The organism is Pseudarthrobacter oxydans (genome assembly GCF_013314975.1).
GTDB classification, from domain to species: Bacteria; Actinomycetota; Actinomycetes; order Actinomycetales; family Micrococcaceae; genus Arthrobacter; species Arthrobacter oxydans.
Genome location: NZ_JABTYH010000008.1, coordinates 1 through 56,497 on the forward strand (window position 1 = coordinate 1; position 56,497 = coordinate 56,497).

General features: G+C 66.2%; 52 protein-coding genes and 1 tRNA gene (1 of these 53 cut by a window edge). 36 read left to right on the forward strand and 17 right to left on the reverse strand.

The genetic code is table 11. From position 1 onward, the window contains the following. Nucleotides 1–356: 356 nt before the first annotated feature. The gene (locus HTS88_RS22140) at nt 357–1,121 is read right to left on the reverse strand and encodes a hypothetical protein (RefSeq protein ID WP_246256076.1); all 765 of its coding nucleotides are present in this window, start codon (nt 1,119–1,121) and stop codon (nt 357–359) included. Here HTS88_RS22140 and HTS88_RS22145 point away from each other — a divergent pair. The 10 genes from HTS88_RS22145 (at nt 1,074) to HTS88_RS07325 (ending at nt 10,914) form a co-directional block, all read left to right on the forward strand. Then, on the forward strand, nt 1,074–1,985 hold the full coding sequence (locus tag HTS88_RS22145; protein WP_246256078.1) for a hypothetical protein: 912 nt from the start codon (nt 1,074–1,076) through the stop codon (nt 1,983–1,985). The two genes, HTS88_RS22140 and HTS88_RS22145, sit on opposite strands and share 48 nt — an antisense overlap. 3 nt (nt 1,986–1,988) lie before the next feature. Further along, nucleotides 1,989–2,978, forward strand: coding sequence for an HAD-IIA family hydrolase (locus HTS88_RS07285; RefSeq protein ID WP_174176895.1), 990 nt, complete (start codon nt 1,989–1,991; stop codon nt 2,976–2,978). Between the two features lie 9 nt (nt 2,979–2,987). Beyond that, nucleotides 2,988–3,239: a hypothetical protein gene (locus tag HTS88_RS07290; RefSeq protein WP_174176897.1), complete on the forward strand. Its 252-nt coding sequence runs from the start codon at nt 2,988–2,990 to the stop codon at nt 3,237–3,239. Continuing rightward, the gene (locus HTS88_RS07295; RefSeq protein ID WP_174176899.1) at nt 3,239–4,054 is read left to right on the forward strand and encodes a TlyA family RNA methyltransferase; all 816 of its coding nucleotides are present in this window, start codon (nt 3,239–3,241) and stop codon (nt 4,052–4,054) included. Before HTS88_RS07290 ends, HTS88_RS07295 begins: the two co-directional genes overlap by 1 nt. A 13-nt stretch (nt 4,055–4,067) precedes the next feature. Then, the gene (locus HTS88_RS07300; RefSeq protein WP_174176901.1) at nt 4,068–5,093 is read left to right on the forward strand and encodes an NAD kinase; all 1,026 of its coding nucleotides are present in this window, start codon (nt 4,068–4,070) and stop codon (nt 5,091–5,093) included. A 4-nt stretch (nt 5,094–5,097) separates the two neighbouring features. Further along, nucleotides 5,098–6,837 (forward strand): DNA repair protein RecN, encoded by a 1,740-nt coding sequence (recN, locus tag HTS88_RS07305; protein ID WP_174176903.1) that lies wholly within the window; start codon nt 5,098–5,100, stop codon nt 6,835–6,837. A gap of 113 nt (nt 6,838–6,950) precedes the next feature. Next, on the forward strand, nt 6,951–8,720 hold the full coding sequence (gene pyrG, locus HTS88_RS07310; RefSeq protein ID WP_217432310.1) for a CTP synthase: 1,770 nt from the start codon (nt 6,951–6,953) through the stop codon (nt 8,718–8,720). Nucleotides 8,721–8,744: 24 nt separating this feature from the next. Further along, nucleotides 8,745–9,407: an NUDIX domain-containing protein gene (locus HTS88_RS07315; protein WP_174176907.1), complete on the forward strand. Its 663-nt coding sequence runs from the start codon at nt 8,745–8,747 to the stop codon at nt 9,405–9,407. Then, nucleotides 9,407–10,432 (forward strand): site-specific tyrosine recombinase XerD, encoded by a 1,026-nt coding sequence (gene xerD, locus HTS88_RS07320; RefSeq protein WP_174176909.1) that lies wholly within the window; start codon nt 9,407–9,409, stop codon nt 10,430–10,432. Before HTS88_RS07315 ends, xerD begins: the two co-directional genes overlap by 1 nt. A gap of 2 nt (nt 10,433–10,434) precedes the next feature. Next, nucleotides 10,435–10,914 (forward strand): 8-oxo-dGTP diphosphatase, encoded by a 480-nt coding sequence (locus HTS88_RS07325; RefSeq protein ID WP_174176911.1) that lies wholly within the window; start codon nt 10,435–10,437, stop codon nt 10,912–10,914. Nucleotides 10,915–11,004: 90 nt separating this feature from the next. Here HTS88_RS07325 and HTS88_RS07330 read toward each other — a convergent pair whose 3' ends face one another. From HTS88_RS07330 to HTS88_RS07345, 4 genes are read right to left on the reverse strand one after another with little or no spacing between them, the layout of a single operon-like run. Continuing rightward, nucleotides 11,005–12,156, reverse strand: a complete 1,152-nt coding sequence (locus tag HTS88_RS07330) for a bifunctional 2-methylcitrate synthase/citrate synthase (protein WP_174176913.1) — start codon at nt 12,154–12,156, stop codon at nt 11,005–11,007. 59 nt (nt 12,157–12,215) lie between these two features. Then, complete coding sequence (prpB, locus tag HTS88_RS07335) at nt 12,216–13,121, reverse strand: methylisocitrate lyase (protein ID WP_174176915.1); 906 nt, start codon at nt 13,119–13,121, stop codon at nt 12,216–12,218. Next, nucleotides 13,121–14,641, reverse strand: a complete 1,521-nt coding sequence (locus tag HTS88_RS07340; RefSeq protein WP_174176917.1) for an MmgE/PrpD family protein — start codon at nt 14,639–14,641, stop codon at nt 13,121–13,123. The genes prpB and HTS88_RS07340 overlap by 1 nt, the downstream gene beginning before the upstream one ends. After that, a complete protein-coding gene (locus HTS88_RS07345) occupies nt 14,634–15,293 on the reverse strand; it encodes a GntR family transcriptional regulator (protein ID WP_174176919.1) in 660 nt (219 codons plus the stop codon). Before HTS88_RS07345 ends, HTS88_RS07340 begins: the two co-directional genes overlap by 8 nt. Before the next feature lie 175 nt (nt 15,294–15,468). Between HTS88_RS07345 and HTS88_RS07350 the strand changes: the two genes are divergently transcribed. Next, a complete protein-coding gene (locus tag HTS88_RS07350) occupies nt 15,469–17,367 on the forward strand; it encodes an AMP-binding protein (RefSeq protein ID WP_174177091.1) in 1,899 nt (632 codons plus the stop codon). Nucleotides 17,368–17,404: 37 nt separating this feature from the next. On the opposite strand, the gene HTS88_RS07355 is transcribed toward HTS88_RS07350, so the two are convergent. Together HTS88_RS07355 and HTS88_RS07360 are read right to left on the reverse strand one after the other, a co-directional pair. After that, on the reverse strand, nt 17,405–18,118 hold the full coding sequence (locus HTS88_RS07355) for a response regulator (protein WP_174176921.1): 714 nt from the start codon (nt 18,116–18,118) through the stop codon (nt 17,405–17,407). After that, the gene (locus HTS88_RS07360) at nt 18,115–19,749 is read right to left on the reverse strand and encodes an ATP-binding protein (protein WP_174177093.1); all 1,635 of its coding nucleotides are present in this window, start codon (nt 19,747–19,749) and stop codon (nt 18,115–18,117) included. The genes HTS88_RS07355 and HTS88_RS07360 overlap by 4 nt, the downstream gene beginning before the upstream one ends. Before the next feature lie 180 nt (nt 19,750–19,929). On the opposite strand from HTS88_RS07360, the gene HTS88_RS07365 reads away from it, so the two are divergent. From HTS88_RS07365 to HTS88_RS07410, 10 genes are all read left to right on the forward strand, one after another. Further along, nucleotides 19,930–21,285, forward strand: coding sequence for a cation:dicarboxylate symporter family transporter (locus HTS88_RS07365; RefSeq protein WP_174176923.1), 1,356 nt, complete (start codon nt 19,930–19,932; stop codon nt 21,283–21,285). Nucleotides 21,286–21,524: 239 nt separating this feature from the next. Further along, entirely contained in the window at nt 21,525–22,424 is a 900-nt protein-coding gene (locus tag HTS88_RS07370) for a ParA family protein (protein ID WP_104188770.1), read from the forward strand. 7 nt (nt 22,425–22,431) lie between these two features. Next, nucleotides 22,432–23,244, forward strand: a complete 813-nt coding sequence (locus tag HTS88_RS07375; RefSeq protein ID WP_174176925.1) for a segregation and condensation protein A — start codon at nt 22,432–22,434, stop codon at nt 23,242–23,244. Then, nucleotides 23,241–23,903 (forward strand): SMC-Scp complex subunit ScpB, encoded by a 663-nt coding sequence (gene scpB, locus HTS88_RS07380; RefSeq protein ID WP_174176927.1) that lies wholly within the window; start codon nt 23,241–23,243, stop codon nt 23,901–23,903. Before HTS88_RS07375 ends, scpB begins: the two co-directional genes overlap by 4 nt. Before the next feature lie 110 nt (nt 23,904–24,013). Continuing rightward, a complete protein-coding gene (locus HTS88_RS07385; protein ID WP_174176929.1) occupies nt 24,014–25,213 on the forward strand; it encodes a pseudouridine synthase in 1,200 nt (399 codons plus the stop codon). 3 nt (nt 25,214–25,216) lie between these two features. Next, a complete protein-coding gene (locus tag HTS88_RS07390) occupies nt 25,217–26,326 on the forward strand; it encodes a prephenate dehydrogenase (RefSeq protein ID WP_174176931.1) in 1,110 nt (369 codons plus the stop codon). After that, nucleotides 26,326–27,039 (forward strand): (d)CMP kinase, encoded by a 714-nt coding sequence (gene cmk / locus HTS88_RS07395; protein ID WP_174176933.1) that lies wholly within the window; start codon nt 26,326–26,328, stop codon nt 27,037–27,039. Before HTS88_RS07390 ends, cmk begins: the two co-directional genes overlap by 1 nt. Nucleotides 27,040–27,070: 31 nt before the next feature. Next, nucleotides 27,071–27,751: a lysophospholipid acyltransferase family protein gene (locus tag HTS88_RS07400; RefSeq protein ID WP_174177095.1), complete on the forward strand. Its 681-nt coding sequence runs from the start codon at nt 27,071–27,073 to the stop codon at nt 27,749–27,751. 10 nt (nt 27,752–27,761) lie between these two features. Continuing rightward, nucleotides 27,762–29,312 (forward strand): ribosome biogenesis GTPase Der, encoded by a 1,551-nt coding sequence (gene der, locus HTS88_RS07405; RefSeq protein WP_066275036.1) that lies wholly within the window; start codon nt 27,762–27,764, stop codon nt 29,310–29,312. Between the two features lie 160 nt (nt 29,313–29,472). After that, nucleotides 29,473–29,549, forward strand: a tRNA-Pro gene (locus tag HTS88_RS07410). Between the two features lie 112 nt (nt 29,550–29,661). Here the strand turns inward: HTS88_RS07410 and HTS88_RS07415 are convergent. Next, nucleotides 29,662–30,531, reverse strand: coding sequence for an Fpg/Nei family DNA glycosylase (locus HTS88_RS07415; protein ID WP_174176935.1), 870 nt, complete (start codon nt 30,529–30,531; stop codon nt 29,662–29,664). 165 nt (nt 30,532–30,696) lie between these two features. On the opposite strand from HTS88_RS07415, the gene gcvH reads away from it, so the two are divergent. From gcvH to HTS88_RS07440, 5 genes are all read left to right on the forward strand, one after another. Next, nucleotides 30,697–31,083, forward strand: a complete 387-nt coding sequence (gcvH, locus tag HTS88_RS07420; RefSeq protein WP_104188752.1) for a glycine cleavage system protein GcvH — start codon at nt 30,697–30,699, stop codon at nt 31,081–31,083. 155 nt (nt 31,084–31,238) lie between these two features. Beyond that, entirely contained in the window at nt 31,239–31,715 is a 477-nt protein-coding gene (locus HTS88_RS07425) for an FHA domain-containing protein (RefSeq protein WP_174176937.1), read from the forward strand. A 23-nt stretch (nt 31,716–31,738) separates the two neighbouring features. Then, on the forward strand, nt 31,739–32,455 hold the full coding sequence (ftsR, locus tag HTS88_RS07430) for a transcriptional regulator FtsR (RefSeq protein WP_174176939.1): 717 nt from the start codon (nt 31,739–31,741) through the stop codon (nt 32,453–32,455). Next, nucleotides 32,455–32,958 carry a bifunctional nuclease family protein gene (locus HTS88_RS07435; RefSeq protein WP_009358600.1) on the forward strand — a complete coding sequence of 168 codons (504 nt, stop codon included), beginning with the start codon at nt 32,455–32,457 and terminating at the stop codon, nt 32,956–32,958. The genes ftsR and HTS88_RS07435 overlap by 1 nt, the downstream gene beginning before the upstream one ends. A 230-nt stretch (nt 32,959–33,188) precedes the next feature. Next, entirely contained in the window at nt 33,189–33,782 is a 594-nt protein-coding gene (locus HTS88_RS07440; RefSeq protein ID WP_066275050.1) for a MerR family transcriptional regulator, read from the forward strand. A 77-nt stretch (nt 33,783–33,859) separates the two neighbouring features. Here HTS88_RS07440 and HTS88_RS07445 read toward each other — a convergent pair whose 3' ends face one another. Further along, nucleotides 33,860–34,678 carry a ParA family protein gene (locus tag HTS88_RS07445; RefSeq protein WP_174176941.1) on the reverse strand — a complete coding sequence of 273 codons (819 nt, stop codon included), beginning with the start codon at nt 34,676–34,678 and terminating at the stop codon, nt 33,860–33,862. Between the two features lie 301 nt (nt 34,679–34,979). Here HTS88_RS07445 and HTS88_RS07450 point away from each other — a divergent pair, with 301 nt between their 5' ends. Next, nucleotides 34,980–38,378, forward strand: a complete 3,399-nt coding sequence (locus HTS88_RS07450) for a pyruvate carboxylase (protein ID WP_174176943.1) — start codon at nt 34,980–34,982, stop codon at nt 38,376–38,378. A 215-nt stretch (nt 38,379–38,593) separates the two neighbouring features. Here the strand turns inward: HTS88_RS07450 and HTS88_RS07455 are convergent, their stop codons facing one another. Next, nucleotides 38,594–40,402: an AMP-dependent synthetase/ligase gene (locus HTS88_RS07455; protein WP_174176945.1), complete on the reverse strand. Its 1,809-nt coding sequence runs from the start codon at nt 40,400–40,402 to the stop codon at nt 38,594–38,596. A gap of 190 nt (nt 40,403–40,592) precedes the next feature. Here HTS88_RS07455 and HTS88_RS07460 point away from each other — a divergent pair, with 190 nt between their 5' ends. Further along, the gene (locus HTS88_RS07460) at nt 40,593–41,687 is read left to right on the forward strand and encodes an ROK family glucokinase (RefSeq protein WP_174176954.1); all 1,095 of its coding nucleotides are present in this window, start codon (nt 40,593–40,595) and stop codon (nt 41,685–41,687) included. 61 nt (nt 41,688–41,748) lie between these two features. Here HTS88_RS07460 and HTS88_RS07465 read toward each other — a convergent pair whose 3' ends face one another. The 3 genes from HTS88_RS07465 to HTS88_RS07475 are packed head-to-tail and all read right to left on the reverse strand — an operon-like array spanning nt 41,749 to nt 43,929. Then, nucleotides 41,749–42,336 (reverse strand): hypothetical protein, encoded by a 588-nt coding sequence (locus tag HTS88_RS07465; protein WP_174176956.1) that lies wholly within the window; start codon nt 42,334–42,336, stop codon nt 41,749–41,751. Further along, nucleotides 42,323–43,144 carry an alpha/beta hydrolase gene (locus tag HTS88_RS07470; protein WP_174176958.1) on the reverse strand — a complete coding sequence of 274 codons (822 nt, stop codon included), beginning with the start codon at nt 43,142–43,144 and terminating at the stop codon, nt 42,323–42,325. The genes HTS88_RS07465 and HTS88_RS07470 overlap by 14 nt, the downstream gene beginning before the upstream one ends. Further along, nucleotides 43,141–43,929 (reverse strand): alpha/beta hydrolase, encoded by a 789-nt coding sequence (locus tag HTS88_RS07475; RefSeq protein WP_174176961.1) that lies wholly within the window; start codon nt 43,927–43,929, stop codon nt 43,141–43,143. The genes HTS88_RS07470 and HTS88_RS07475 overlap by 4 nt, the downstream gene beginning before the upstream one ends. A gap of 111 nt (nt 43,930–44,040) precedes the next feature. On the opposite strand from HTS88_RS07475, the gene HTS88_RS07480 reads away from it, so the two are divergent. Together HTS88_RS07480 and HTS88_RS07485 are read left to right on the forward strand one after the other, a co-directional pair. Continuing rightward, a complete protein-coding gene (locus tag HTS88_RS07480) occupies nt 44,041–44,868 on the forward strand; it encodes a 1-acyl-sn-glycerol-3-phosphate acyltransferase (protein ID WP_174176963.1) in 828 nt (275 codons plus the stop codon). Nucleotides 44,869–44,941: 73 nt separating this feature from the next. Then, complete coding sequence (locus HTS88_RS07485; protein WP_174176965.1) at nt 44,942–46,336, forward strand: class II 3-deoxy-7-phosphoheptulonate synthase; 1,395 nt, start codon at nt 44,942–44,944, stop codon at nt 46,334–46,336. Nucleotides 46,337–46,382: 46 nt separating this feature from the next. On the opposite strand, the gene HTS88_RS07490 is transcribed toward HTS88_RS07485, so the two are convergent. Then, nucleotides 46,383–48,548, reverse strand: a complete 2,166-nt coding sequence (locus HTS88_RS07490) for a protein kinase domain-containing protein (RefSeq protein ID WP_174176967.1) — start codon at nt 48,546–48,548, stop codon at nt 46,383–46,385. A 100-nt stretch (nt 48,549–48,648) separates the two neighbouring features. After that, the gene (locus HTS88_RS07495; protein WP_174176969.1) at nt 48,649–50,034 is read right to left on the reverse strand and encodes a lytic transglycosylase domain-containing protein; all 1,386 of its coding nucleotides are present in this window, start codon (nt 50,032–50,034) and stop codon (nt 48,649–48,651) included. A gap of 239 nt (nt 50,035–50,273) precedes the next feature. Between HTS88_RS07495 and HTS88_RS07500 the strand changes: the two genes are divergently transcribed. Further along, the gene (locus tag HTS88_RS07500; protein ID WP_174176971.1) at nt 50,274–50,627 is read left to right on the forward strand and encodes an Rv2175c family DNA-binding protein; all 354 of its coding nucleotides are present in this window, start codon (nt 50,274–50,276) and stop codon (nt 50,625–50,627) included. Nucleotides 50,628–50,665: 38 nt separating this feature from the next. Here HTS88_RS07500 and HTS88_RS07505 read toward each other — a convergent pair whose 3' ends face one another. Both HTS88_RS07505 and HTS88_RS07510 read right to left on the reverse strand, forming a co-directional pair. Continuing rightward, a complete protein-coding gene (locus HTS88_RS07505; RefSeq protein WP_174176973.1) occupies nt 50,666–51,760 on the reverse strand; it encodes a polyprenyl synthetase family protein in 1,095 nt (364 codons plus the stop codon). Continuing rightward, nucleotides 51,757–52,284 (reverse strand): hypothetical protein, encoded by a 528-nt coding sequence (locus HTS88_RS07510; protein WP_174176975.1) that lies wholly within the window; start codon nt 52,282–52,284, stop codon nt 51,757–51,759. The genes HTS88_RS07505 and HTS88_RS07510 overlap by 4 nt, the downstream gene beginning before the upstream one ends. A 90-nt stretch (nt 52,285–52,374) precedes the next feature. Between HTS88_RS07510 and dinB the strand changes: the two genes are divergently transcribed. The 5 genes from dinB to ftsL all read left to right on the forward strand — a co-directional run. After that, complete coding sequence (gene dinB, locus HTS88_RS07515) at nt 52,375–53,586, forward strand: DNA polymerase IV (protein ID WP_174177103.1); 1,212 nt, start codon at nt 52,375–52,377, stop codon at nt 53,584–53,586. 274 nt (nt 53,587–53,860) lie between these two features. Continuing rightward, on the forward strand, nt 53,861–54,235 hold the full coding sequence (locus tag HTS88_RS07520; RefSeq protein WP_174176977.1) for a DUF3040 domain-containing protein: 375 nt from the start codon (nt 53,861–53,863) through the stop codon (nt 54,233–54,235). Nucleotides 54,236–54,628: 393 nt separating this feature from the next. Then, nucleotides 54,629–55,057, forward strand: coding sequence for a division/cell wall cluster transcriptional repressor MraZ (gene mraZ, locus HTS88_RS07525; RefSeq protein ID WP_102977276.1), 429 nt, complete (start codon nt 54,629–54,631; stop codon nt 55,055–55,057). Between the two features lie 161 nt (nt 55,058–55,218). After that, nucleotides 55,219–56,211, forward strand: coding sequence for a 16S rRNA (cytosine(1402)-N(4))-methyltransferase RsmH (rsmH, locus tag HTS88_RS07530; RefSeq protein ID WP_174176979.1), 993 nt, complete (start codon nt 55,219–55,221; stop codon nt 56,209–56,211). Beyond that, nucleotides 56,208–56,497: the 5' portion of a cell division protein FtsL gene (ftsL, locus tag HTS88_RS07535; protein ID WP_174176981.1), read on the forward strand. The gene runs 457 nt beyond the window's last position; the window shows 290 of its 747 coding nt (coding positions 1–290); its start codon is at nt 56,208–56,210; its stop codon lies off the right edge, out of view. Before rsmH ends, ftsL begins: the two co-directional genes overlap by 4 nt.

A 56,497-nucleotide genomic window follows, 5' to 3' on the forward strand; every position in this document is an offset into this window, starting at 1 on the left:
CATCAAGTGAGAGAGCGTCCCGGGAAACCCCACATCAGGTGAGCGAGCGTGTGAATATTCCCACGATGCGGCCTGCTGGGCTTCGTCCGTGCTGCTCCGCGGGGCGGCTCCTCTAGAATTGATGAAGATGTACGGACTTCGAAGCGCTTGATTTCGGGTTGCGTAGGAAACGAAACACGGATACGAGCGGCTGCAGTTGCGCCAGTGGTCGGCTCATAACAGGAGGAATCCACATGGCTGAGCACAACGGCGGCAACCGCGGCGGAAATGACCGCGGCGGATTCCGCGGCAACAACAATTCAGGCGGAGACCCCAGGGGTTTCCGCTCCCGCGGCAACCGCGACGGCGGCGAGTCCTCAGGACGTCCCTCCGGTGGCGGCGAGCGAAAGCCGTTTGGCGATCGAGACCGCAAGCCCTTCGGTGATCGTCCGCGTCGCGATGGCGAAGGGGATCGTCGTGGTTTCGGTGGTGGTGAGCGGAAGCCGTTCGGTGACCGTGACCGCAAGCCGTATGGCGATCGTGACCAGAAGCCCTTCGGTGATCGTCCGCGTCGTGACGGCGAAGGGGATCGTCGTGGTTTCAGTGGTGGTGAGCGCAAGCCATTTGGCGACCGTGATCGCAAGCCCTTCAGCGGTGGTGGTGAGCGCAAGCCATTTGGCGACCGCGACCGCAAGCCGTATGGCGATCGTGACCAGAAGCCCTTCGGCGACCGTCCGCGTCGTGACGGTGAAGGTGACCGTCGCGGTTTCGGCGGGGGAGAGAACAGGAAGCCGTTCGGTGACCGCAGCGACCGTACCGGCCGCGGCGACCGCCAGGACCGCGCACCGCGGAGTTTCGATCGTGGCCCCAGCCGGGGAGATGCAGGTCCCCGTACCTTTGGCCGGGACCGCCAGGAAGATCGTCCCGTCCGCGAACCCAACGTCCGCGACCTCCGCAGCGCGAACCGTCCGGACCGGGAGAGGTCCCCGCAGATCGACGAGGACGTTACGGGCAAGGAACTCGACCGCGCCACCCAGCACCAGATCAAAACGCTTGAAGCAAAGAGCGCGGAATGGGTCGCCCGCCACCTTGTGATGGCCGGCCGGCTTATCGATGAAGAACCGGAACTCGCCTTCCAGCACGCCCTCGCCGCAAGCCGCCGCGGCGGCAGGCTGGCGGCCGTCCGCGAAGCCGTGGGCCTGACCGCTTACGCAGCTGGCCATTACGGCGAAGCCCTCCGCGAATTCCGCACCTACCGGCGTATCAGCGGTTCCAACGTCCACCTTCCGGTCATGGCTGACTGCGAGCGTGGACTGGGGCGCCCTGACCGCGCCCTTGACGTAGCCAGGTCCGAGGAAGCCCAGGACCTGGACGCTCCCGGTAAAGCAGAACTCGCCATTGTGGCAGCAGGTGCCAGGACCGACCTGGGGCAGCTGGATGCGGCGGTAGCCGAACTGGAAATCCCGCAGCTGGACATCAACCGGGCGTTCTCCTACAGCCCCCGGCTGTTCCGTGCGTACGCTGACGCCCTCGCCGGCGTGGGCCGCGACGATGAAGCCGAGAAGTGGCGGAAGCAGGCCGTGGTTGCCGAAAACGCGCTGGGCCAGGGCGTAGACGAAGAGCCCGACATCATTGACCTCGGCTGGGATGAGGAGGAAGAGGCAAAGGAGGAAGCAGAGCGCCGCCGCCTTCTCGACCGCGCATCACAGGCATCCGAGGCTGCCCCCAAAACCGCATCCAGCGCCGGCGCCGCAACCGCCCCCGCTGCAGACCTGCACGCCGCCGAACTGCACGCCGCCGAACTGCACGCCGCCGAGCCGCAGGACGCCAGCATCGACGACCAGGAAGCTGACTACTTCGTTTCCGACGACGCCGAGTCGGACGAGGATTCGGTGGAACGGGACGAGCTGGAGTCCGCTGAAGCCCCGGAAAGCGGCGCTGCCGACGAACACGACGATTCGTCCGCTGCGGGGTACCAGGACCAGCAGGACCGCCGGGAAGACTGACGAATGGCCGACGTTCCCCTGATTTCCCTGTTCGATGCCCTCCTGGCAGACCTGGACGGCGTGGTTTACGCCGGTCCGCACGCCATTCCGGGTGCCATTGAGTCGCTGAAGCAGCTCTCCGGCATCGGCGTAGGCCTGGGATACGTGACCAACAACGCGTCGCGCTCCCCGGGCCAGGTTGCTGCCCACCTCCGCGAGCTCGGGGCGCCCGCCGAAGACAACCAGGTGGTGAGCTCCTCACAGGCCGCCGCGGACCTGCTCGCGTCCCTGCTGGCTCCCGGCTCCCGGGTGCTCATCACGGGAAGCCCTGCCCTCGCCGCCGAAATCGAACTCGTCGGGCTTGCCCCCGTGTACAGCCAGGACGAGGGGCCGGTGGCGGTTGTCCAGGGCTTCAACCCCGAGATCGGATGGAAAGACCTTGCCGAAGCCACGTACGTGGTGAACGCCGGAGCCTTGTGGGTGGCCACCAACACGGACATGTCCATACCGCAGGCCCGCGGCATCGCGCCCGGAAACGGCACACTGGTCTCGGCGGTGGCAGCCGCAACAGGGCAGACACCCCGCGTGGCCGGCAAACCCGAAGCGCCGCTCTTCCACTCCGCAGCCAAGCGGCTCGGGGCAGAACGCCCGCTGGTGGTGGGGGACCGGCTGGACACCGACATCCTGGGCGGAAACAACGCCGGCTTCGCCACCGTGGCGGTACTGACCGGCGTCGACACCCGCCAGACCATCCTGGCCGCCCGCGCCGCCGAACGCCCGGACTACATCATCAGCAACCTGGCGGACCTGCACCAGCCGTACCCTGACGTGACGCACCACGACGGCACGTACGCCTGCGGCACAGCCACAGCGCGGGTGGCGAACGGTGCGGTGGGCATCATTGGCAGCCAGGACAACCTGGACTCCTGGCGCGCCGCGTGCGCAGCGTGGTGGGCGGCGACGCCAGACGCCTCCACCCCGCAGGCTCCCGAGCTGGTGTGGCTGGATCACTAGACTGGTGGAATGACTGAGCTGACCGAACCGGAATCCGCAGCAGCCCAGCCAACCCCGGACTGGCCCGGCATCAGCGATGCGGGAGTGACGGACCCCGTGGTGGCACAGGCGCTGGCCCGGCTGGAGGCACTGCCGCAGGTCCCGGTGTCCGACCACGAAAACGTCTACAACGAACTCCACGACGAACTGCTGGCCGCGCTGAACAGCGTTCCCGGCAACAGCGCGCCCACGAGCGCGGATCCGACGGACGGTGCCGCCTGATGCCGGTACGCCTCGACCAGGCTTTGGTGGCCCGGGGGCTTGCAAGGTCCCGGACGCACGCAGCCGCCTTGATTGCCGAAGGCAAAGTCACGTCAGCAGGACAGGTCCTGGCCAAGGCGTCCCTCCAGGTGGACGAGGACAGGCCCCTGGACGTCGAACATGACGAGCGGGACACCTACGTGAGCCGGGCCGGACATAAACTTGCCGGCGCGCTTGACGCTTTTCCCGGCATCACACCGGACGGCAAAAGGTGCCTCGACGCCGGTGCCTCCACCGGCGGCTTCACCGACGTCCTGCTGCGGCGCGGTGCGGCGCACGTGGTGGCGGTCGACGTCGGGCACGGCCAGCTGGTGCAGCGGCTGCGGGAAGATCCCCGCGTGGACGTCCACGAGGGATTGAACGTCAGGTACATGTCGCCCGCGGACATCGGGGGCGCCGCGGAACTCACCGTGGCAGACCTGTCCTTCATCTCCCTCACCCTGGTGGTCCAGCCGCTGGCACTGTGCACCGAACCCGGCGGGGACCTGGTGCTGATGGTGAAGCCGCAGTTCGAGATCGGCAAGGACCGGCTGGGACGGACAGGGGTTGTCACCTCCGAGCGGGAACGCCGCCTGGCGGTGGAGAAAGTGGCCAGGGCAGCGCTCGACGCCGGGCTGGACCTCTGCGGCCTGGCGGTCAGTCCGCTGCCGGGCCAGGACGGAAACGTTGAATACTTCCTGTGGATAAAACGCAGGATCAGCCAAGACTTGCCTAAGATCGAAGAGCGGGAGGCAGCGGCTGCTGCCTTGCTCGGACGAATCTGGCCGAACCACTAGAGAGCGGAACCTGATGAGCAGGCGTGTACTGGTCCTCGCCCATACCGGCCGCGAGGACTCGCTGAAGGCCGCCTGGGAGGCGTGCGCCCTCCTGCACGCCTCGGGCATCGTGCCGGTCATGCAGGAATCCGAACTTGCAGACATGGAACGGTTCTTCGGACACCTGGCCCAGCCCGTGGAGGTCCTCCACGACCATGTCCAGCTGCCGGATGTTGAACTGGTGATGATCCTTGGCGGCGACGGCACCATCCTGCGCGCAGCTGAACTGGTCCGGGAGGTGGACGTGCCGCTGCTGGGCGTCAACCTTGGCCATGTGGGCTTCCTTGCCGAAAGCGAGCGGGCGGACCTTGCCCAGACCGTCGAGTGGATCGCCAGCCGCGAGTACACGGTGGAAGAGCGGATGACCATTGACGTCCAGGTGTGGGTCCGCGGCCAGAAGATCTGGCACACGTGGGCGCTGAACGAAGCGGCCATCGAGAAGGCCAACCGCGAACGCATGCTTGAGGTCGTGACCGAAGTGGACGAACGTCCCCTCACCTCCTTTGGCTGCGACGGCATCGTCCTGGCCACCCCCACCGGCTCCACGGCCTATGGTTTTTCGGCCGGCGGGCCCGTGGTGTGGCCCGAAGTGGAGGCACTGGTCATCGTCCCCATCAGCGCCCACGCACTCTTCGCCAAACCGCTGGTGGTCTCGCCGCGTTCCAGGCTGGCTGTTGAGGTCCTGGGCCGGACGGATGCCCAGGGCGTCCTGTGGTGTGATGGCAGGCGGTCCGTGGACCTGCCGCCCGGTGCCAGGGTGGAAGTCACCAAATCAGCAACCCCCGTGAGGCTCGCCCGCACCCACCAGACGCCGTTTTCGGCCCGCCTGGTCCGCAAGTTCGAGCTTCCGATCCACGGCTGGCGGGGACCTGTGCCCAAGGCGGACGCCATCCACACCGGCCCCATACCCGTCGTCCGGACACCGCGGCCCATGCCGCCGCTCCAGGTGCCGCCGGCCGGCCAGCCCGACATTGACTCCGATCCGTCCACCGCAAAGTGAAGCCATGCTTGAAGAACTGAGAATCCGCGATCTTGGCGTCATCACTGACGCAACGCTGCCGCTGGGGCCGGGCCTGAGCGTGGTGACCGGCGAGACCGGCGCCGGCAAGACCATGGTGGTCACCGCCGTCGGCCTGCTCCTGGGCGCGCGTTCCGATGCCGGAGCCGTCAGGAGCGGCGCAAAGAGCGCCACGGCCGAGGCCGTGCTGAAGCTCGACGCCGGCCACCCCGCGATTGCCAGGGCATTGGAGGCGGGGGCGGATACGGAAGAGGTCGATGGCGGCGCGGAGCTGATCCTTGCCCGTCGCCTTGGCTCCGACGGCCGCAGCCGTGCCTTCCTGGGCGGCAGGGCCGCGCCGGTGGGTGTCCTGGCCGAAATCGGCGAGACCCTGGTGGTGGTCCACGGCCAGTCGGACCAGATCCGGCTCAAGGGAGCGGCCGCCCAGCGGGGCGCCCTGGACAAGTTCGCCGGTGAAGCACTGGCCGGTCCGCTGGCCGCCTACCAGGAGCTCTACAACCACTGGAAGTCCAGCCAGGCCGAGCTGGACGGCCTCCGCAGCGCTGCGCGTGACAGGCTGCGTGAGGCCGAATCCCTGCAAAGCGCCCTCGCCGAAATCGATGAGGTTGATCCGCAGCCGGGGGAGGACGAAGTCCTCAAAGCCGAAGCGGTGAAACTTGCCAACGTCGAGGAGCTTCGCATCGCCGCGAGCACGGCCCACCAGGCGCTCATCGCCGAGGACTTCGGTGAAGAGGGGGACGCCACCACCCTCGTTGACGCTGCCAAGCGGACGCTGGAACACGTGGCCGAGCACGACGCCGAGCTGGGGTCCGCCGCCTCGCGGCTGGCCGAGGTGGGCTTCCTGCTGAACGACATCGCCACCGAGCTGGCCAGCTACCAGGCTGGGCTGGACACGGAAGGACCCGAACGGCTCGCGGAGATCGAGGACCGCCGTGCCGTGCTGGCCAAACTGGTCCGCAAATACGCTCCCACCATCGACGAGGTGTTGGTCTGGGCGGAGAACGCCCGCGTGCGCTTCGATGAACTGCAGGACGATTCCACCCGGATCGAAAAGCTGGACGCCGAAGTGGTCCAGGCGGAGGCAGACCTGAAGAAGCAGGCCGCGGCCATCAGCAGGATCAGGGCCAAGGCAGCGAAGGACCTCTCGGCCCGGGTCAGCGCGGAGCTTAAGGCGCTGGCCATGGCTGATGCCACGCTGGTCATCAACCTCGAGCCCGGTGGCCAGCTCGGGCCGCACGGCGCGGACGAGATCAGCTTCCTGCTGCAGCCGCACTCCGGGGCCCCCGCCCGGCCCCTCGGCAAGGGCGCCTCCGGCGGTGAACTGTCCCGCGTCATGCTCGCCATCGAAGTGGTGCTGGCAGCCGTGGACCCGGTCCCGACGTTCGTCTTCGACGAGGTGGACGCCGGCGTGGGCGGCCGCGCCGCCGTCGAAATCGGCCGCAGGCTCGCCATGCTGGCCCGCCACGTCCAGGTGCTGGTAGTCACCCACCTGCCGCAGGTGGCCGCTTTCGCGGACCAGCACATCACCGTCACCAAGACTTCCGTCCGGGGAGCCGACGGCGGAACCGCCACCGGGTTCACATCCAGTGATGTCCGCCTCCTCGACGGCCCCGAAAGGGTCCGCGAACTGGCCCGCATGCTGGCCGGCCAGGAGGATTCGGAGTCGGCGCAGGCGCACGCCCAGGAACTGCTGGACGACGCAAAACTCCTGCCCCAGGGGGCCTGAGGGCGGGTTCGGCCGGGGCTCCGCGGGCGGGCCGCCCCTTGATCGGCGGCCGGCACAGGGGCAAACTTGAACGTTTGGGGAACAGTGCCGGCGATCCGTGGAAGGCTCAAATGATGATAGGCTCGAATTCCGTGGTGCAGCGATCAAATTCCCGTGTAAATTCCCGGTTCCCGGGCTCATCCAAGACGACCAAACACATCTTCGTAACCGGTGGTGTGGCGTCCTCGCTCGGTAAGGGACTGACGGCATCCAGCCTTGGTCACCTCCTGCGCGCACGCGGCCTGTCTGTGACCATGCAGAAGCTCGATCCGTACCTGAACGTGGATCCGGGCACCATGAACCCCTTCCAGCACGGCGAGGTCTTCGTCACCGACGACGGCGCCGAGACGGACCTGGATATCGGACACTACGAGCGCTTCCTGGACGAAAACCTGGAAGGTTCAGCGAATGTGACCACGGGGCAGGTGTACTCAACTGTCATCGCGAAGGAACGCCGCGGCGAGTACCTCGGCGACACCGTCCAGGTCATCCCGCACATCACCGATGAGATCAAGCGCCGCATGCGCCTGCCGGCCGAGGGCAAGAATGCCCCGGACGTTATCATCACCGAAATTGGCGGCACCGTGGGCGACATCGAATCCCAGCCGTTCCTCGAATCGGCCCGCCAGGTGCGCCAGGACATCGGCCGCACTAACGTGTTCTTCCTCCACGTCTCCCTGGTCCCCTACATCGGGCCGTCCCAGGAGCTGAAGACCAAGCCAACCCAGCACTCCGTGGCAGCCCTGCGGTCCATCGGTATCCAGCCTGAGGCGATCGTTATCCGCTCGGACCGCGAAGTGCCCGAAGCCATGCGGGAAAAGATCGGCCGGATGTGCGACGTCGATATCGATGCCGTGGTGAACGCCGCCGATGCCCCCAGCATCTACGACATCCCCAAGACCCTCCACACGCAGGGCCTGGACTCCTACATCGTGCGTGCCCTGGACCTGCCCTTCAAGGACGTGGACTGGACAAGCTGGGACAAGCTCCTCGAGGCCGTGCACAACCCCAAGCACGAGGTCGAGATCGCGCTGGTGGGCAAGTACATCGACCTTCCCGACGCCTACCTGTCGGTGACCGAGGCCCTGCGTGCCGGCGGCTTTGCCAACGACACCAAGGTCAAGATCCGCTGGGTTCCCTCGGACGAGTGCGAAACCCGCGAGGGCGCCGTCAAGGCGCTCGACGGCGTCGACGCCATCTGCGTTCCGGGCGGCTTCGGCATCCGCGGACTTGAAGGCAAGCTCGGCGCCCTGAAGTTCGCCCGCGAAACCAAGCTGCCGGTCCTGGGACTCTGCCTGGGCCTGCAGTGCATGGTCATCGAATACGCCCGCAACGTGGTGGGGCTCGAAGGTGCCTCGTCCAGCGAATTCGAGCCCGACTCCAAGTACCCGGTCATTGCCACCATGGAAGAGCAGCTGGAGTTCGTCGAAGGCCGCGGCGACCTCGGCGGCACCATGCGCCTGGGCCTCTACGAAGCAAAGCTCGACCCCGGATCCGTCATCGCTGAGACGTACGGCAAGACCACCGTCAGCGAACGCCACCGCCACCGCTACGAGGTCAACAACAAGTACCGCGACCAGATCGCAGCCGAAGGCCTGGTGTTCTCCGGCACGTCCCCGGACGGCAAGCTCGTTGAATTCGTCGAACTGCCTGCGGACGTCCACCCGTACTACGTGGCCACCCAGGCTCACCCCGAGCTGAGCTCACGCCCCACCCGGCCGCACCCGCTGTTCGCCGGCCTGGTCAAGGCAGCCCTGAAGCACCAGGGGGGCCCCGACACGGCTGCCACCGCGGATGCCGGCGCTGCCGACGCCCTGCAGTCCGGTACGGTAGCCGCTAAGTAGTTCCAACAGAAAAAGGACGGCGCGATGCCCGGTACACCTGAAGCCACCCCTGCTGCGAAGCAGGTTTCGGATGAACCGAGCCCGCGCCGTCTTTTGTCTACCGAGAAGGTCTACAAAGGCCGGATCTGGGACGTGGTCAGCGACAGCTTCCAGCTGCAGGAAACCGGAGAAGCACTTACCCGCGACTACATCGACCACCCCGGCGCGGTGGCCGTCCTGCCCATGAACGCCGCCGGGGAGATCCTCCTCCTCAGGCAGTACCGCCATCCGGTGGGCATGGATCTTTGGGAGATCCCCGCCGGCCTGCTGGACGTTGAGGGTGAGGACTTCGTGGTGGGGGCCGCCCGGGAACTGGCCGAGGAAGCGGACCTCGCCGCGGGTACCTGGAACGTCCTGGCGGATTTCTTCAATTCCCCGGGCTCCTCCAGCGAGGCCATCAGGATCTACCTGGCCCGGGACCTGGCAGACATACCCCATCACGAACGCCACGAGCGGACGGATGAGGAAGCCGAGATCGAGTTCCACTGGATCAGCCTGGACGACGCCGTGGACTCCGTCCTGGCCGGCCGGCTCCACAACCCGTCCGCCGTCGTCGGAATCCTGGCCGCCGCTGCCGCACGCGCCGGAGGGTACCAGGGGCTTCGGCCGGCCGATGCACCCTGGCCGGCGCACCCCAGCCAGCGCTGATGGTTCCGCCTCCCTCCACCGAACTGGCCTCCGCAGACCCGGTCCCCGCCGAGGCAGCCCGTGCAGAGCCGGCCAGGGATGCCGCCCCGCCCACGGCCATCGACCGCGGCATCACCGACTACCTGCAGCACATGGGAGTGGAGCGCGGCCTGGCGGCCAACACCCTCTCCGCCTACCGGCGGGACCTCACCCGCTATGCCCGCTACCTCTCGGCGGCGGGCTGCGCGCGCCCGGAGGACATCACCCGCCACCACGTCACGGGATACGTCCGGGCACTGGCTGACGGGTCCGACGGCGGTTCCACCCTGGGCGTCAGGTCCGCCGCCAGGACCGTGGTGGCCGTCCGCGGACTCCACAAGTTCTGGGCTTTGGAAGGCTTCACGCCCACGGACCCCGCCAGCGAAGTCCACCCGCCCATGCCCGGGAAGCGGCTGCCGAAAGCCATCAGCGTGGATGAAGTCACACGGATCCTCGAAGCGGCGGGAACGGACACGGCAACAGGGCTGCGCGACCGCGCCCTCCTTGAGTTCCTGTACTCCACCGGAGCAAGGATCAGCGAGGCCGTAGGCCTGGACGTTGACGACATCTCGCTGGATGCTGAGGCGTCCGGCCCGGCCATCGTGCGGCTCTTCGGCAAGGGTTCCAAGGAGCGGCTCGTGCCCCTCGGCTCCTACGGTGCCAGGGCCCTGGAAGCATACCTGGTGCGGGGCCGTCCGCTGCTGGCAGCCAAGGGAAAAGGCACCCCGGCGCTGTTCCTGAACGCCCGCGGCGGCCGGATCAGCCGGCAGAGCGCCTGGACCATCCTGAAGGCGGCGGCCGAAAAGGCGAACATCACCAAGGACGTTTCCCCCCACACCCTCCGGCACTCCTTTGCCACCCACCTGCTCGAAGGCGGCGCGGACGTCCGCGTGGTCCAGGAGCTGCTGGGCCACGCCTCGGTGACCACCACGCAGGTGTACACCCTGGTCACTGCCGAAACCCTGCGGGAGATCTACGCCGCCGCGCATCCCCGGGCGCTGGGCTGAGCATGGCTGCTGCGGTTTCCCTGTGCTTCCTGCTCCGCGAGGTTGACGGCGTATCCCAGGTGCTGCTGGGGCTGAAGAAGACAGGGTTTGGGCGCGGAAAGATCGTGGGCATCGGCGGCCACGTGGAACCGGGCGAGAGCGACGCGGAGGCAGCGATCCGCGAGGTGCGGGAGGAAGCGGACGTCGGGCTCCGCCACGAGGACCTTCGGGACGCCGGGGTCATCCGGTTCGTGTTCCCTGCCAAGCCGGAATGGGACATGCGCACGAGGCTGTTCACAGCGGTGCGCTGGGACGGCGAGCCCACCGAAAGCCTTGAGATCGCCCCGGCCTGGTTTGAGACCGCAGCCCTGCCCGTTGAGCGGATGTGGCAGGATGCCGACCACTGGCTGCCGGTGGTGCTGGAAGGCGGGAAGGTCAACATCGTTGTGACCATGGACTACGACAATGAGGCCGTTGCCTCCTCCGAGAGCCTCCTCTTCTGAAAACTTCGGGAAAACGACGGCGGCCGGGCCCGCAAGGTGACCTGGCCGCCGTCGCGCCTTCCGGCTGGGGCGCCCTGCCCCGCACCAGCCTTAGGACAGGTGCCGCTCCTCCGGGCCGACGTATTCGCTCAGCGGACGGATCAGCGAGTTGGAGTCCAGCTGCTCCATGATGTGCGCCGTCCAGCCCGTGATCCGGCTGGCGACGAACAGGGGAGTGAACGTCTCGGTGTCAAAGCCCATGAGGTGGTAGGTGGGCCCCGCCGGATAGTCGAGGTTGGGCTTGATGGCCTTGGCCTCGTCCATGGCAGTCTCGAGGCCCTGGTACAGGCCCAGGAGTTCAGGCCGGCCGTAGTGCGCGATCATCTTGTCCAGGGCCGCCTTCATGGTGGGCACCCGGGAATCGCCGTGCTTGTACACCCGGTGTCCGAACCCCATCACCTTCTTCTTGTGGGCCAGGGCGTCCTCCATCCAGGCTTTGGCGCGCGCTGCCGCTTCTTCCAGCGATTCCTCCGGCCGGATGCCGATCTCATCGAAGGTGTGCATGACGGCCTCGTTCGCGCCGCCATGCAGCGGGCCTTTCAGGGCCCCGATGGCGCCCGTGACCGCTGAATGCAGGTCCGAGAGCGTGGAGGTGATGACCCGTGCCGTGAAGGTCGAGGCGTTAAAGCTGTGTTCGGCGTAAAGGATCATGGAAACGTTGAAGGCCTCCACCACTTCCGGCACCTGTTCCTCACCGAAGGCCATCCACAGGAAGTTGGCCGAGTAGCCCAGGTCGTCCCGGGGCGCTACCGGTTCAACGGGGCGTCCCGCCGCGTGCCGCCGGCGCTGGTCGTAGGCCACCACGGCCGGCATCGCTGCGAACAGGTCCACGGCCTTTGCCATGTTGGCTTCCCGCGACGAATCACCGGTCAGCGGATGCCTGGCACCCATCACAGAGGCTGCCGTCCGGCAGACATCCATGGGGTGGGCGCTGGTGGGCAGGGCATCGACTACCTGCTTGACCACTGGGTCCAAAGCCCGCCCGGCCCGCTCCCGCGCTGTGAATTCGGCCAGCTGGTCCGCGGTGGGCAGCTCCCCGTTCCAGAGCAGGTACGCGACTTCCTCAAAGCTGCACCGCGCCGCGAGCTCCTGGACCGGGTAGCCACGGTACAGCAGCGAGTTGGTGTCCGGGTTGACCTTCGAGACGGACGTGTAGTCCACTACGACGCCGGCGAGACCTTTTTTGATGTCCTGTTCAGCCATGCTGAAACTCCCTTGTTCCTGTCGCCTTTCGGATGCCGGCCGCGGCCGGCGGTGGTCCTTTAGTGCTTTCCGGGGACCTGGAAATTGAAGACCCCGGTGTCAAAACGGTTGTAGGCCTCGTAGTCCACGAGGTCGTACAGCCGCGCCCGGGTCAGCATGCTGCCGACCTGTGCCTCCTGCGTTCCCTCAGCCTTGATCGAGTCCAGCGTACGCTCAGCAGCGCCCATGGCACTACGGAGCAGGGTGACCGGATAAATCACCATGTTCACGCCCACAGCTGCCAGCTGGTCCACCGTGAAGAGGTCGCTCTTTCCAAACTCCGTCATGTTGGCCAGGATGGGCACGTCCACGGCATCGCGGATGGCCTGGAACTCGTCCAGGGTGGCCATGGCTTCCGGGAAAACAGCGTCTGCGCCGGCGTCCACGAGTGCTTTTGCCCGGTCCTGTGCCGCCGCCAGTCCATCCGTGGCGCGGATGTCGGTGCGGGCCATGATCAGGAAGTTGGGGTCGCGGCGGGCGTCCGCAGCAGCGCGGATGCGTTTGGTGGCGGTGTCCAGGTCCACGACGTTCTTGCCGTCGAGGTGGCCGCAGCGCTTGGGGTTGAACTGGTCTTCGATGTGCAGTCCGGCGAGGCCGGCGTTCTCGAGTTCCTGCACGGTGCGGGCAACGTTCATTGGTTCGCCGAAGCCGGTGTCCGCATCCACGATGGCGGGCAGGTCCGTCATGCGGGCGATCTGTCCTGCGCGGGTGGCCACTTCGGTGAGGGTGGTCAGTCCGATGTCCGGCAGGCCGAGGTCGTTGGCCAGCACTGCACCGGAGATATAAACCCCGGCGAAGCCCTTCTCCTCGATCAGCCGGGCGGAAAGGGGGTTGAACGCGCCGGGGAACTGCTGGATGGTTCCGGAGGCCAGGAGCTCCCGGAACCGGATCCGCTTCTGCTCCGGCGTGGTCCTGGAATACAGCATCAGAACAGTCCCTTGGGTGCGGCGGCGAAGTCGATAACGCCGGGGGCAGCGGTGATGTTCAGCTGGTCCAGCTCACCGGCGGAAAGTTCCGGCAGCCGCTCGGCGGCGGCCAGGAACCGTTCAATCTCGGCTTCCTCCACCAGCCCCGCGGCGAGGGTGCGGAACTTGTTGACGTACTGGTCCCGTCCGAACGGCCTGGCGCCCAGCGGGTGGGCATCAGCCACGGCAATGTCGTCCTTGATGACCGATCCGTCCGTCAGGGTGATCTCAACGGAACCGCCGAAGGCCTTCTCTGCAATGTTGAGGGAGTGGTAGCGGCGGGTCCACTCAGGGTCTTCCTCGGTGCTGACCTTCTGCCACAGGTCCACCGTGTCCGGCCGTCCGGCACGTTCGGGGGAGTAGGAGTCCACGTGGTGCCAGGCGCCATCCTGCAGGGCCACCGTGAAGATGTAGGGGATGGAGTGGTCCAGCGTCTCCCGGCTGGCCTTGGGATCGTACTTCTGCGGATCGTTGGCGCCGGAGCCGATGACGTAGTGCGTGTGGTGGCTCGTCCTGATCAGGACGGACTTCACGTTGGCCGGGTCCGTGGCTTCGGGATGTTCACGGTTCAGTTTCCGGGCCAGGTCAATCCAGGCCTGCGCCTGGTACTCGGCGGAGTGTTCCTTGGTGTAGGTGTCCAGGATGGCGCGCTTTGCTTCCCCGGCCTCCGGCAGCGGCACCATGTAGGAGGCATCCGGGCCGTCCAGCATCCAGGCGATGACGCCGTCTTCACCTTCGTAGATGGGCACCGGAGAGGTCTGTCCGCGCATGGCCCGGTCTGCGGCCTCGACGGCCATCTTTCCGGCGAACGCCGGGGCGTGCGCCTTCCAGGTGGAGATCTCGCCCTTGCGGGACTGCCTGGTTGCCGTGGTGGTGTGCAGGGCCTGGCCGACGGACTGGAAAATGGTCTCGACGTCGAGACCCAGGAGTGTGCCGATGCCTGCGGCTGCCGACGGGCCAAGGTGCGCCACGTGGTCGATCTTGTGCTTGTGCAGGCAGATTGCCTTGACCAGGTTCACCTGGATTTCGTACCCGGTGGTGATGCCGCGGATGAGGTCCTGTCCGCTGGCACCGGTGTGCTGGGCAACGGCAAGGATGGGCGGGATGTTGTCGCCCGGATGCGAGTAGTCGGCGGCCAGGAACGTGTCGTGGTAATCCAGTTCCCGCACGGCAACCCCGTTGGCCCACGCCGCCCATTCCGGTGACACGCGCTCGCCGATGCCGAAAACCTTGGCGCCCTGGCCACCGGTGCTGGGGCCGTGCGCCAGGGCCTGGGCGCGGGCAGCCACAATCGGCCCGCGGTTCAGGGAGGCGATGGCCACCGAGGCGTTGTCGATGACACGGTTGACCACCATGTCGGCCACCTCGGGCGTTACCGCGACGGGGTCGGTGGCAACCTTGGCGATCTTGTAGGCGAGCTGTTCCTCGCGGGGCAGGTTTTCCTCGCTCCTGTAAACCCGGACGTGGTGTTCCTTAACCATGGTGCTCCTTGTGGTGGGGTGTATGCGTGTTCTTGACGTGCGTAAGGCTTCGGTGCAGGTGGAGGATGGTGGCGGCTTCGGCCAGCCGGGGGTTGCGGGCGGCGATCGCTTCGGCGATGGCTGCGTGCTCTGCTGCTGCGGCCGTGAGCCGCTGCGCATCGTCGGCTGCCAGGCGGCGTACGCGCACCAGGTGCACCCGCAGGCCGCGCATGGCCTGCGCCAGGTAGGAGTTGGAGACGGCGGCATCGATGGCGGCGTCGAGGCGTCCGGCCAGATCGTAGTAGGCATGCCTGCCGGGGTCGCTGCCGTCAATGAGGGCGGGGGCTTCGAGGAGCTCCTTGTGGAGCTGGAGGAAAACACCGGGATCACCGCGTTCGGCTGCCAGCGCCGCGGCTTTGCTTTCGAGGGTTTCGCGGAGCTCGAAGAGTTCGTCGATGTCATCGAGCGAAACGTCGGTGACGACGACGCCGCGGCTGCCGGCCGTCGTCGTCAGCCCTTCGGCGGTGAGCCGGCTCAGCGCCTCCCGCAGTGGAGTGCGCGAGACACCAAGCCGTTCGGACTGTTCCACCTCAGCAAGCACCGTGCCCGGCAGGAGGCGCCACTCGGTGATGTCTTCGCGGAGGGCGGCGTAGGCCCGGTCACTGGCGCGCATCGTTGCCTCCTTCGGTCTTGGACTCCTCCCAGTGTATACATGGGGCTCCAATTTGCCAATGAACGGCAGCTAAAACGTGGAATAGCCACATTCATGTATACAAAAACCCTTGTTTCGCCGTCGGGCTCCCGGCTAACATGGCGTCTACACAACGTCGTGGATGGGAAGCACTTTCATGGTCACCAGCAGCTATCGGCAAACGTACGAAGAAAGCCTTGGTAATCCCGGGGAGTTTTGGCTCAATGCAGCCGCAAAGGTTTCCTGGTCGGCGCCGCCCCGGCACGCGCTGGACGCAAGCCGGGCCCCGCTCTACACCTGGTTTCCGGACGGGGTCCTCAACACCTCCTACAACGCCCTGGACCGCCACGTGGAGGCCGGCCGGGGTGACCAGGACGCACTCATCTACGATTCGGCCATGCTCGGCACCCGCCGGCGCTTCAGCTATGCGGAACTCACCGGGCTGGTGGCACGCTTTGCCGGTGCCCTCCGCCGCCGCGGGGTGGGCAAGGGGGACCGCGTCGTGATCTACATGCCGATGATTCCCGAGGCAGCCATCGCCATGCTGGCAACAGCGCGCCTCGGAGCCGTCCACTCAGTGGTCTTCGGAGGGTTTGCCCCGAAAGAACTCGCGGCGCGCATCCGCGACGCCGCCCCCGCCGTAGTGGTCACCGCCTCCGGGGGAATCGAGCCCACCCGCCGCATTGAATACCTCCCCGCCGTCGAGGAAGCCCTCCACCTGGCGGGAGTGCCGGACCTCCCCGTCATCGTCCGGGCCCGGGAGGGCTTCGCAGCCACAGCGGCGGACCATGGCTGGCAGGACTGGGACTCGGAAATGGCCGCTGCGGAACCTGCCGCACCCGTGGACGTCGCGGCCACCGATCCGCTGTACATCCTCTACACCTCAGGCACCACCGGGACGCCCAAAGGCGTGGTGCGGGACAACGGGGGCCACGCCGTCGCTCTCACCTGGACCATGGAAAACATCTACGGCGCCGGTCCGGGGGACGTCATGTGGACCGCGTCCGATGTCGGCTGGGTGGTAGGGCACTCCTACATCGTCTACGGCCCGCTGCTTGCCGGTGCCACCACGGTCCTCTACGAGGGCAAACCGGTTGGAACGCCTGATGCCGGGGCGTTTTGGCGCGTGATCCGGGAGCACGGAGTCAACGTCCTGTTCACCGCCCCCACGGCGCTGCGGGCCATCCGGAAGGCCGACCCCGAGGCGGCCCTGCTGCGGGACTATGACATGTCCAGCCTGCGCACGCTCTTCACGGCGGGGGAGCGGCTGGACACGGACACCTTCCACTGGGCCTCCCGGTCGGTTGGCGTTCCTGTGGTGGACCACTGGTGGCAGACAGAGACGGGCTGGGCCATCTGCGCCAATCCCCGCGGCCTGGAAGAACTGCCCATCAAGGCAGGTTCGCCCAGCGTCCCTATGCCGGGATTCAGGCTCAACATCGTGGACGGCCTTGGCGTGGAAGTGGCACCCGGCACGGAAGGCAACATCGTGCTCGGGCTTCCACTGCCGCCCGGGACCCTGGCCACGCTCTGGGGCAACGACGAACGGTACATCTCCTCCTACCTGCAGGCTTTCGAGGGGTTCTACGCCACCGGGGATTCCGGCTACCGGGACGCGGACGGCTACGTGTTCGTGATGGGGCGGACGGACGACATCATCAATGTCGCGGGGCACCGGCTGTCCACCGGCGCCATGGAGCAGGTGATCGGACAGCATCCGGCCGTTGCCGAATGCGCGGTGATCGGCCTGGCTGATCCGCTGAAGGGCCAGCGCCCCAGCGGCTACGTTGTGCTCAAGTCCGGGGTGGAGGTGTCCGAGGACGTCCTGGCCAAGGACCTGGTGGCGATGGTCCGCCGGGACATCGGCGCTGTTGCGGACTTCAAGCACGTGACGGTTGTTGATGCCCTGCCCAAGACCCGGTCCGGGAAGATCCTCCGCAAGACGATGCGCCAGATTGCCGACGGCGAGGAGTACACGGTGCCGTCCACGATCGAAGACGCCGGGGTGATTGACCAGCTGATCGGGAGCCTCCGTCCCGGCGGGAGCGGAGACTAGCAGCGGACGGAGCCAGTGGCCCGAGTCAGCGGCCGGGTTAGCGCCCGCTCCAGCGGTACTCGTTTTCCGGCCGGCCCGGTGTTCCGTAGCGGGCAGTCCTGGAGACGGTGCCGGCGTCCGCCAGGTACTCGAGGTAACGGCGTGCGGTGACGCGGGACATGCCGAGTGCGTCCATGACTTCCGTGGCGGATACGGCGTCGCTCTGTTGCCTGACGAACTCCTGCACTGAGCCCAGCGTGGAAGCGGAGAGGCCTTTGGGCAGGGGAAGTTCCGACGGCGCCCGCAGGCTTGCGAAGGCCTGGTCCACTTCGCTTTGGGACGCTCCGGCCTTTCCGGAGCCGGCGTTCGGGCCTGCGAGCTGCTGCCGGAACTGCCGGTAGCTTTCCAGCTTGTCGGCGAACGTGGCGAACGTAAACGGCTTGATCAGGTACTGAACCACGCCAATGGCCACGGCGCTCCGCACGATCGCCAGCTCCCGGACCGCTGTGATGGCGATGATGTCCGCGAGGATGCCGGCCGCCCGCATCCGCCTGGCGATATCCAGGCCGTGGAGGTCCGGCAGGTTCATGTCCAGGAGGACGAGTTCCACCGGGTTGCCCGCCGCCGAGAGCTCACCGAGCAGCCGAAGGGCGGACTGGCCGTCCGGCGCGCTTCCGGCCAGCTCAAAACCCGGCAGCCGCCCGATGTAGGCTGCGTGCGCCGCCGACGCGATGGCCTCGTCCTCAACGACGAGGACCCGGATGTTGCTCACGGTGTGTGCTCCTTTTGCGGGGACGCTGCTGCGGGAAGGAATACCTCGAATTTCGCTCCGCGCCGTCCGTTAATGGTCAGGGTACCGCCCAGCCGCTGCACTGCCTGCCGGACCAGGGCCAGCCCGATGCCCCGGCCGCCGGGCCCGGAAGGCTTGGTACTGAAGCCGTGGCGGAAGATGCTGTCCGCGGCCTGCGCGTCCAGGGCGGCGCCGGAATCGTGGACGGCGATGTCCAGCCCCTCCTCATCCGACTCCACTGTCAGCTCCACCCGCCGGGGCGGGGGAGCGTCCGCAGCCGCATCGATGGCGTTATCCAGCAGGTTTCCCAGGATAGTCACCAGGTCCTGCACAGCCACTCCCGCCACCGTACCGGAACCCAGCGTGGCAACATCGAGCTGGACCCCGCGTTCGTGGGCTTCAGCCACCTTGCCCATCACCAGCGCACCCAGGACAGGTTCATCAACGGAGCTGACCATGTCATCCGTCAGCTGCTGGCTGAGTTCCAGGTCCCGGGTGGCGAAGTCCAGTGCTTCCTGCGTCCGGCCCAGCTCCAGGAGCGAGACCATGGTGTGGAGCCTGTTGGCGTGTTCATGGGTCTGGGCGCGGAGGGCACCGGAGAGGGTCCGCATAGTTTCGAGTTCGTTGCCCAGGGCCTCAATTTCGGTACGGTCCCGCAGCGTGGCCACCGTACCGTACACGGGCGTCCTGCCCCGGGTTCCCGAGGAATCGGGCGCCCTGGCCGGCCCCTGGTTGACCACCAGCACCCGGGAACCGGTAAGGATGATCTCGTCATTGGCCGGCCGGCCGGACTCGAAGAGGTCCCGGAGCTCCTCCTCGAGCGGCAGCTCCGCCAGCGACGGCGGCCTGGTGGGGTCCTTGCTCCCGGCACCTTCGAGGCCCAGCAGTTCTGCCGCCTGGTCGTTGTACATCACCACCCGGCCCTTCGTGTCAATCAGGATCAGGCCTTCGCGCACCGAGTGCAGGACGGATTCGTAGTAGGCGAACAGCTGCGAGAGCTGCTCAGGACCCCAGCCCCGGGTCACCCGGCGAAGGTACCGGCCCAGAAGCCAGGACGCCAGTGAACCGCCCACCAGCAGGGCAAGGCCAATCGACAGCAGGGCGGGCAGGCGTCCCGCGAACGCAACATCCACCGTGCGGACCGTGACGCCCACCGCCACCAGCGCCTTTACCTCACCCGCTTCATCCTTGACCGGGACAATGGTCCGCACTGACGGGCCCAGTGTCCCCGCCGTCACTTCGGTGAGCTGCCCACCCTGCAGTGCAGCGTCGATGGAGCCGATATACGGCCGGCCGATTTCCTCGTCCCGCGGATGGGTCCACCGGGTGCGGTCCGGCGCCATGATGGTGACGAAGTCGACGTCGGCCCCTGCCATGACGTCCCTGGCGTAGGGCTGCAGCGTCGTGGTCGGGTCCGGGCTTGAGGCCGCCTCAAGCACCAGCGGGCTGGCCGCGATGGCAGCGGCGATCCCCGCCATCCGCTGGCCGGCCTCGTCGTAGGTGCGGTCACGGGCATCAACAAAGGTGGCCGAACCGACGACGGCGAGAAACACCACCACAATCAGCAGGTTCGCCACGAAGAGCCGGCGGGCGATACTCCAGGGGTGGATCACGTGTGCCTCCCGCGCCGTTCCGGACGCCATCCGTAGAAACCATGTGCGCCGCGACCAATATGAACGCAACGGTGAGCTGGGTCACGGCGTGCCCAATGATGGATATCACACCGGAGGACGCGTTGAGCCCAGAGAATGTGCCGCAGCGTCTATCAGATTATCCATATAAGGAGACACATCATGGCTTCTCAACGAGGAGAGTCGCTTGACACCGTGAAGACGCGGCGCAAGGGCATCGACAAATCGCATTACCTCTACATTGCCGTCATCGCCGCCGTTATCCTCGGTGCCGTGGTGGGCCTGATGTTCCCCGAGGTCGGCAAGTCCCTGAAGCCGCTGGGTGACGGGTTCATCAAGCTGATCAAGATGATGATTGCGCCCATCATCTTCTGCACCATCGTCCTGGGTATCGGCTCCATCGCAAAGGCCGCCACGGTGGGCAAGGTTGGTGGCCTGGCGCTGGGATACTTCGTGCTCATGTCCACCTTCGCGCTCGCCATCGGCCTGGTTGTTGGCAACCTGATCCACCCGGGCGAGGGCCTGAAGCTGGCGCCGTACGATCCCTCCAAGAAGGCCGAAGTCGACAGCACCGTCGCCTTCCTCCTCGGGATCATCCCGGGAGACATTCCGGTCCTTCCGACGCTCTTCGCCGCACTCCTCGTAGGTTTCGCCCTGCAGAAGATGGGCCCGCAGGGTGCCCCGGTACTCAAGGCCATCGGCCATGGCCAGGCCGTCGTGTTCCGCATCCTCATCATGATCATGTGGCTTGCCCCGGTTGGCGCATTCGGTGCCATCGCCGCCGTCGTGGGAGCCACCGGCTTCCAGGCCATCGTCAGCATGTTCACCCTGATGGCCGCCTTTTACATCACCTGCGCACTGTTCATCGTCATCATCCTGGGCGGTCTGCTGAAGGTTGTGTCCGGGGTCAACATCTTCAAGCTCATGAAGTACCTGGGCCGTGAATACCTGCTGATCTTCTCCACGTCCTCTTCCGAAGCTGCCCTGCCCCGCCTGATCGCAAAGATGGAGCACCTCGGCGTCTCCAAGCCTGTGGTTGGCGTCACGGTACCCACCGGCTACTCGTTCAACCTGGACGGCACCGCCATCTACCTGACCATGGCGTCACTCTTCGTAGCCAACGCCATGGGAACGCCGCTGGACCTGGGAGCCCAGATCTCCCTGCTGGTCTTCATGATCATCGCCTCCAAGGGTGCCGCCGGTGTCACCGGCGCCGGCCTCGCCACACTGGCTGCAGGCCTGCAGGCACACAAGCCTGAGCTCCTGGGCGGCGTGGGCATGATCGTGGGCATCGACCGGTTCATGTCCGAAGCCCGCGCCCTGACCAACTTCACCGGCAACGCCGTAGCCACCGTCCTGATTGGCACGTGGGTCAAGGAGATCGACGGCGGCCAGGTCAACAGCGTCCTCTCCGGCGAACTGCCCTTCGACGAGCAGACCATGATCGCCGGCCACACCGGCCACGCCGAACCGGCAGCCACGGAAACCGACGCGCCCCGCGTTCCGGCCGCCGTCTAGGCACCGCGCCACGCGCATACAGTATCAACGCAGCAGCCCCCGCAGCCCCGGCCGCGGGGGCTGCTGCGTGCCCCGTCAGAACCAACCTTCGACCTCAGCTAGAGGGTCAAGGCTCAACATGGGGGGAAAGTCAAGTTCCGCCGAATACCGTGTCGGTCGCTGTAACCTTGGGAAGAAGAAGGAACGGCGCTGGCACCCAGCGGCAGGAAATCACCGTCATCGAAAGTGTGGATAGATACGTGAGCAGCGAACAGGGTTCGGCAACTCTGGAGGGCACGGAATTTGACCTGGACAACGCGGTGATGGGCCCCACGGGACGCCCATACCGGGAGTTCCCGGAACCGGCACCGCTGTCCTCCCACGGTCCGGCGCGTGTGATCGCCATGGTGAACCAAAAGGGCGGCGTCGGCAAGACCACCTCCACCATCAACCTCGCGGCAGCTCTGGCGGAGTACGGGCGCCGGGTACTCCTGGTCGATTTCGATCCCCAGGGTGCGCTGTCGGCAGGCCTCGGCGTGAACCCCCACGAACTGGACCTTACGGTCTACAACGTGCTGATGGACCGCAAGGTCAACATCCGTGACGCCATCCACCAGACCGGCGTCGAGAACGTCGACCTGCTGCCGGCCAACATCGACCTCTCCGCTGCCGAAGTCCAGCTCGTCAATGAAGTGGCACGCGAGCAGGTCCTGGACCGGGCCCTGAAGAAGGTGGAGGACGATTACGACGTCGTCCTCATCGACTGCCAGCCCTCGCTGGGCCTGCTGACCGTCAACGCCCTCACCGCGGCGCACGGCGTGATCATCCCGCTGATCTGCGAGTTCTTCGCCCTCCGTGCGGTGGCCCTGCTGGTGGAAACCATCGACAAGGTGCAGGACCGCCTCAACCCGCGCCTGCAGGTGGACGGGGTGCTCGCCACAATGTATGACGCCCGGACCCTCCACAGCCGTGAAGTCATCACCCGGCTGGTGGAAGCCTTCGGGGACAAGGTCTTCGAGACCGTCATCAAGCGTTCCATCAAGTTCGCGGACGCCACGGTGGCCGCGGAGCCGATCACCAGCTACGCCGGCAACCACATCGGTGCGGACGCCTACCGGCGCCTGGCCAAAGAACTGATTTCGCGCGGCGGCGCACCCTAGCCAGGACGTGGCCGAATCCAAGCCCGGCTTTGAGGTGCGGCTGGCCAACTTCACGGGTCCCTTCGACCTCCTGCTGGGACTGATCGCCAAGCACCAGCTGGACATTACCGAGGTGGCCCTCGCCACGGTGACGGACGAATTCATCAAGTACATCCGCAACCTGCAGAAACTGGGCGGGGAATGGGCACTGGATGAAGCCAGCGAGTTCCTGGTGATTGCCGCGACGCTCCTGGACATCAAGGCTGCCAGGCTCCTTCCTGCCGGCGAGGTGGAAGACGACGAGGACATGGCGCTGCTTGAGGCCAGGGACCTCCTCTTCGCCCGGCTCCTGCAGTACAAGGCCTTCAAACATGTGGCCGGCCTCCTGGGTGAATCACTGCACCAGGAAGCCATGCGCTTTCCCCGCCAGGTTGCCCTGGAGGAGCATTTCGCGGCGATGCTCCCGGAACTCGTGTGGAAGCACACCCCGGAACAGTTTGCCGCGCTGGCGGAAACTGCGCTGCGGCCCAAGGCGCCGAAACCCACCGAAGTGGGGCTGGCCCATCTCCACGGCGGCAACGTCAGCGTCAAGGAGCAGGCCGAAATCATAGGGCTGCGGCTCCAGCGGGAATCGCCGCTCACCTTCCGGGCCATGATCGCCGACGCCGAATCCACCCTTGTGGTGGTTGCGAGGTTCCTGGCGCTGCTGGAGCTGTTCCGGGACAAAGCGGTGTCCTTCGACCAGCTGTCGCCGCTGGCGGACCTTGCCGTCCACTGGACCGCCGGCGGCCGGCAGTGGTCCGCAGACAACCTAAGTGAAGAGTTCGAGGAGCAGCTGTGACCAGGGAAGCACCGGAAGCCACGCAACCGGGGGAGGAGGACCTCGAAAACCTCCCGGGCGGGGCCAAAGCTGCCGTTGAGGCTGTGCTGATGGTCATCGACCAGCCGGCCACGGAAGAGGAACTGGCCGCCGGCCTTGGCCTGACCGTTGAAAAGGTGAGCGGGCTGCTGGCTGAACTGCAGCGCGAGTATAGCGGCTATACTGTTAAAGCCCCGGATATGGATCAAGCCAGCCACGCTGGTTTCGGCTCCAGCCCCCGGGGTTTTGAATTGCGGAACATCGCCGGTGGCTGGCGGATCTACTCCCGCACGGACTTCGCCGACATTGTGGGCAAGTATGTGCTGGAAGGCCAGACAGCCAGGCTTACCCAGGCAGCCCTGGAAACGCTCGCGGTCATCGCGTACCGTCAGCCCGTCTCCAGGGCCAGGGTTTCCGCAATTCGGGGCGTCAATGTTGACTCTGTGGTGCGGACACTCGCCCAGCGCGGGTTGATCGAGGATTCGGGAACGGATCCGGAATCCGGGGCCATGCTGTACCGGACCACATCGTATTTCCTGGAACGGATGGGCATCGGTTCTGTGGCCGAGCTGCCGCAGTTGTCTCCCCATCTTCCGGGCCTGGACGGCATAGCGGAGTACTACGACGCCGAAGGGATCTAGGCAGTTTCGAGCTGCCTGGGCAAGGATATTTATCAGGGCAGATTATTTCTGCACGGCTGGTTAGGGTTGTCTCTGGACACCTTTCCGGCCAAACAATTGAAGGACGGGTCATGACACAGGCGGGACGCCAGGGTTCACCACGTAACAGCTCGGGACGCAACAATCCCCAGCGCAACACCTCCCAGGGTGGCAAGTCAGCGGGCGCGTTCCGCGGCGGTGCCCCGAAGCGGGGCGGCGGGTTCGGCAGCGACCGCCCGCAGCGCGCACCCAAGCCGCGCGAGGAACGCTTCATCGATCCGGATCTGGCGTCGGACGGCCCCCAGCAGGGCCGTGGCGCCGCAGATCCGAAGGCCGCCAGGCCTTCCTCTCGGAAGCCTGCAGCGCGCAAGCCCGGAGCCAAGAAGGCGCCGGGCACTCCAGGCGCCCTCAAGCCGAAGCCGCGCACCGGGGCACCCGGCGCCGCAGCCTCCCGTGCGTTCGGCAGCGAACGCTTCGGCCAGAACCTGGGGCCGGTGCGCAGGCCGTCACGGAAGAAGGGCCCGCGCGGCGACGTTCCCCAGTCGGAACTGCACGACGCCGACGGCGTGCGCCTGCAGAAGGTCATGGCCTCGGCCGGCGTCGCCTCGCGCCGCGTCTGCGAGGAGATGATTGCCGAGGGCCGGGTGGAAGTGGACGGACAGGTCGTCACCGAGCTCGGTGTCCGGGTTGATCCCAAGACTTCCGTCATCCACGTGGACGGCCTGCGCATCCAGCTGGATGAGAACCTCGTCTACATGGTCTTCAACAAGCCGAAGGGCGTTGTCTCCACCATGGAGGACCCCGAGGGCCGGCCCTGCATCAGCGATTTCCTCAAGAGCAACAAGAACACCGGCGAACGTCTCTTCCACGTGGGGCGCCTCGACGTCGCCACCGAGGGGCTGCTCCTGCTGACGAACGACGGCGAGCTGGCCAACCGCCTGACGCACCCTTCCTACGAAGTGCCCAAGACGTACCTGGTACAGGTCCGCGGTCCCTTCCCCCAGGGTATTGGCGCGCAGCTCAAGGAAGGCGTGGAACTGGAGGACGGCTTTGCCTCCGTCGACTCCTTCCGGCTGGTTGACTCAACCCCCGGCCACGTGCTGATCGAAGTTGTGCTGCACTCGGGCAAGAACCGTATTGTCCGCCGCCTCTTCGACGCCGTCGGCTTCCCGGTGCTTCGGCTGGTGCGCGTCAAGGTGGGCCCCATCGGCCTGGGCGACCAGCGCCAGGGCAGCATCCGCAACCTCGGCAAGCAGGAAGTCGGGCATCTGCTGGCATCCGTAGGGCTCTGAGGCATGTCCGCCTTCCACAGCCAGGGCCGCGGGCACCTGGATGGTCCGGTGGTGGTCCTCGGGACCGGCCTGCTCGGCGCCAGCATTGGCCTGGGCCTGCGCGGACGGGGCGTTCCGGTGTTCCTGTCCGACCCCTCGCCCACGAACCAGGCGGTGGCCGTGGACATCGGCGCAGGCCGGCCGCTGCCGGAACTGGGCAGCGCTGTCCCGCAGCTGGTGGTGGTTGCTGCGCCGCCGGACGTTACGGCCGACGTCGTGGAAAACGCCCTCTCGGATTTTCCCCGCTCAGTTGTGGTGGATATAGCCAGCGTCAAGGCGGGCATCCTGGAAAGCCTGCGGCGCCGCGGCGTCGACCTCTCCCGGTACGTGGGCACCCACCCCATGGCCGGGCGGGAAAAGTCAGGCCCCGTGGCTGCCCGGGGCGAGCTGTTCACCTCGATGCCGTGGGTGGTGTGCCCCTCAGAGGAAACCTCTGGCGCCGCCCTGCAGGCCGCCCGTTCCCTGGCCTCGGACCTGGGCGCAGTTGTATCCCAGTTCACGGCGGATGAGCATGACGAAGCCGTTGCCCTGGTATCCCACCTGCCCCAGGTCATGTCCTCGCTGCTGGCGAGCCGGCTCCAGGGCACGCCGCTGCATGCCCTGTCCCTGGCCGGCAACGGACTCCGGGACGTCACGCGGATAGCGGCCAGCGACCCGTCCTTGTGGGTCCAGATCCTCGGCGGCAACGCTGCGAAAGTCGTGGAAATCCTCTACGGCGTCCGGGATGACCTGAACCGCCTGATCGGAACGCTCGAGGACCCCACGGCTCCGGGCGCACGGCTGGACCTCGCGCAGCTCATGAGTGAAGGCAACGCCGGCCAGGCACGTATTCCGGGCAAGCATGGGGGGCCGCCGCAGGCGTACTCCTGGCTGACCGTCCTGGTAGACGACAAACCCGGGCAGATCGCACGGCTCCTCACGGAAATCGGCGAGATCGGCGTCAACCTGGAGGACCTCCGCCTGGACCACTCGTCAGGGCAAAACGTAGGTATGGTGGAAATCTCCGTGTTGCCGAACAAGCATGACCACCTGATCGAAGCACTCAACGACCGCGGATGGCGGGTACTCCAGTAATGACACAGGAACTTCTCGATACCATGCCTGCGCTGCGCATCGGCCGGCCGCTGGTGGTGGCCATTGACGGCCCGTCCGGGTCCGGCAAATCCAGCGTCAGCAAGGAAGTGGCCCGCAGGCTCAGGCTTGCGTACCTGGACACGGGCGCGATGTACCGGGCCCTCACCTGGTTCTGCGTCAACGAGGGCATCGACCTCGACGACGCCGCAGCAGTGGAGCAGGCCGCACGCGACCTGGTCCTGGAACTGAGCACCAGCCCGCTGGAGGAGTACGTGCGGGTGAACGGTGTTGACGTCACCGACGCCATCCGCGAGCCTGCCATTTCCTCTGCCGTCAGCGCCGTGGCCACCACCCTGGGGGCCCGGACTGAGCTTATCCGCCGGCAGCGGGAACTGATCGAAAAGCACCACCGCCGCATGGTGGTGGAAGGCAGGGACATCACCACCGTCGTCGCGCCCGGAGCGGAAGTGCGGATGCTGCTTACCGCCAGTGAGGAGGCGCGGCTGCGCCGGCGTGGAATCCAGCTTGGCGGCACCCAGAACGCCGAGCAGCTGGCGGCGCAGGTGACCCACCGCGATGCCAAGGACTCCTCCGTCGTGAACTTCACCAAAGCCGCCTCCGGCGTCGTGACGCTGGATTCGTCGGACCTCGACTTCGACCAGACGGTGGCCGCTGCCCTGGTGATCGTCACAAAGGTCCTCAACCGTGACTGACCGCAGGCCCGGCGTTCCCTCCGGACTGACCATGGCGTGGAGCAGGCCGGTGGGCTGGGTCCTCGACCACGTGGTGTACCGGACCACCGTCAAGGGCAGGGAGAATGTGCCCACCGGCGGACCCGTGATCTTCGCGGGCAACCACATCAGCTTCCTGGACGGGCCGGTCATGTTCGGCGCGTCACCTCGCCCCATGCACATCCTGGTCAAACAGGAGATGTTCAAGGGCTTCCTCGGCCAGGTGCTGACCGCTTCGGGCCAGCTGCCGGTGGACAGGCGCGGCGACCGGACCGCGCTGCAGCGGTGCAAGGAAGTGCTCGACGCCGGCCGGTGCGTCGGCATCCTTCCCGAAGGAACCAGGGGGAGCGGGGCAGCGGCGGACATCAACGGCGGCGTCGCCTGGCTCGCGCTGAACTCCGGAGCCCCGGTGGTCCCCGTGGCCATCCTGGGCACCCGCACGGGTGCGGAGCACCTCGATTCCGTGCCCCGGCCGGGCAGGCGCTTCCACGTCAGCTTCGGATATGCCCTCACCCTTGCCCGCCGGGCAGGGGAAAGCGGGCGTGCTTCAATGGACAGGGCGGCGCTGGAAATCCGCGCCGCGCTGGCAGGGCACGTCCAGGACTCCATTCAACTCAGCGGGCAGCCACTGCCTTTCGCAGATGCCCGCCAAGACTTAACAGCAGTAGCCGGGACGCCGGCAGATGACCACTAAGGACAGTGCAATGAGCGATACGACTCAAACTCCCGGCCACTTCGGCGCCGGCGAAGACGAATACACGCCCACGGGCACGGACCAGGTGGCGGAACGGCTGGCTGCCATTGACGACGACGAGGCAGAGCTTCGCGCCGCGTCCCTCCGGGCGGGCCTGGAGGACTATGACCTCGACGAGGAAGATGCCGCACTGCTCAGCGGCGAATACGGGGACGAGGACTTCGACGGCCCCGTCAAGCTCGATCCCGTCCTGGCCATCATCGGCCGGCCCAACGTGGGTAAGTCCACGCTGGTGAACCGCATCCTTGGGCGCCGCGAGGCCGTGGTGGAGGACACCCCCGGCGTCACCCGCGACCGCGTCATGTATTCCGCCAACTGGAACGGGCGCAACTTCACCCTGGTGGACACCGGCGGCTGGGAACACGACGCCCGCGGCATCCATGCCCGCGTGGCCGAGCAGGCAGAAATGGCCGTTGAGCTCGCGGACGCAGTGCTCTTCGTGGTGGACTCCGCCGTCGGGGCAACCGCCACCGACGAGGGCGTCATGAAGATGCTGCGCCGCAGCAAGAAGCCGGTCATCATGGTGGCCAACAAGGTTGACGACTTTGCCCAGGAGGCGGACTCCGCCACCCTGTGGGGCCTGGGCTTTGGCGAGCCCTACCCGGTCTCGGCGCTGCACGGCCGCGGCGTGGCCGACCTGCTTGACCACGTGATGGATGTGCTTCCGGAATTCTCCACCATCGAGGGCCTGGAACGCTCCGGCGGACCCCGCCGCATCGCCTTGATCGGCCGCCCCAACGTGGGCAAGTCCTCCCTGCTGAACAAGCTGGCCGGCACTGAACGGGTGGTGGTGGACAACACCGCCGGCACCACCCGCGATCCGGTGGACGAGTTCATCGAACTCGGTGGCCGGACCTGGCGCTTCGTGGACACGGCAGGCATCCGCCGCCGCCAGCACATGGCGCAGGGCGCGGACTACTACGCTTCCCTCCGCACGCAGGCCGCGCTCGAAAAGGCGGAGGTCGCCGTCGTGCTCCTTGCCGTGGACGAGGTCCTCAGCGAGCAGGACGTGCGGATCCTGCAGCTCGCCATTGAGTCGGGCCGCGCCCTGGTGCTGGCCTTCAACAAGTGGGACCTGCTCGACGACGAACGCCGGCGCTACCTCGAACGTGAAATCGAGCAGGACCTGGCCCACGTGGACTGGGCGCCCCGCGTGAACATCTCGGCCAAGACCGGGTGGCACAAGGACCGCCTGGTTCCTGCCCTGGACCTGGCCCTGGAGAACTGGGACAAGCGTATTGCCACCGGCCGCCTCAACGCGTTCCTGGGCGAGCTTGTTGCCGCCCACCCGCACCCGGTCCGCGGCGGCAAGCAGCCGCGCATCCTCTTCGGCACCCAGGCCTCCAGCCGCCCGCCGAAGTTCGTCCTGTTCACCACCGGTTTCCTGGACCCCGGATACCGGCGCTTCATCACCCGCCGGCTGCGGGAAACGTTCGGCTTCGAGGGCACACCCATCGAGGTCAGCATGCGCGTGCGGGAAAAGCGCGGCAAGAAGCGTTAATTCCGGTGTTGTCTCCGACACACCACAGGGCTGATTCCGGGAAAGTGTCACTGGCACCCTCCGGGATCGTGTAAGCTCTTCTAGGTGGTTCGGCCGGACTGCTGGTGGAAATCCTCGAAGTGATTCAGGGATGAAGCTCAGCGGAGAACGGCAGAACCAGCGGGCTGTAGCGCAGCTTGGTAGCGCACTTGACTGGGGGTCAAGGGGTCGCAGGTTCAAATCCTGTCAGCCCGACCACAAACAGCAGGGGCCGCTTCCGGAGAAATCCGGAAGCGGCCCCTGCTGTTTAACCTGCTTGACCGTCCTTGGACCCTTCCGCACGGAACCCGTGCCGGGACCGTGAGCCTTCCTACTTCAGGAACTTCGACGTCCTGCGGTCGGCCAGGATCTTGCCCTTCGTCTGGCAGGTGGGGCAGTACTGCAGCGAGGTGTCGGCAAAGGAAACCTCACGAACAGTGTCTCCGCACACCGGGCAGGGCTGGCCCGTCCTGGCATGGACGCGCATGTGGCTCCGTTTCACGTCCTTGAGATCCTTTGGCGGCTTGCCGCTTGCCTCCGCCAGTGCAGTGCCCAGGACGTCATGGATGGCGTCGTACAGCACCTGGACTGTTGCGCGGTCCAAGGATTTGGCCGTGGCGAACGGCGAGATACGGGCGGCATGCAGGATCTCGTCGCTGTAGGCGTTGCCGATCCCGGCGATCACACCCTGGCTTCGCAGGAGCCCCTTGACCTGCTGGGAGCTGGAGCCAAGGATCCCAGCCAGCATGTCGGCGTCGAACGCTTCACTGAACGGGTCCGGGCCCAGCGTGGCGATGCCCGGGACCTCCTGGGGATCCCTCACCACATAAACCGCCAGGCTCTTCTTGGTGCCCGCCTCGGTAAGGTCGAAGCCGCGCGGCCCCCCGGGGCCGGTGAAGGCAAGGCGGGCGGCGATGTGCCCCTTGCCCATTTTCAGCTGGGCGTCGGTGGGGGAGTCCGTGAAGCGGACCCAGCCCGCCCTGGCCAGGTGGAAGACAAAGGAAATGCCGCCGGTGTCAATGCTGATGAACTTTCCAAAGCGCCGGACGCCGGTGACAGTCCTGCCCTCAAGGGCAGTGAAGGGGGGATCGGCTGTCTTGAGTACGGCAAAGGACACGATCTGCACCTTGGATACAACGGTTCCCTGCAGATGGTCGTCCAGGTAGCCTGCCAGGCCGGAAACCTCGGGGAGCTCAGGCATCCGTCACCCGCCGTTCCTGGCGTGGCCGCGGACGATGCATGCGCTCATGCGTCCCATCTTGTCAGAAACCCCGGCGAACGCTCCGGCAGTTGTGCCTATACTTTCAACGCAGCCCGTTTCCCGGGCCGCGTTGACTCTGGTGTTCGACCCGATGAAAGGCCCCTGATGAGCAACATTCCCGAAGATCTGTCCTACACCGCCGAGCACGAGTGGGTCACCGCCCCCAATGCCGACGGCGTGGTCCGGGTAGGCATCACCGACTTTGCCCAGGACGCACTCGGGGATGTTGTCTACGCCCAGATGCCGGAAGTCGGCACCAAGATTACGGCAAACGAAGTTGTCGGCGAGGTGGAGTCCACCAAGAGCGTCAGCGACATCTACGCCCCCGTCAGCGGCGAAGTTGTGGGCCGGAACGAGTCCCTGGACACCGATTCCGCCCTGATCAACACCGATCCCTATGGGGACGGATGGCTGATCGAGATCAAGCTTGCCGAAGCTGACGCCGTCGACTCATTGCTCAGTGCATCGGAGTACGAACAGCAGGTAGGCTAAAGCTAACCGGAATTTCCGGTCCGGCCCGGGGCGAAGCCAGAATGTCTTCGCACGTCAGCGGCCGGATCGGCAGCCGGTTCCGGACCTGCGCGGCAGGCCCGGAGGACATATGTTGGTTGCAGGCCTGACGGCCGCAGCGGAAAGAGGAGGAGTCCATGGCTGGCCACACACAGAACCCTGCCGACGGGGAATACGGCGCGGGTGCGGCCAGGGAGTCGGAGACCACCTCCATCCATCTCACCCCGGTGAGGGATGAGCCCACAATCGCACCCAAGCTCTCGTCCGAGGAGCGCAGCTCCGTGGAGGCGCTGCCGGCCGGGTCGGCTCTGCTGGTCGCCCACAGCGGCCCCAATGCCGGCGCCCGGTTCCTCCTCGACTCCGATGTCACCACGGCAGGCCGGCACCCGGACGCCGATATCTTCCTGGACGATGTCACCGTCTCCCGCCGCCACGTCGAGTTCCGCCGCACGGCACGCAGCTTTGAAGTGGTGGACAAGAACAGCCTGAACGGCACCTACGTCAACCACGACCGCGTGGACAGCGTGGAGCTCAAGTCCGGCAGCGAAGTCCAGATCGGCAAGTTCCGCCTCACCTTCTACCTGAGCCCTGCCACCGCTGCAGGCCGCGGCTGAACCGGGGACCACTGCCTGTGGCAATGGCACAACCGGAACGCCGGGGACCCCAGGTCCTCAACATCGGGGAAGTCCTCGCACAGCTCAGCGGGGACTTTCCCGGCATGACTGCGTCTAAAATCAGGTTCCTCGAGGAAAAAGGGCTGATCAACCCCCGCCGGACGCCTGCCGGGTACCGGCAGTACTCCGACGGCGACGTCGAGCGGCTGCGCTTCGTGCTGGCCCTGCAGCGGGACCAGTACCTTCCCCTGAAAGTCATCAAGGACTACCTTGACGCCATCGACAGGGGCGAACGCCCGGAGAACCTGCCGCCCGGCGTCGTTGTTTCCCCCCGCGTCGTCTCCGACGAGCTGGCGGCGGAACTGCAGAGCCGGGGGCGCAAGCTCACCGAGGAACAGCTCCGCACTGAGTCCGGTGCAAGCGTGCCGCTGCTGCAGTCCCTCCTGAGCTTCGGCCTGATCAGCCACACCAACGGGCAGTTCGACGAGCACGCACTCCAGGTGGCCCGTGCCTGTGTCCAGCTGGAGAGCCACGGCCTTGAACCCCGCCACCTGCGCCCCTTCCAGGCGGCTGCCGAGCGGGAGTTCGGCCTCGTGGAACGCGTCGTGGCGCCGCTGGCGTCCCGCAAGGACGCTGCATCCCAGGCTCGCGCGGCCGAGGCCGCCCGCGAAATCAGCGATCTCTGCCTCACCCTGCACCGGGCTCTGGTGCAGGACCATATCTCACGCATGGACATCTGATGATTGAAGTCGAGATTGTAGGCGTTCGCATCGAACTGCCTTCCAACCAGCCGCTGGTCCTGCTTCGGGAGATGCACGGTGAGCGGCACGTTCCCATCTGGATCGGCACGCCCGAAGCCAGTGCCATCGCCCTGGCCCAGCAGGGCGTCGTGCCGCCCCGTCCCATGACCCACGATCTCCTGGTGGATGTGGTGGAAGCGCTGGGGCACTCGGTGGTCAGCGTCAACATCGTGGCAGTGGAGGACAACATCTTCTACGGCCAGCTCCAGTTCGAGAACGGCACCACGGTGAGTTCCCGGGCTTCGGACGCGCTGGCCGTGGCGCTTCGCGCGAAGTGCCGGATCTGGTGCGCCGATTCCGTCATGGATGAGGCCGGCGTGCGCATCACAGAGCACGACGAGGGCGAGGACACCGAGCCCGGCCCCACCGTTGACGAAGAGCGCGAACTGCGCCGGTTCCGCGAGTTCCTGGACGACGTTGAACCCGAGGATTTCGACGGCTAAGGTCACATTAAGGTTAAAGTTGAGGATGAATCTTTCGACACGCCTCGTGAAACCCCTCAGGGTCTTTGACCTTGCAAGCCGCCGGGCCTAACGTCGAAGTATCAAGTTCCCATTGCTTACGGCAGCCTCGCAAGTCACACTGGAAAGTGCGCCCGCGAAAATTACATGCATGGTCTTCATGCACCGCTGCTGCAGTAGTTACCCGGGAGCGCATGACAAGGAGGATCCAGGTGAGTCCCAAAGGCGAAGCAGGCGGGCTAAAGCAGCCCACGGCTGGTGTTGCTGTGCCCGCGAGCGGTGCCCAGGGCCTCCTGTTCACCGAGGACCTTCCCGTACTGGACGAGGACGCCGGTTACCGGGGACCCACCGCATGCAAGGCTGCCGGCATCACCTACCGCCAACTCGACTATTGGGCCCGCACCGGCCTGGTGGAGCCTGCGGTCCGCGGCGCTGCCGGGTCCGGATCCCAGCGCCTCTACGGCTTCCGTGACATCCTTGTCCTCAAAGTAGTCAAGCGCCTCCTGGACACGGGGGTTTCCCTGCAGCAGATCCGCAGCGCCGTGGAGCACCTGCGGGAACGCGGTGTCGAGGACCTTGCCCAGATCACGCTGATGAGCGATGGCGCGAGCGTCTACGAGTGCACCTCCGCCGATGAAGTCATCGATCTTGTCCAAGGCGGCCAGGGCGTCTTCGGAATCGCAGTGGGCCGCGTCTGGCGTGAAGTGGAAGGCAGCCTGGCATCACTTCCCAGTGAGCACGCCGCCGAACAGTCCTTTCCGGACGACGAACTGAGCAAGCGCCGCGCAGCCCGCAAAATCAGCTGATGTTCAACGGATAAGGGGCCGCCCTCCATATGGAGGGCGGCCCCTTATCCCTAAACCGGGTGTGGGGGCTCGCTGCCTTAGCGGGCGCGGCTGCGCAGGCCGCTTCCCACTGCCATCAGGTTTGCCAGCAGGTCATCGAAGAGTGCCGCCGCGGACTTTGCGGAGTCGCCGGGCCAATGGTGCACGGGGTGGGCGGCGCCCTGGATCTGCTGCCAGTTGGCCTGCTCGGGGATCCGGGGGCTCAGGAGGAGGTCGCCGAACATGGATTCCATTTCCGCGAGCCGGTAGGTGTGTTCGGAGGACCCTGACCGCACCCGGTTTGCCACGATGCCTGCGGGAGAGAGATTGGGGGCGAACTCCTGCCGGAAAAGCTGGATGGCCCGCATGGTCCGTTCGGTCCCCGCCACCGAGAACAGGCCGGGCTCGGCTACCAGTGCCACCTTGTCGCTGGCAGTCCACGCCATCCGGGTCAGGCCGTTGAGCGACGGCGGACAGTCCACCAGGACAAGCTGGTAATCGCCGCCGGTGGCCAGCACCGAGGAGAGCCTGCGGAGGTCCCGGCGGCGGAGGTCCGGACGGTCGTAGATGCCCGTGTAGGCGGATCCGACGGCCACGTCAAGCACTGCGGGGCCGGAGCCGTTGGCCTGGGTCCGCGCCGTCCAGCTGCTGCGGACCACGTTTTCGGCCAGGTTGGCGCGGCGGGGGCTTTTAAGCATCCGGCCAATATCCAGCTGGTCGCCGGGCTGCACGCCCAACGCAGTGGTGGCATCTGCATGCGGATCAAGGTCCACCACCAGCGTGCTGATGCCTGCGGCCAGCGCCGCGGACGCCAATCCTGTGGTGACGGAAGTCTTGCCGACTCCACCCTTGAGGCTGCTGATGCTGACTACTTGCACTTGAGAGACCAAAACCTAACGCCGGATGCCGTGTTGGGGGTAATGTTTGCTCCGGCAGTGCCGAAGCCGGACGGTCCTGCCGCCCTACTCATCATATGTTGATGCGTCGGCGAATCCTGCTTTATCGGGCGTCGGCATGGCACCGACTGTGCTGCGGGGGCGGTTTCCGCCCGCGGCGGCAAAAGGGTTCGGGACATGACGGGGAAATCTGTGATGGTGGCCACAAAGATTTGTGTTTGTCCTTGTAGGTCCTAGACACTGTGACCACTCACCGATCCACCCGCAATGATGCAGGAGAAGTATGTTTTCCAAAGTTCTGGTGGCCAACCGCGGCGAAATCGCGATCAGGGCCTTCCGCGCCGGCTACGAGCTGGGCGCCAAGACCGTTGCCGTATTCCCCCATGAGGACAGGAACTCGATCCACCGCCAAAAAGCGGACGAGGCCTACCTGATTGGCGAAGAGGGCCACCCCGTCCGGGCATACCTGGACGTTGACGAAGTAGTGCGGGTAGCCAAGGAATCCGGAGCGGACGCAATCTACCCGGGCTACGGCTTCCTTTCCGAGAACCCGAACCTCGCCCGGGCAGCCAAGGCTGCGGGCATCACGTTCGTTGGGCCGCCCGCTGAAGTCCTGGAACTGGCAGGCAACAAGGTGGCAGCGCTGAAGGCTGCCCGCGACGCCGGCGTGCCTGTCCTGAAGTCCAGCGCGCCGTCCAAGGACCTGGACGAACTCATTGCGGCCGCCGACGACATCGGATTCCCCATCTTCGCCAAGGCCGTCGCCGGCGGCGGTGGCCGCGGCATGCGCCGGGTGGATACCCGGGAAGCCCTGCCGGAGGCCCTGCAGTCAGCAATGCGCGAAGCCGATGCGGCGTTCGGCGATCCCACCATGTTCCTGGAGCAGGCTGTCCTCCGCCCGCGCCACATCGAGGTGCAGATCCTGGCCGACGCCGAGGGCAACGTCATGCACCTCTTCGAACGCGACTGCTCCATCCAGCGCCGCCACCAGAAGGTCATCGAAATCGCGCCGGCCCCCAACCTGGACGAAGGCATCCGCCAGGCGCTCTACCGGGACGCCGTCAAGTTCGCCAAGGCACTGAACTACGTCAACGCCGGCACCGTGGAGTTCCTGGTGGACACCGTCGGTGAGCGCGCCGGCCAGCACGTCTTCATCGAAATGAACCCCCGCATCCAGGTGGAGCACACGGTCACGGAGGAAGTCACCGACGTCGACCTGGTCCAGGCGCAGATGCGCATCGCTTCCGGCGAGACGCTGGCTGACCTGGGCCTCTCGCAGGAGACGGTGCACCTCAAGGGCGCAGCGCTGCAGAGCCGCATCACCACGGAGGACCCCGCGAACGGCTTCCGTCCCGACGTCGGAAAGATCACCGGTTACCGCTCCGCCGGCGGCGCCGGAGTACGGCTCGACGGCGGCACGGTTTACTCGGGCGCCGAGATCAGCCCGCACTTCGATTCCATGCTGGTGAAGCTGACCTGCCGGGGCAGGGACTACCCGTCCGCCGTCGCCCGCGCCCGCCGTGCGCTGGCGGAGTTCCGCATCCGCGGCGTCTCGACGAACATCTCGTTCCTGCAGGCAGTACTTGACGACCCCGATTTCATCGCAGGCGACGTCGCTACCTCCTTCATCGACGAGCGTCCTCAGCTGCTCAAGGCCCGCGTCTCCGCCGACCGCGGCACCAAGCTCCTCACCTGGCTGGCCGAAGTCACCGTCAACAAGCCCAACGGCGAACTGACCGTCCACTCCAACCCGGCCAGCAAGCTGCCGTCGGTCAAGGACAAGCAGGCTGCACCCGGCTCCCGCCAGAAGCTGCTTGAACTGGGACCCGAGGGTTTTGCCAAGGCCCTGCGCGAACAGAATCCGGTCGCAGTCACGGACACCACCTTCCGTGACGCCCACCAGTCGCTGCTCGCCACCCGGGTGCGCACCCGCGACCTGGTGGCGGCCGGCCCCGCGGTCACGGCACTGCTGCCGGAGCTGCTGTCCGTTGAGGCCTGGGGCGGCGCAACCTACGATGTGGCCCTCAGGTTCCTGGGCGAAGACCCCTGGGACCGGCTCGCTGCCCTCCGCCAGGCCCTCCCGAACGTGTGCCTGCAGATGCTCCTCCGCGGACGCAACACCGTGGGCTACACGCCCTACCCGGAAGAGGTCACCGAGGCCTTCGTCAACGAGGCCGCAGCAACCGGCATCGACATCTTCCGGATCTTCGACGCCCTGAACGACGTCAGCCAGATGGCTCCTGCCATCCGGGCAGTCCGGGCAACGGGCACCGCTGTGGCCGAAGTGGCCCTGTGCTACACGGCCGACATGCTGGATCCGGAGGAAAAGCTCTACACGCTGGACTACTACCTGGAGCTGGCACAGAAGATCGTGGACGCCGGAGCCCACATCCTGGCGATCAAGGACATGGCAGGCCTGCTCCGGCCCGCCGCTGCCGCGAAGCTCGTTGCGGCCCTGCGGGAACGGTTCGACCTGCCGGTCCACCTGCACACCCACGACACCGCGGGCGGCCAGCTGGCCACCCTCCTGGCTGCCGTGGACGCCGGTGTGGACGCCGTCGACGTTGCCTCGGCATCGCTGGCCGGAACCACCAGCCAGCCGTCGGCCTCGGCACTGGTTGCGGCACTGGCCCACACACCCCGCGACACCGGCCTGAGCCTGGCAGCGGTGAGCTCCCTCGAGCCCTACTGGGAAGCAGTCCGCCGGGTCTACGCGCCCTTCGAGTCCGGACTGCCGGGCCCCACCGGCCGCGTCTACCAGCACGAGATTCCGGGTGGCCAGCTGTCCAACCTCCGCCAGCAAGCCATGGCGCTGGGCCTGGGCGAACGGTTCGAAGCCATTGAGGACATGTATACCGCCGCCGACCGCATCCTTGGCCGCCTGGTCAAGGTCACGCCGTCGTCGAAGGTTGTCGGTGACCTTGCCCTTCACCTGGTGGGCCTGAACGCGGACCCGGCCGACTTCAACGAGAACCCGCAGAACTACGACATTCCCGATTCGGTCATCGGGTTCCTGTCCGGCGAGCTCGGCGACCCCCCGGGAGGATGGCCGGAGCCGTTCCGCACCAAGGCCCTGCAGGGCCGCAGCGTGAAGGTCCGGGACGTGGAACTCAGCGCCGAGGACAGCGCGGCCCTGAAATCCGACTCCAAGACCCGGCAGCACACGCTCAACCGGCTGCTCTTCGACGGTCCCACCAAGGACTACCTCAAGAGCGTGGAGACCTACGGCAACCTCTCCGTCCTGGACACCCGCGACTACCTCTATGGCCTGCAGCGCGGCGCGGAGCACGAAATCCAGCTGGAGAAGGGCGTACGACTGATCGCTTCCCTGGAAGCGGTGTCGGAGCCGGACGAGAAGGGCATGCGCACCGTCATGTGCACCCTCAACGGCCAGTCCCGGCCGGTTGTTGTGCGGGACCGGTCCGTGGTCAGCAACGTCAAGGCCGCCGAAAAGGCGGACCCGGGCCAGCCCGGCCACGTTGCGGCCCCCTTCGCCGGCGCCGTCACCCTGACAGTCAAGCAGGGCGATGAGGTCAAGGCAGGCGACACGGTGGCCACCATCGAGGCCATGAAGATGGAGGCATCCATCACGACGCCGGTGGCCGGCAAGGTTTCCCGCCTCGCCGTCTCCGCCGTCGAGCAGGTGGAAGGCGGAGACCTCCTGCTGGTGGTCGAGCAGTAGAAAACAGCTGAGCAAGGCAACTAGAGGGTCCCCCGCCAGGAGGACCCTCTAGTTCTTTAATGCCCTGGCCACCGCTCGACTGGACAGCGGGCACTGTGGCGGACTCCGGTCCGGCAGCGTGCGTAAAAGGGGCCCCGCGCCCCTGCTCGCCGCGAAGCGGCCTTTGCGGGGCGCGGGGAATAGCACGCAGAGGATCGGTGACCGCCTCGCGCCTGTTAGGAACGCGGTGCGGCGTACATCTCCTCGATGACCGTTTCGAAGTCCTTCATCACCTGGGCCCGCTTGACCTTCATGGAAGGGGTCAGGTGGCCGGAGGCCTCGGTGAAGTCGGCGGGCACGATGCGGAAGGACTTGATCGCTTCGGCCTGAGAGACGGAGGTGTTGGCTGCGGTGATCAGGTCCTGGACGGCTGCCTTGACCACCGGGTTGTTCGCGGCGTCCGCAAGGGAGGTGTCCGCGGGGAGGTTGTGGCGCTGCAGCCAGCCGGGGAGGGCTTCCTGGTCCAGGGTGACCAGCGCACCGATGAACGGCCGGTTGTCACCCACCACCAGCACCTGCGAGACGAGCGCATCAGCCCGGATCTGGTCCTCCAGCAGGGCCGGGATGACGTTCTTCCCGCCGGCGGTGACAATGATTTCCTTTTTGCGTCCCGTGATCCAGACGAAGCCGTCCTCATCCAGGCGGCCGATGTCTCCGGTGCGCAGCCAGCCGTCGTCGAACGTCTCGCTGGTGAGGTCCGGCCGCTGGTAGTAGCCCCGCATCACGCAGACACCCTTGGCAAGGATCTCGCCGTCCTCGGCGATCTTGACTGAGTTCCCGGGCAGGGGCTTCCCGACGGAGCCGATCTTGATCCTTGACGGTGTGTTCACGGAAATGGGGGCGGTGGTTTCGGTCAGGCCGTATCCCTCAAGGACCTGCAGCCCGATGCCCTGGAAGAAGTGGCCCAGGCGTTCGCCCAGGGGACCGCCGCCGGAGACTGCGTGGGCAACGTGCCCGCCCATGGCCGCCCGCAGCTTCCCATAGACGAGCTTGTCGAACAGGGCATGGCGGAGCTTCAGGCCCAGGCCGATGCGGCCGTCCTGCCGTGCCTTGGAATACGCGATGGCAGTATCGGCCGCCTTGTGGAAGATCGCTCCCTTCCCGCCGTCCTCCGCCTTGGTCAGGGCCGAGTTGTAGACCTTCTCGAAAACGCGCGGCACCGCGAGGATGAACGTGGGTTCGTAGCTCTGGAGGTCCGCCAGGAGGTTCTTGATGTCCGGGGTATGGGCCACAGTGGTGCCGGCAGCCATCGCAAGGACGGAGATAAAGCGGGCGAAGACGTGTGCCAGGGGGAGGAACATGATGGTCTTCGCGTTTTCATGGACGATTTCGCCAATAATGGCCAGCGCGTTGTCCGACAGCTCAACGAAGTTGCCATGCGTGAGTTCGCAGCCTTTGGGCCTGCCTGTGGTCCCGGAGGTGTAAATGATGGTGGCGGTATCGCGCAGTCCGGCGGTCTTCCGGCGGGCCTCAAGGTCGTCATCGCTGACGTCGCGGCCGGCTTCGCGGAGGGCATCGAGACCGTTTCCTTCCAGCTGCCAGACATGCTGGAGCGAAGTGAGTGCTTCCGCCGTCACGGCCTGGCGGATGATGTCCTCATGGTGGGCTGCCTCGCCGAAGGCGGCCACGGCGCCGGAGTCACCGAGGTTCCACGCAACCTGGGAAGGTGAGGACGTTTCGTAGATGGGGACCGAGACCGCTCCCGCGAACCAGATGGCAAAGTCCACCAGTGACCACTCGTAGCGGGTGCGGGACATGATGCCCACGCGGTCGCCCGCTCCCACGCCGCTGGCCATCAGTCCTTTGGCAAGCGTCCGGACGTCTGCCAGGAAATCGGTGGCGGAAATGTCCTGCCAGGTTCCGGAGGCATCGAGCCGCGAAAAGAGTGCCGGGTTGCTGGCCTTCGCTGCCTGCCGCAGCACAAGGTCGGTGATGTTGGTCTCCGGTGGGACAACAACAAGAGGCGGAACACTGAATTCGCGCACTATAGCTCCTTTGATATCCGAGGTCCCGCGCAGGGGTATGCCTAAAGACTAGTACGCCCATGCGGGACCATGCAGTAACTAAAGTTACTGGCCGGTAACTTTGCCGTCAATGCTGCCTGGCGGACGTGTCCGCGGCAGCTCCGCCTGTCCGCGCACAGACGTGGAATATGCCCACCTAGAATGGGGAACTATGTATGCACCGCCCCCCGGCAAGCAGCCCGGGCCCCTGAGCAGACCTGCCCCCTGGAGGGCGCGGCCCACCTCGCGCGGGGCAGGGACACGGCACGACGGCGGGGGCTTCCGTGAGCATTTGCGCCTCGGCCGCAAGGGCCTCGCCATTGGAATCGACATCGGCGGCACCAAGGTGGCGGCCGGCGTCGTGGATGCCGACGGCCGCATCCTCCGCGAAGCGCGCCGTGCCACGCCCGGCAGCGACCCCCGGGCCGTGGAGCAGGTCATCGTGGAGCTGGTCGAGGAACTGGGCAAGGGGCACCGGATCTGGTCAGTGGGCATCGGCGCCGCCGGGTGGATGGACCTCGACGGCGGCACGGTGCTTTTCAGCCCCCACCTGGCCTGGCGCAATGAGCCGCTCCGGGCCAACCTGCAGCAGCTCCTCCGCAGGCCCGTGCTCCTGACCAACGACGCCGATGCCGCCGCATGGGCGGAATGGCGCTTTGGGGCGGGGCAGGGGGAAGACCGGCTGGTCTGCATCACCCTTGGCACCGGTATTGGCGGTGCCATGGTGATGGACGGCAGGGTGGAGCGCGGGCGGTTCGGCGTGGCAGGCGAGTTCGGCCACCAGATCATCATGCCGGGCGGTCACCGGTGTGAATGCGGAAACCGCGGCTGCTGGGAACAGTATGCGTCCGGGAACGCGTTGGGGCGCGAAGCCCGGATCCTGGCGCGGGCAAACTCTCCGGTGGCGCAGGACCTGCTCGCGGCCGTCGGCGGGCGGACGGAAGCAATCACGGGCGCGATCGTCACGGAGCTGGCACTTGCCGGTGACCCCGCGTGCCGGGAGCTGCTTGAGGAGGTGGGGGAATGGCTCGGGCTGGGGCTGGCCAATCTGGCTGCGGCGCTGGATCCGGGACTTTTTGTCATCGGCGGTGGCCTGTGCTCAGCAGGCGACCTGCTGGTGGAGCCCGCCCGGAAGGCCTTCGCCCGCAACCTGACGGGGCGTGGTTTCCGGCCGGCCGCCGGCATTCAACTGGCTGCCCTCGGGCCGAGCGCCGGACTCATCGGAGCCGCCGACCTGTCCCGCGTCAGCAGCCGGGCGCGCCGCTGACGGAACGTGCACTTCTCCGGTGTTGAGCACGGGAACGAGCAGCACGGGGGAGCCGGCCGCGCTAGACGCGTGCGCCGTCGTCGTTCTCGTCTTTTTCCTGCGGAAGCTTCATGATCAGGTAGACCGTTCCGAGGACGAATGCAGCCACAATAGCCACGATGGCCAGGAGCGGGGCGGAGCGCCAGAACATCACGGACAGCAGGAGGGCCACCGGCCCGCCCACGGCGGCGAGCCACGCAAGCATGGTCAGCGGATCTGTTCCGGCCAGGCTGGGCGGTTCCTCCGGGACGAATTCACCGTCATCCGGGTCCACGTCGTAGTCGCGGGGGCCGGAAGGGAAGCCTGCCTCGACGCCGGGGCCCGGCGTTTCAGCCGAGGCCTGCCGCTCCGCCGCGGACAATTCCGCGGGGACTGCGCCCGCAAGGCCCAGCGGGTCAAAATCCCGGAACACGGGCGGCCTTCCCCCCTGGGCTGAAGCGTCCGGGCGCGGCGCCGCGTCCGTCGCCGGATCGCCGGAAATTCCCGTGCCGCTGATGCCGCCCGTGCCTGCATCAGGGGCTCCGGATTCAAGGCGGGCCACCAGATCCAGCCAGACGGCGTCGTCCGGGTTCGCTCCCTGGTCCTGGGGTCCGGGGTCAGGCTTGTTCATGGGGCGTGGCCTCCAGGGTCGATGCTGCGCTTGCCGTTGGCCGTTCCGGATTTACGCCGGAAACCACCGCCCGGATGAACTCCACGGAGCCCTGGAAAATCTGGTCGGCGTCGTTGTCCAGGGTGGCCACGTGGTAGCTGTTTTCAAGACGGACCAGATCCAGGGGTGCGTGGGTCAATCCCCGGCGGAGGGCATGGATGCTGGAGTCGGATACCACGTGGTCAATGGTGGACCGGTAGACCCGGACGGGGGCGGTGACCCTGGGCAGGATCCTGATGGTGTCCTTGAACAGCTTGTTGAGCTCATGCGCGGCAGCTACCGGGGTCCGCGAATAGGCGCCCTCGTCCATGCCTTCTTTAAGGATGTCGTTCCCGATGGCAGGCGTACTTTTCATGACCAGCTTCAGGATGCCGGCGAGGGGCGCGCGCGGATCGTCAATGACCAGCCCCGGGTTGACAAGGACCACCCCGGCCACGGGCCGGGTGGCAGCGATCCGCAGGGCCAGCGCTCCACCCATGCTCAATCCTGCTGAAAAGACGTAATCGCAGCTGGCGTCCAGCTCCAGGTATGCGTCGTCCAGGGCGCCGTGCCACTGCTGCCACCGCGTGCGGGCGAGTTCCTGCCAGCTGGTGCCATGTCCGGGCAGCAGGGGCATGCGCACCGCGAAGCCGGCGCCGGCCAGTGCCTGGGCCCAGGCACGCAGCCCGTGCGGGCTGCCGGTAAACCCGTGGGAGAGGACCACGCCGATGCGGGGCCCCCCGCCGGTGCAGCCGCTGCTGAAGGGGCTGTGGTCCAGGCTGGAGGTCATGGAGTCTCCAATGCGGTGTTCTGGCGGGCGAGGGCGTGGACGAAAGCACTGGATTTTGCAAAGATCTCCGGTGCGTCCACGTCCAGCGTAGCCACATGTCCGCTGCTGTGGAGATCCACCACTTCGGCGAGGCGGCTGCCGAGGCCTTTCCGGAGCAGCGCCAGGGACGTCGGCGGTACCACGGCATCGGTGCGGGACTTGAAGACCTGGACAGGCGCCGTGACCTTTGACAGGCCGCGGGCCGCGGCACGAAAGAGCTTCTTCAGCTCGTGCACCGCCGCCAGGGGAGTGCGCGAGTAGTCCCCGTCGTTGGTGACTGCCGCCGTCGCCTGTTCCTCCTCTATGGGGAGTGTTGTCCGCTGGAAGTACTTCAGCACTCCGATCACCCGGACCCGCCGGTCGTAGAAGCTCAGCCCCGGGTTGACCACGGACACCCCGGCAACGGTGTGCCGGGAGGCCGTCAGCAGCGCAATGGCCCCGCCCATGGAGAGCCCGGCCACAAAGCACGTTTCTGTGTTCCGCGCGAGCTCCAGGTAGGCGGCCTCGAAGCTGCGGTACCAGTCGGTCCACCGCGTCCTTGCCAGGTGGCGCCAGTCAGTCCCATGACCGGGCAACAGGGGGACGGTGACGGCGTAACCCTGTGAGGCGAGGTGCTCGGCCCACGGCAGGACACTGAGGGGGCTTCCCGTGAAGCCGTGGCAGATGGCGATGCCGATCCGCGCATTGGGCCCGTGTCCGGGATAGCTGAAAGCGGCAGGAGGGGACGGGATGCTGCTTTCGCTCATGGCTCCATCGTGTCACTGTTCCGGACAAATCTCACTAGAGTAGGGTTGCATTGAACTGCTGGCCAGGCCCGACGCGGGGCCTGCAGGCCGCCTTCCGGAGAGGTTTCTCACGTGTTCTATTGGGTCATGAAGCGGATCTTCCTTGGTCCTGTGTTGAAGCTCCTTTTCCGCCCCTGGGTCAAGGGACTGGACAATATTCCGGCTGAAGGCCCGGCGATTATTGCGTCCAACCACCTCTCCTTCTCCGATTCGATCTTTATGCCGCTGATGGTCCGCCGGCCGGTGGTTTTCCTGGCCAAGTCGGAGTACTTCACCGGCACCGGAATCAAAGGCAGGCTGACTGCCCTGTTCTTCCGGCTGACCAACCAGCTGCCCATGGACCGGTCCGGGGGAGCTGCCTCCGCAGCCTCATTGACCGCCGGCATGGAGGTCCTCACGCATGGCGGACTGCTGGGCATCTATCCCGAGGGCACACGGAGCCCGGATTCCAGGCTCTACAGGGGCAAGGTTGGCGTGGCCAGGCTTGCGCTGCAGGCCGGGGTCCCGGTGGTACCTGTCGCGATGATCGGCACGGACAAGGTCCAGCCCATTGGAAAGCGGCTGCCGAACATCCGCAGGATCGGCATGATCTTTGGGGAGCCGCTGGACTTCAGCCACTACCGGGACCAGGCCGAGGACCGCGACATCCAGCGTAAAGTCACCGACCAGATCATGTTCGAACTGATGCGTCTCTCCGGGCAGGAATACGTGGACGAGTACGCCGCCGTAGTCAAGCTGCGGCTGGCCGGCAAGGCCGTCGAACCGGCGGCCGCAGCCGAACTCCTGGCACCGCCCGCACCTGCATCCGGCAGTACGGGCGAGCCCACTTCCGGTGCCGGCAACGGCGGTTCTTCGGGTGACACACGAACAGCGGACGACGGCGGTGCTGCCGCGGGCTGAGCGGGTTGTGACGCGGCGGGCCCGAAGCGTGACAGTGCGGTGTCCCGGGGACCTGCGCGACCGCTAGTCTTAGATGGTGACTGAGCTATCTGCAAAACCCGCCTTTTCGCTGTCCAGCACCGCCCAGAGCGGAGCAGCCGACTATCCCGAACTTGATAACTGGCGGGACCTTCCCATTTCCCAGCAGCCCAGCTGGCAGGACAGGGACGTGTTCAACGCCTCGGTGAAGGAACTCTCCGTCCTTCCCCCGCTGGTTTTTGCGGGTGAGGTGGATGTCCTCCGCGAGCGGCTGGCCGCTGCTGCCCAGGGCAAGGCCTTCCTGCTGCAGGGCGGTGACTGCGCCGAAACCTTCGAGGCCGCCACGGCAGACAAGATCAGCGCCCGGGTCAAGACCATCCTCCAGATGGCCGTGGTGCTCACCTACGGTGCCGCCATGCCCGTCATCAAAATGGGCCGCATGGCCGGTCAGTTCGCCAAGCCCCGTTCTTCCAATGACGAAACCCGCGGCGGCGTTACCCTGCCCGCATACCGGGGCGACATCGTGAACGGCTACGAGTTCACTCCGGAGTCCCGGGGCCACGACGCTTCCCGGATGCTCCGCGCCTACCACACGTCCGCTTCCACGCTGAACCTGATCCGCGCCTTCACGCAGGGCGGTTTTGCCGACCTCCGTTCGGTGCACCAGTGGAACAAGGGCTTCACCGAGAACCCGGCACACGCACGCTATGAGTCCCTGGCCCGCGACATCGACCGCGCCATCAAGTTCATGGCCTCCTGCGGCGCCGACTTCGAAGCACTGAAGCGGGTCGAATTCTTTGCCAGCCACGAAGCACTGCTGCTGGACTACGAGCGGGCCCTGACCCGGATCGATTCACGTACCGGGTTCCCGTACGACACGTCTGCCCACTTCCTCTGGATCGGCGAGCGGACCCGCGAACTGGACCACGCCCACGTCGACTTCCTTTCACGGGTGCGGAACCCCATCGGCGTGAAGCTGGGCCCGTCCACCACCGGCGACGACGCCCTTCGCCTGATCGACAAGCTGGACCCGGACCGGGAGCCGGGCCGGCTGACGTTCATCACCCGCATGGGGGCCGGCAACATCCGCGAGAAGCTGCCCGCCGTCGTCGAAAAAGTCACCGCGTCAGGCGCGCAGGTGCTGTGGGTCACCGACCCCATGCACGGGAACACCGTAACGTCCCCCAACGGCTACAAGACCCGCAATTTCGACGACGTCATTGACGAAGTGCGCGGCTTCTTCGAGGTGCACCACGCCCTGGGGACCGTCCCCGGCGGCCTGCACGTGGAAATGACCGGCGACGACGTCGCAGAGTGCCTCGGCGGGGCCGATCCCGTGGACCAGGACGCCTTCCTGGACCGTTACGAATCAGTCTGCGACCCGCGCCTGAACCACATGCAGTCCCTCGAAATGGCCTTCCTGGTGGCCGGAGCCCTGGCAAAGCACTAGGCGCCGCACACTCATGACCTGACAGTGGTGTGGCCGGCAGGTCCGGCTACACCACCGTCAGGGTGATGACCGATCCTTCCGGAACCTCTTTGTTCACCGGATCCTGATCCCTGACGGTTCCGAAGAAACCGCCGAGGATGTTATTCACTTTCACCTCGAAGCCGAGCTGGCGCAATGCCTGTTCGGCCTCTCTGGCCTGCTTGCCGATGTAACTGGGGACTTCCACCATCCGGGGTCCCTTGGAGATCGTCAGGGTTACGCTGCCGCCGCGGGTGAGCGTTCCTTCCGCCGGCGCCTGGCTGACCACAGCGCCCTTGGGAATATCCCGGCTAAAGACTTCCTCGCCGGCCACATCCGCCTGGAGTCCGGCTGCCGTGATGGCATCAACGGCATCGTCCTCGTCCTGGCCCACCACCAGCGGCACCGGGATGGGCTCGGGCCCCTTGGAAACCACCAGGCCGACGGGCGTGCCGCGCCGGACCTCCGTACCCGCAGCGGGGTCCTGGGACAGGACTGTACCCGCGGGCGCCTGCTCATCGAACTGCTCCGTCACGGGACCCAGTACCATCTCGGCCGCATTGAGGCCGTTCTTGGCTTCGTCCAGGGTGCCGCCGGCCAGCACTGGCAGCGGAAAAAGCTGGGGGCCCTTGGAAACAAAGAGGGACACTGGCTGGAACTTGCGGATTTCCGTGCCCTCGGCCGGCTCGCTGCCCACCACCAGGCCGGACGGCACCTCGTCGTCGAAGACGTCCCTGGTGGTGGACCGGAACCCGGCCTCGCTGAGCAGCTGCTGCGCCTGCGCCACGGTCTTGTTGGCGACGGAAGGAATGGACGCGGCTGCGCCGGGGCCCATACCGAAAAACCAGCCCGCGCCTGTCGCCAGGAGGGCGGCCACCACCAGCACTATCACCCACAGGACGCCACGGCGCCGGGGATTCCCTTCCCGAAGGGTCCGTGCGGGGGTGGCTGCGGCACGGGCCCGTGCCTTCTCATCCTCCCTGTCCGCTTTGCGCTGGGCACGTTTGCCCAGCACCGGAGGAGGGGGAGCCCACTCCTGGTCGTCGTCAGGTGGTGACAGTGTCCGCCTGGCAGCACCAGGTGCCGGACCTGAAGGCTGCATGGCAGAACGGGACTGGCCCGGCGTCGGCTGGTAGGCGGATCCGGCTGGCTGTCCGTATGGCATGACCGTTGTGGGATTGCTGGTGCGGCCGATGACCTCGGTGGGATGCTGGACGAGCCCGGTGTTGTCAGGTTCACGGGATGGCGGAGGACCCGCGGGCGGGGAAGGAATCCGCAGCGGGGCAACCTGCTGGGGCGCGGTCACGGTGCCCACCGCAGCAGCCGCCGGCGGACGAAGGTCCAGTTCAGCATCTGTGAGGTTGGTCCGGATGTGCCGCAGTTCCTGGAGCAGGGCGTTCCCGTCCACCGGCCGGTTCTCGGGGTCGTTGGCGGTGCACCACTGCACGAGTTCATCCACTTCCGCGGCCAGGCCCGCGACCAGGGCCGACGGCGGTCCGACCGTCCCGTTGACGTGCTGGTAAGCCACCTGGATGGGGACCTCGCCGTCGAACGGCTGCTGTCCGGTAAGCATTTCGTACAGCATGATGCCCAGGGAGTAGATGTCGCTGCGCGCGTCAGCCGGCCTGCCCAGGACAAGTTCAGGGGAGAGGTAGGCGACCGTGCCGATCAGGGCACCGGTGCTGGTAGAGGTGGTGACAGCGCGGGCCAGGCCGAAATCCCCGATCTTGATCCGTCCGTCGTCCGAGATCAGCACGTTTTCAGGCTTGACGTCACGGTGGATGAAGCCGGCGGCATGCGCGGCACCGAGCCCTTCAACAACCGGGTCGATCAGTGCCAGTGCCAGGCGGGGCGGCAATGCGCCTTTCTCGTTAATCAGGTCACGGAGGGTGTGGCCTTTGATGTATTCCATGACCAGGTAGGCCGTGCGGCCGTCGTTCCCCTGGTCGAGGACCCCCACCACGTGGGGATGGGACAACCTTGCAGCCGCCTTTGCCTCCCGGCCGAGCCGGCCCAGGAAGTTGTCGTCAGAGGAGAGGTGGGGGTGCAGCACCTTCAGCGCCACGTCCCGTTCCAGCCGTTGGTCCGTGGCAAGGTAAACCGTGGACATGCCGCCGCGCGCGAGCTTGGACCGTACGGCGTACCGGTTGTCCACCAGCGTTCCTACAAGAGGGTCTGACACGTGTTCCTGCACCCTACGATCCTAATCCCCGCAACGGAACGGGCCCGAACCTTTACCGGTCCGGACCCGTTCAAAATTCACTGCCCCACAGTGTGCGGGCCGCAGCAGCAGCTCAGCCGAAGTTTTTCTGGTGTGCCTTGATGGCCGCCACATAGGCCTTGGTGTCGTCGTACATGCCGTACTTGCTCACGGAGTACTGGCCCTGGTAGTAGCCGGCGATGGCCGTGTCCCTGTCCTTGCTGGTGGCCAGGAGCTGGCGGATGATTGCCACCCCGGCCGTGGCATTGTCGTAAGGGTCCAGCAGGTTCAGCTTGCGTCCCACCAGATCCGAAGCCCACTGGCCGGAAGTGGGGATGACCTGCATGGTTCCGATGGCGTTGGCCGGGGAAACTGCCCGCTGGTCGAACCCTGATTCCTGGTGCGCGAAGGCGAGGGCCAGGGAGGGTTCCACTCCCAACCTGCGCGCGGTATCTGCCACGATGTTCCGCATTTCAGCTCGGGAGGGCACAGGGGAGGCGTTCAGCAACGCCTTGTTCTCGTTGGCCGAGCTGACCACTGCAGCAGGGTAGCTGAAGCCCAGGAATGAGCTTGGGACCAGAGGCGTTACCGAGGCGGCCGGCTGCGGAGCGGCCGTCTGGCCGTTGGCGCCGGGGATGGCCAGCTTGTTTCCCGGGTAAATGACACTGGTCATGCCCAGGCGGTTGGCGGACAGCAGCTCGGAAAGCTTGACGCCGTGCCGGGACGCGATCGCGGAGAGCGTGTCTCCGGCTTTGACGGTGTAGGAGCCGGAGGCCGGGGCCGCAGGCGCGGCGGGAGCCGATGTTGAGGCCAGCCCGCTTGAGGCAGGAGCCGCGGCGGGCGCGGGAGCCGCGTCACCGGCCCCCACCTTGATCTTCTGCCCGGGGTAGATAACCGAGCGCATGTTGAGGTTGTTCCACGAGAACACATCCGCCAGGCCCACGTTGTGGCGGGCCGCGATGGCACCCAGCGTGTCACCCGGTTTCACCGTGTACGTGGCTCCGCCCGCGGGGGCGGAGGCAGGTGCGGCAGGAGCGGGCGCGGCGGACGGCGCTGCCGGTGCGGCGGCCGAACCGGAAAGCTTGATCTTCTGCCCGGGGTAGATGATCGTGTTCGCCTGCAGGTTGTTCAGCTTCAGGACCTCGGCCGTGCTAAGCCCGAATTTGCCTGCTACGGCGCTGATGGTGTCGCCGCGGGCAATCGTGTACTCCGCCGGGGCCTGCGGCTGTGCGGGCCTGAAGGCTGAGGGGATCGCCGTCGACACCGACGCCGCGGGGATGACTGCCGCTGTGGCCGTCGCGGCCTGGGCTTTCATGGCCGCTGCAAGCGTCCCCGGAATGGCCCGGACCGGCTGCTCTGCAGCTGCTGGCTGGGCCAGCGCCAAGGATGACAATACGACCGCTGGCAGCGCTGCCGTCGTTGCGGCGAGCATAGGCAGGCTCGGCTTGGGGGGCTGCTTGTGCGAGCGGGACATCGTCATGGAAAGAATCCTCTTCTCAACTGCGGGCGCGGGCGGGGATGCCGCTGATTCCGATACTACTGTTACTGCTGTTAATACTGTTACAAATGTGGTCAATGAGAATCTCTCACGGATTGGGGATTAGCACAAGAATTCCGGGAACAGCTGCAAGGAAGAATTTTGGGAGTGTCCGCAGGTCAATGGGTTCCCCGGAGTGCATCAACTAGGCGCCAGGGCGCACGCCGTGGCAACCTTGATCCGTGAGTAATGTAGAAAACCTTGTGGGCGACTGGTTGCCCCTGCCCGACGTCGCCCGTTTATTGGATGTTTCCATCACCAAGGTGCACAGCCTGCTTGATGAACGTGCGCTGGCCGCGCTGCGGGTTGGTGAGCGGAAAATCAGGTCGGTGCCTGCAGGGTTTATCCAGGACGGCCAGGTGGTGGACAGCCTCAAGGGAACCATCGTTGTCCTGTCTGACGCAGGGTATTCGGACGAGGACCTGATCGTCTGGCTCTTTACCCCGGATGAGTCACTGCGAGGACGGCCCATCGACGCTCTTCGTGAGGGCCGGAAAACAGAAATACGGCGCAGGGCACAGACCCTCGCCTGGTAGTTCCCGGCCCGGCACTTCGCCTGGCCTGCACTGGACCGCTAGGAGGCCCGGCTGACAGTCGCTTCAGCCAGCCGCCGAAGGGCAGTCTTGGGCAATTCGACCAGGGGAAGTGCCTCCAGGGCCTCGAAGGCCGCGGCGCCGAATTCACTGATGAGGACCTCGGTGGCCGCCAGCGCCCCGGACTCCTCGATAATCCGCCGGAGCTCGTCGACGTCTTCCTCCGAGAGGTCCGGGCTTCCGAGCCTGGAGTCGATGAAGGCCGCCTCTTCAGCCGTTGCCTGGTCCATGGCCAGGGCGACCAGCACAGTGCGTTTCCCTTCCCGCAGGTCGTCGCCGGCCGGCTTGCCGGTTGTCAGCGGATCGCCGAAGACACCGAGCACGTCGTCCCGGAGCTGGAACGCTTCCCCCAGGGGCAGCGCAAACGCCGAGTATCCGCGGAGCAGGTCATCCGAGGCCCCAGCGAGTGCGCCTCCCAGCGCCAGCGGATGTTCTGTGGAGTACTTGGCGGACTTGAAGCGGATGATGGACTGGGCCCGCGAGACAGCGCCTGCGCGGTCCCTGGCGGGCCCGGCAACCTCTTCCAGGATGTCCAGGTACTGGCCCGCCATCACTTCGGCCCGCATGAGGTTGAAGATCAGCCTTGCCCTGCTGCCCGCTGCGGCCCGCTCGCCGATGTCCGTGAAGGCTTCCTCGCTGAAGGAGAGGCACAGGTCTCCCGCCAGAATGGCAGCTGCCTGGCCGAAGCGTTCGCTGTCCAGCGCCCAGCCCTGTGAGCCGTGCAGGTCGCTGAACCGCCGGTGGACACTCGGTCCGCCCCGCCTGGTGTCAGACCGGTCGATGATGTCGTCGTGGATCAGCGCGGCGGCCTGGAACAACTCAAGGGCTGCGCCTGCCGTCACTACCTGCTGGGCCGCAGGTTCTCCACCGGCACCCCGCCAGCCCCAGTAGCACATCAGCGCGCGCAGGCGCTTGCCGCCGGTGACAAGGTTGGAGATTGACCCCATGATCGGATCAATGTCCGGCGAAATGGCGGACATGACTGATTGGCGCGAGGCCAGGAACCCCGTCAGTTCGCCGGCCACCGCCGCCACGAAGTCGGCCTGTTCATGCCTGAGCTGCTCGGCCGCCGTCACTTGGCTGACTCAGCTGGCACGTTGGCGCCGATGGTAAAGGTGGAAACTCCGGCTGCTTCAACGACCGAGACATTGACGGTCTCGCTGTCCCCCCGGAGAAAGTCCCTGGAAGCCACGGCCCCCACGGCTTCGCCGGGCACGGCCTTGAAGCCCTGGCCTTCCAGTGCCTTGACGTAGAAATCGAGGACTGCGGCGGTGGGGGCCGCCACCGTGCCCACCAGGGCGGCAGTGGCGGGGGCCGACGCTTTGTCGAAACTGCTCGATACCACTGTGGCCCCCGGCATGAGGGGAAGGAGCTGCTGGGGGAAGCCGTCCACCAGTGCCCCTACCGTGGCGGAGGTATTGGGCGAAGCGGAAGGGCTGGGGGAAGCCGTGACGGTGGAGGCGGCAGTTGCCGGCGCCGATGCGGAGGCGGAAGGGTCCGGGCTTGCTGACGGGGTTGGACTGCAGGCTGCAAGTGCCATGGCTGCGCCGGCAGCTAGGACTGCAGCGCCCGCTGGCTTGAGGTTTCCAAAGACCGTCACAGGGACTTTCCTCCTGGTGTTGATGCCGGATTCAGCCTCCAGTTTAGTCAGTACAAAAGAGCTAGGATTGCAGCCGTGGGGCCCGAAGGTATGAACCAGCCACCCGGAGCGGTGCTTCCGGGACAGCGGCGCAAGTGCATCATGCACGTGGACATGGATGCCTTCTACGTCTCTGTCGAGCTGCGGACGCGCCCTGAGCTCCGCGGCAGGCCTGTCATTGTTGGCTTCCCCGCGGACCGCTCCGTGGTCCTCTCTGCCTCCTACGAAGCCCGTGCATTCGGCGTGAAATCTGCCATGCCGATGGCCGTGGCGTCCAGGATGTGCCCGCAGGCGGTCATCATCGAACCGCGCCACAAGCTGTACTACGAGGTGTCCGCCCAGCTGATGGCCATTTTTGGGTCCGTCACCGAACTCGTGGAACCACTCAGCGTCGACGAAGCGTTCCTCGACGTCACGGGCGCCATACGCCGCCTGGGGGCGCCGCGGGGCATCGGGGAAATGATCCGGCGCAGGGTAGCTTCGGAACTGGGCATCACTGCGTCCGTAGGGATCGCGGAATCCAAGTTCGTGGCGAAGATCGCGTCAACCCGCTGCAAGCCGGACGGACTGCTCCTGATCGGCCCGGACGAAACGGTGCCTTACCTCCACAGCCTGCCGGTTGGTGCGCTGTGGGGCGTGGGTGCCAAGACCGCGGATGTCCTGGCAAAGATGGGCATCAGGACGGTTGCGGACGTGGCGGCAACGCCGGTGTCCACCCTCAAGAGGATGCTGGGTGCTACGGGGGAGCATGTCCACCAGCTGTCGTGGGGCATTGACCACCGTGCGGTGACTCCAATCCGGCTTGAGAAGAGCATCGGTGCGGAAGAGACCTTTGCCGTCGACACGGGTGACGACGCACTGCTCCACCGTGAACTCCTGCGGCTCTCCCACCGGACGGCCTCACGCCTGCGGAGTTCCGGGATGGTGGCCCGGACCATTGCCCTGAAGTTGCGCTTCGCCGATTTCTCCACCATCACCCGCAGCCGGACGGTCCACACGCCGGTGGACAGTGCCCAGCTGATCTATGCCGTGGCGCTCCAGCTGCTGGAATCGGTGGGGGACAGGACCATGACGGTGCGGCTCGTGGGCGTCAGGGCCGAACAACTTGAAGAAGCGGCCCGCACCTCGCTGCAGCTGAGCATCGACCGTCGGGACGAGAACTGGCGTGCGGCCGAACAGGTCCTCGACGAAGTGGCGCGCAAGTTCGGCAGCAAATCCGTCCTTCCGGCCCGCCTGATGGAGCCAGGAGCCGGCCCTGGATAACACGCCGGTTGCGGCGGCCGGGAGGTCCCGGATAAGTCATTGCCGTCTTTCAGAACAGCCCTCAACAAACTATCCTTAGATGTACATAGTTTTTGAGTGACTGGACTTACTGCCGGACCCTCTTGGACATGCTCCCGCTCCTGCGACGGCGTGCCTGGTTACCGACTCTTGCCATTGTGGGCAGGGCGGGAACCTCTTAGGCACAACAGCCGTTAACGGTGCAGAAGTAGTGGCTGGGATCAGCCCGGACGTTGGCCTACAAAAGGAGGTCGTGATGCCGCTGTCGGAGCACGAACAGAAGCTGCTTGAGCAGCTGGAGAAGCAGCTTCACGAGGACGACCCGAAGTTCGCAAATTCCATGGGGTCAGACCCAGGGCGTTCATGGTCCACGAGGCATGTGGTGATTGGCGTCCTCTGCGCCTTGGCTGGCGTCTTCCTGTTGCTCGTGGGCGTCACTCTCCAAAATATCTTCGTCGGAGTACTGGGCTTCATAGTCATGGGCGGCGGCGTCTACTTCGCCACCATGCGCAGCAGTGCGGGAGCGAAGCCGGGATCCAAGGCCGCCGGCCGAAAGCCCGGCAAGCCGAAGAACTCCTTCATGAGCAGCCTCGAGGAGCGCTGGGACGAAAGGCGCAGGGGAGAACCCTAAACCTCCAGGTGCTGCCCGCGACGGCAACTCCACTTCCCTCCCCCTAGGGGGATAAACGCGAAGAGACCCGCCTTTGGGCGGGTCTCTTGGCGTTTAAGCCGGCAGTGGCCGATATGTTCCTCCTTCGCCCGGACCCGGCCGGAAGGCCACTGGATAGGGTCCCTTGTCCGTGCCCTCCTTCCTGGCCGGGAACCGCCCGGTGACACATATCCCTCCACTTTCCGCCACCGGGGCGAAATCCGCGCCAATTCAGCCTGCTTTTCCCAGAAAGTGGAGGCCAGGAAGCCCTGTTTGCGTTGACTGTGGGGGAAAGTGGAGTAATGTGGAGGGCATAAGAGGGTAGTTGCAACATAGGGGATGTGCAGTTCCTGACATCGGACAGGCGGTGGGCCAGTGTTTCTTGGCACTCACTCGCCGCGTCTGGATGAAAAGGGACGGATTATCCTCCCCGCCAAGTTCCGCGAGGAACTTGCCAGCGGGCTGGTGCTCACAAGGGGCCAGGAACGTTGCATCTACGTCTTCAGCGAGAAGGAATTTGCGCGGGTCCACGAGCAAATGCGGGAGGCGCCAATCTCCTCGAAACAGGCGCGGGACTACATCCGCGTCTTTCTCTCTGGAGCCTCGGACGAGGTACCTGACAAGCAGGGGCGCGTAACCATTCCACCGGCGCTCCGGGAGTACGCAGGCCTCGGCAGGGAGCTTGCCGTGATCGGCGCCGGTTCCCGCGCCGAGATTTGGGACGCCCAGGCCTGGACTGAATACCTCGCGGAGAAGGAGACGGCCTTCTCTGAAACTGATGACCCCATTCCGGGCATTCTCTGACCGGGGGCAGCAGGCAGTTTCTTGGATGAGATCTCCAGCCGCCCATCGGCTGGCCATCCTGGCTCACTTCCCCGGAGCCAGGCTGGCGGAAGATAGGCGCGGATGGGGATCTGATCCCAGAAGCACCAAAGGCAACACCCTACGGCGAGAAAGGACGAGGCATGAACGAACACCCGAAGCCCACGTCCGAACGCCATGTGCCGGTCCTTCGGGACCGGTGCATCAATTTGTTGGCACCTGGATTCGAGGCCGCCAGGCTGCGCGGAGAAACCCCGGTGGCCGTTGACGCGACCCTGGGCATGGGCGGCCACTCCGAGGCCATGCTTCAGCGTTTTCCCGACGTACACCTCATCGGCATCGACCGTGATGAAGAAGCCCTGGCCCTCGCCGGCGAGCGGCTGGCCCCGTTCGCCGCACGCACGGACCTGGTGCACGCCGTCTATGACGAGATCCGGGACGTCCTGGCTGACCTCGGCGTTTCCGAGGTCCACGGGATCCTGATGGACCTCGGCGTCTCCTCGCTCCAGCTCGATGAACGCGAACGCGGCTTCGCCTACTCCTTCGACGCCCCGCTGGACATGCGGATGGACACCAGCCGCGGCCAGACGGCGGCGGATGTTGTGAACAACTACTCCGAAGAGGAACTCGTCAGGATCATCCGCAAGTGGGGCGAGGAAAAGTTCGCGGGCCGAATCGCGAACAGGATCGTTGCAGCGCGGGCCACCAAGCCCTTCGCAACAACCGGAGAACTTGTGGAACAGATCCGCTCGGTGGTGCCGGCATCCGCAGCGAAATCCGGCGGCCACCCTGCCAAGCGGACGTTCCAGGCTCTCCGGATCGAGGTCAACGAAGAACTCGACGTCCTGGAGCGTGCTGTTCCTGCTGCGGTCGACTCCCTGGCGATGGGCGGGCGGATTGTCGTCATGTCCTACCACTCCCTGGAGGACAAAATCGTCAAGAGCGTCCTGCAGGCACGTTCCAAATCCTCGGCTCCGCTCGGATTCCCGGTGGAGCTGGAAGAACACAAGGCCGAACTGAAAACCCTCACCAAGGGCACCGAGGTGCCCACCGCCGTCGAAATCGCCGAAAACCCGCGTGCTGCCTCTGCAAGACTGCGCGCGGCGGAACGAATCAGAGCCAGGAGAGCTGCATGAGCACCGCTGCCGTCAAGAACTTTCCCGCCGTTTCAGGCAGCTCGGCGGCCGGCAGGAATCTTCCCGCCCGCACTTCCGGTGACGGACGGAGGGCCCGCACTCCGCTGTCGGTGGTGCGCACCGTGCCCCGGAAGCGCCGGGCACCCTTCGTGGTGCTGTGCTTCGCCATGCTTGCCCTGGCACTGATTGCCGTGCTGGTGCTGAACATCTCGGTGTCCACCGCCCAATACCAGCTGGTGGAGCTTCGGGCCAAGCAGAGTACCTTGACCAAGCAGAACCAGGACCT

What these genes read in the sequence shown, in the direction of transcription:
- HTS88_RS22145 (WP_246256078.1), top strand. Translation starts at nt 1,074, where the DNA reads ATGGCCGGCCGGCTTATCGATGAAGAACCGGAACTCGCCTTCCAGCAC.
- HTS88_RS07285 (WP_174176895.1), top strand. Translation starts at nt 1,989, where the DNA reads ATGGCCGACGTTCCCCTGATTTCCCTGTTCGATGCCCTCCTGGCAGAC.
- HTS88_RS07290 (WP_174176897.1), top strand. Translation starts at nt 2,988, where the DNA reads ATGACTGAGCTGACCGAACCGGAATCCGCAGCAGCCCAGCCAACCCCG.
- HTS88_RS07295 (WP_174176899.1), top strand. Translation starts at nt 3,239, where the DNA reads ATGCCGGTACGCCTCGACCAGGCTTTGGTGGCCCGGGGGCTTGCAAGG.
- HTS88_RS07300 (WP_174176901.1), top strand. Translation starts at nt 4,068, where the DNA reads ATGAGCAGGCGTGTACTGGTCCTCGCCCATACCGGCCGCGAGGACTCG.
- recN (WP_174176903.1), top strand. Translation starts at nt 5,098, where the DNA reads ATGCTTGAAGAACTGAGAATCCGCGATCTTGGCGTCATCACTGACGCA.
- pyrG (WP_217432310.1), top strand. Translation starts at nt 6,951, where the DNA reads ATGATAGGCTCGAATTCCGTGGTGCAGCGATCAAATTCCCGTGTAAAT.
- HTS88_RS07315 (WP_174176907.1), top strand. Translation starts at nt 8,745, where the DNA reads ATGCCCGGTACACCTGAAGCCACCCCTGCTGCGAAGCAGGTTTCGGAT.
- xerD (WP_174176909.1), top strand. Translation starts at nt 9,407, where the DNA reads ATGGTTCCGCCTCCCTCCACCGAACTGGCCTCCGCAGACCCGGTCCCC.
- HTS88_RS07325 (WP_174176911.1), top strand. Translation starts at nt 10,435, where the DNA reads ATGGCTGCTGCGGTTTCCCTGTGCTTCCTGCTCCGCGAGGTTGACGGC.
- HTS88_RS07330 (WP_174176913.1), bottom strand. Translation starts at nt 12,156, where the DNA reads ATGGCTGAACAGGACATCAAAAAAGGTCTCGCCGGCGTCGTAGTGGAC.
- prpB (WP_174176915.1), bottom strand. Translation starts at nt 13,121, where the DNA reads ATGCTGTATTCCAGGACCACGCCGGAGCAGAAGCGGATCCGGTTCCGG.
- HTS88_RS07340 (WP_174176917.1), bottom strand. Translation starts at nt 14,641, where the DNA reads ATGGTTAAGGAACACCACGTCCGGGTTTACAGGAGCGAGGAAAACCTG.
- HTS88_RS07345 (WP_174176919.1), bottom strand. Translation starts at nt 15,293, where the DNA reads ATGCGCGCCAGTGACCGGGCCTACGCCGCCCTCCGCGAAGACATCACC.
- HTS88_RS07350 (WP_174177091.1), top strand. Translation starts at nt 15,469, where the DNA reads ATGGTCACCAGCAGCTATCGGCAAACGTACGAAGAAAGCCTTGGTAAT.
- HTS88_RS07365 (WP_174176923.1), top strand. Translation starts at nt 19,930, where the DNA reads ATGGCTTCTCAACGAGGAGAGTCGCTTGACACCGTGAAGACGCGGCGC.
- HTS88_RS07385 (WP_174176929.1), top strand. Translation starts at nt 24,014, where the DNA reads ATGACACAGGCGGGACGCCAGGGTTCACCACGTAACAGCTCGGGACGC.
- HTS88_RS07390 (WP_174176931.1), top strand. Translation starts at nt 25,217, where the DNA reads ATGTCCGCCTTCCACAGCCAGGGCCGCGGGCACCTGGATGGTCCGGTG.
- cmk (WP_174176933.1), top strand. Translation starts at nt 26,326, where the DNA reads ATGACACAGGAACTTCTCGATACCATGCCTGCGCTGCGCATCGGCCGG.
- HTS88_RS07400 (WP_174177095.1), top strand. Translation starts at nt 27,071, where the DNA reads ATGGCGTGGAGCAGGCCGGTGGGCTGGGTCCTCGACCACGTGGTGTAC.
- der (WP_066275036.1), top strand. Translation starts at nt 27,762, where the DNA reads ATGAGCGATACGACTCAAACTCCCGGCCACTTCGGCGCCGGCGAAGAC.
- HTS88_RS07415 (WP_174176935.1), bottom strand. Translation starts at nt 30,531, where the DNA reads ATGCCTGAGCTCCCCGAGGTTTCCGGCCTGGCAGGCTACCTGGACGAC.
- gcvH (WP_104188752.1), top strand. Translation starts at nt 30,697, where the DNA reads ATGAGCAACATTCCCGAAGATCTGTCCTACACCGCCGAGCACGAGTGG.
- HTS88_RS07425 (WP_174176937.1), top strand. Translation starts at nt 31,239, where the DNA reads ATGGCTGGCCACACACAGAACCCTGCCGACGGGGAATACGGCGCGGGT.
- ftsR (WP_174176939.1), top strand. Translation starts at nt 31,739, where the DNA reads ATGGCACAACCGGAACGCCGGGGACCCCAGGTCCTCAACATCGGGGAA.
- HTS88_RS07435 (WP_009358600.1), top strand. Translation starts at nt 32,455, where the DNA reads ATGATTGAAGTCGAGATTGTAGGCGTTCGCATCGAACTGCCTTCCAAC.
- HTS88_RS07450 (WP_174176943.1), top strand. Translation starts at nt 34,980, where the DNA reads ATGTTTTCCAAAGTTCTGGTGGCCAACCGCGGCGAAATCGCGATCAGG.
- HTS88_RS07460 (WP_174176954.1), top strand. Translation starts at nt 40,593, where the DNA reads ATGTATGCACCGCCCCCCGGCAAGCAGCCCGGGCCCCTGAGCAGACCT.
- HTS88_RS07465 (WP_174176956.1), bottom strand. Translation starts at nt 42,336, where the DNA reads ATGAACAAGCCTGACCCCGGACCCCAGGACCAGGGAGCGAACCCGGAC.
- HTS88_RS07470 (WP_174176958.1), bottom strand. Translation starts at nt 43,144, where the DNA reads ATGACCTCCAGCCTGGACCACAGCCCCTTCAGCAGCGGCTGCACCGGC.
- HTS88_RS07475 (WP_174176961.1), bottom strand. Translation starts at nt 43,929, where the DNA reads ATGAGCGAAAGCAGCATCCCGTCCCCTCCTGCCGCTTTCAGCTATCCC.
- HTS88_RS07485 (WP_174176965.1), top strand. Translation starts at nt 44,942, where the DNA reads ATGGTGACTGAGCTATCTGCAAAACCCGCCTTTTCGCTGTCCAGCACC.
- HTS88_RS07495 (WP_174176969.1), bottom strand. Translation starts at nt 50,034, where the DNA reads ATGACGATGTCCCGCTCGCACAAGCAGCCCCCCAAGCCGAGCCTGCCT.
- dinB (WP_174177103.1), top strand. Translation starts at nt 52,375, where the DNA reads ATGAACCAGCCACCCGGAGCGGTGCTTCCGGGACAGCGGCGCAAGTGC.
- HTS88_RS07520 (WP_174176977.1), top strand. Translation starts at nt 53,861, where the DNA reads ATGCCGCTGTCGGAGCACGAACAGAAGCTGCTTGAGCAGCTGGAGAAG.
- rsmH (WP_174176979.1), top strand. Translation starts at nt 55,219, where the DNA reads ATGAACGAACACCCGAAGCCCACGTCCGAACGCCATGTGCCGGTCCTT.